General features: G+C 68.9%; 52 protein-coding genes and 5 pseudogenes (2 of these 57 only partly in view). 33 read left to right on the forward strand and 24 right to left on the reverse strand.

Annotation, left to right across the window (positions count from 1 at the left end):
• Positions 1-324 carry the 5' end (the start) of a type VII secretion protein EccB gene (eccB, locus tag ACFLIM_RS09555; protein WP_393164097.1) on the reverse strand. 1086 nt of this gene lie to the left of the window's left edge, so only the first 324 of its 1410 coding nucleotides appear in the window; the start codon lies at positions 322-324; its stop codon lies off the left edge, out of view.
• Positions 325-379: 55 nt separating this feature from the next.
• Positions 380-1969, reverse strand: coding sequence for an alpha/beta hydrolase family protein (locus ACFLIM_RS09560; protein WP_393164098.1), 1590 nt, complete (start codon positions 1967-1969; stop codon positions 380-382).
• A 79-nt stretch (positions 1970-2048) separates the two neighbouring features.
• On the opposite strand from ACFLIM_RS09560, the gene ACFLIM_RS09565 reads away from it, so the two are divergent.
• On the forward strand, positions 2049-2615 hold the full coding sequence (locus ACFLIM_RS09565; protein ID WP_393164099.1) for an ArsR/SmtB family transcription factor: 567 nt from the start codon (positions 2049-2051) through the stop codon (positions 2613-2615).
• A 27-nt stretch (positions 2616-2642) separates the two neighbouring features.
• Here the strand turns inward: ACFLIM_RS09565 and ACFLIM_RS09570 are convergent, their stop codons facing one another.
• Complete coding sequence (locus ACFLIM_RS09570; protein WP_393164100.1) at positions 2643-7361, reverse strand: FtsK/SpoIIIE domain-containing protein; 4719 nt, start codon at positions 7359-7361, stop codon at positions 2643-2645.
• Positions 7362-7765: 404 nt separating this feature from the next.
• Between ACFLIM_RS09570 and ACFLIM_RS09575 the strand changes: the two genes are divergently transcribed.
• From ACFLIM_RS09575 to ACFLIM_RS09645, 15 genes are all read left to right on the forward strand, one after another.
• Positions 7766-8431: a hypothetical protein gene (locus tag ACFLIM_RS09575; protein ID WP_393164101.1), complete on the forward strand. Its 666-nt coding sequence runs from the start codon at positions 7766-7768 to the stop codon at positions 8429-8431.
• Between the two features lies 1 nt (position 8432).
• Positions 8433-9149: a hypothetical protein gene (locus ACFLIM_RS09580; protein ID WP_393164102.1), complete on the forward strand. Its 717-nt coding sequence runs from the start codon at positions 8433-8435 to the stop codon at positions 9147-9149.
• The gene (locus ACFLIM_RS09585; RefSeq protein ID WP_393164103.1) at positions 9146-10441 is read left to right on the forward strand and encodes a CpaF family protein; all 1296 of its coding nucleotides are present in this window, start codon (positions 9146-9148) and stop codon (positions 10439-10441) included. Before ACFLIM_RS09580 ends, ACFLIM_RS09585 begins: the two co-directional genes overlap by 4 nt.
• Positions 10442-10444: 3 nt before the next feature.
• Positions 10445-11287 (forward strand): type II secretion system F family protein, encoded by an 843-nt coding sequence (locus tag ACFLIM_RS09590; RefSeq protein ID WP_393164104.1) that lies wholly within the window; start codon positions 10445-10447, stop codon positions 11285-11287.
• Complete coding sequence (locus ACFLIM_RS09595; RefSeq protein WP_393164105.1) at positions 11280-12203, forward strand: type II secretion system F family protein; 924 nt, start codon at positions 11280-11282, stop codon at positions 12201-12203. Before ACFLIM_RS09590 ends, ACFLIM_RS09595 begins: the two co-directional genes overlap by 8 nt.
• Positions 12200-12442: a hypothetical protein gene (locus ACFLIM_RS09600; protein WP_393164106.1), complete on the forward strand. Its 243-nt coding sequence runs from the start codon at positions 12200-12202 to the stop codon at positions 12440-12442. The genes ACFLIM_RS09595 and ACFLIM_RS09600 overlap by 4 nt, the downstream gene beginning before the upstream one ends.
• Complete coding sequence (locus ACFLIM_RS09605) at positions 12402-12863, forward strand: TadE/TadG family type IV pilus assembly protein (RefSeq protein WP_393164107.1); 462 nt, start codon at positions 12402-12404, stop codon at positions 12861-12863. The genes ACFLIM_RS09600 and ACFLIM_RS09605 overlap by 41 nt, the downstream gene beginning before the upstream one ends.
• A complete protein-coding gene (locus tag ACFLIM_RS09610; RefSeq protein ID WP_393164108.1) occupies positions 12860-13255 on the forward strand; it encodes a TadE/TadG family type IV pilus assembly protein in 396 nt (131 codons plus the stop codon). Before ACFLIM_RS09605 ends, ACFLIM_RS09610 begins: the two co-directional genes overlap by 4 nt.
• On the forward strand, positions 13252-13656 hold the full coding sequence (locus tag ACFLIM_RS09615; protein ID WP_393164109.1) for a TadE/TadG family type IV pilus assembly protein: 405 nt from the start codon (positions 13252-13254) through the stop codon (positions 13654-13656). Before ACFLIM_RS09610 ends, ACFLIM_RS09615 begins: the two co-directional genes overlap by 4 nt.
• A 159-nt stretch (positions 13657-13815) precedes the next feature.
• Positions 13816-16428 (forward strand): BTAD domain-containing putative transcriptional regulator, encoded by a 2613-nt coding sequence (locus ACFLIM_RS09620; protein ID WP_393164110.1) that lies wholly within the window; start codon positions 13816-13818, stop codon positions 16426-16428.
• Positions 16425-17030, forward strand: coding sequence for a hypothetical protein (locus tag ACFLIM_RS09625; protein WP_393164111.1), 606 nt, complete (start codon positions 16425-16427; stop codon positions 17028-17030). Before ACFLIM_RS09620 ends, ACFLIM_RS09625 begins: the two co-directional genes overlap by 4 nt.
• Positions 17027-17956, forward strand: coding sequence for a hypothetical protein (locus ACFLIM_RS09630; protein WP_393164112.1), 930 nt, complete (start codon positions 17027-17029; stop codon positions 17954-17956). Before ACFLIM_RS09625 ends, ACFLIM_RS09630 begins: the two co-directional genes overlap by 4 nt.
• A gap of 74 nt (positions 17957-18030) precedes the next feature.
• The gene (locus ACFLIM_RS09635; RefSeq protein WP_393164113.1) at positions 18031-18318 is read left to right on the forward strand and encodes a hypothetical protein; all 288 of its coding nucleotides are present in this window, start codon (positions 18031-18033) and stop codon (positions 18316-18318) included.
• A gap of 126 nt (positions 18319-18444) precedes the next feature.
• On the forward strand, positions 18445-18897 hold the full coding sequence (locus ACFLIM_RS09640) for a hypothetical protein (protein ID WP_393164114.1): 453 nt from the start codon (positions 18445-18447) through the stop codon (positions 18895-18897).
• Positions 18898-19341: 444 nt separating this feature from the next.
• Positions 19342-19635 (forward strand): DUF1330 domain-containing protein, encoded by a 294-nt coding sequence (locus ACFLIM_RS09645; RefSeq protein WP_393164115.1) that lies wholly within the window; start codon positions 19342-19344, stop codon positions 19633-19635.
• Between the two features lie 471 nt (positions 19636-20106).
• On the opposite strand, the gene ACFLIM_RS09650 is transcribed toward ACFLIM_RS09645, so the two are convergent.
• Entirely contained in the window at positions 20107-20355 is a 249-nt protein-coding gene (locus ACFLIM_RS09650; protein ID WP_393164116.1) for a hypothetical protein, read from the reverse strand.
• Positions 20356-20475: 120 nt separating this feature from the next.
• On the opposite strand from ACFLIM_RS09650, the gene ACFLIM_RS09655 reads away from it, so the two are divergent.
• From ACFLIM_RS09655 to ACFLIM_RS09665, 3 genes and pseudogenes are all read left to right on the forward strand, one after another.
• A complete protein-coding gene (locus ACFLIM_RS09655; protein ID WP_393164118.1) occupies positions 20476-20946 on the forward strand; it encodes a recombinase family protein in 471 nt (156 codons plus the stop codon).
• A gap of 88 nt (positions 20947-21034) precedes the next feature.
• Positions 21035-21523: pseudogene (locus ACFLIM_RS09660) on the forward strand (transposase); the annotation flags it as partial.
• Positions 21524-21655: 132 nt separating this feature from the next.
• The gene (locus ACFLIM_RS09665) at positions 21656-22120 is read left to right on the forward strand and encodes a hypothetical protein (RefSeq protein ID WP_393164119.1); all 465 of its coding nucleotides are present in this window, start codon (positions 21656-21658) and stop codon (positions 22118-22120) included.
• 659 nt (positions 22121-22779) lie between these two features.
• Here ACFLIM_RS09665 and ACFLIM_RS09670 read toward each other — a convergent pair.
• Positions 22780-23217, reverse strand: coding sequence for a PPOX class F420-dependent oxidoreductase (locus ACFLIM_RS09670; protein WP_393164120.1), 438 nt, complete (start codon positions 23215-23217; stop codon positions 22780-22782).
• 100 nt (positions 23218-23317) lie between these two features.
• On the opposite strand from ACFLIM_RS09670, the gene ACFLIM_RS09675 reads away from it, so the two are divergent.
• Positions 23318-23866, forward strand: coding sequence for a hypothetical protein (locus ACFLIM_RS09675; RefSeq protein ID WP_393164121.1), 549 nt, complete (start codon positions 23318-23320; stop codon positions 23864-23866).
• A gap of 459 nt (positions 23867-24325) precedes the next feature.
• Positions 24326-24670, forward strand: a complete 345-nt coding sequence (locus ACFLIM_RS09680) for a hypothetical protein (protein ID WP_393164122.1) — start codon at positions 24326-24328, stop codon at positions 24668-24670.
• Between the two features lie 7 nt (positions 24671-24677).
• Here the strand turns inward: ACFLIM_RS09680 and ACFLIM_RS09685 are convergent, their stop codons facing one another.
• Positions 24678-25976 carry an alpha/beta hydrolase domain-containing protein gene (locus ACFLIM_RS09685; protein WP_393164123.1) on the reverse strand — a complete coding sequence of 433 codons (1299 nt, stop codon included), beginning with the start codon at positions 25974-25976 and terminating at the stop codon, positions 24678-24680.
• Positions 25977-26082: 106 nt separating this feature from the next.
• Here ACFLIM_RS09685 and ACFLIM_RS09690 point away from each other — a divergent pair, with 106 nt between their 5' ends.
• Positions 26083-26508 (forward strand): ClpX C4-type zinc finger protein, encoded by a 426-nt coding sequence (locus tag ACFLIM_RS09690; protein WP_393164422.1) that lies wholly within the window; start codon positions 26083-26085, stop codon positions 26506-26508.
• A 478-nt stretch (positions 26509-26986) separates the two neighbouring features.
• Here the strand turns inward: ACFLIM_RS09690 and ACFLIM_RS09695 are convergent, their stop codons facing one another.
• Together ACFLIM_RS09695 and ACFLIM_RS09700 are read right to left on the reverse strand one after the other, a co-directional pair.
• Positions 26987-27310 (reverse strand): helix-turn-helix domain-containing protein, encoded by a 324-nt coding sequence (locus tag ACFLIM_RS09695; protein ID WP_393164124.1) that lies wholly within the window; start codon positions 27308-27310, stop codon positions 26987-26989.
• The gene (locus ACFLIM_RS09700; protein WP_393164125.1) at positions 27307-28368 is read right to left on the reverse strand and encodes a tyrosine-type recombinase/integrase; all 1062 of its coding nucleotides are present in this window, start codon (positions 28366-28368) and stop codon (positions 27307-27309) included. The genes ACFLIM_RS09695 and ACFLIM_RS09700 overlap by 4 nt, the downstream gene beginning before the upstream one ends.
• A 332-nt stretch (positions 28369-28700) precedes the next feature.
• Here ACFLIM_RS09700 and ACFLIM_RS09705 point away from each other — a divergent pair, with 332 nt between their 5' ends.
• Complete coding sequence (locus ACFLIM_RS09705) at positions 28701-29531, forward strand: trypsin-like serine protease (RefSeq protein WP_393164126.1); 831 nt, start codon at positions 28701-28703, stop codon at positions 29529-29531.
• Here ACFLIM_RS09705 and ACFLIM_RS09710 read toward each other — a convergent pair.
• From ACFLIM_RS09710 to ACFLIM_RS09720, 3 genes and pseudogenes are all read right to left on the reverse strand, one after another.
• Positions 29453-30187, reverse strand: coding sequence for a tyrosine-type recombinase/integrase (locus ACFLIM_RS09710; protein ID WP_393164127.1), 735 nt, complete (start codon positions 30185-30187; stop codon positions 29453-29455). The two genes, ACFLIM_RS09705 and ACFLIM_RS09710, sit on opposite strands and share 79 nt — an antisense overlap.
• 109 nt (positions 30188-30296) lie before the next feature.
• A pseudogene (locus ACFLIM_RS09715) lies at positions 30297-30704 on the reverse strand (site-specific integrase); the annotation flags it as partial.
• Between the two features lie 870 nt (positions 30705-31574).
• Positions 31575-32339 carry a hypothetical protein gene (locus ACFLIM_RS09720; protein WP_393164128.1) on the reverse strand — a complete coding sequence of 255 codons (765 nt, stop codon included), beginning with the start codon at positions 32337-32339 and terminating at the stop codon, positions 31575-31577.
• Positions 32340-32701: 362 nt separating this feature from the next.
• Between ACFLIM_RS09720 and ACFLIM_RS09725 the strand changes: the two genes are divergently transcribed.
• Entirely contained in the window at positions 32702-32884 is a 183-nt protein-coding gene (locus ACFLIM_RS09725) for a hypothetical protein (RefSeq protein WP_393164129.1), read from the forward strand.
• 695 nt (positions 32885-33579) lie between these two features.
• On the opposite strand, the gene ACFLIM_RS09730 is transcribed toward ACFLIM_RS09725, so the two are convergent.
• Positions 33580-34701, reverse strand: a complete 1122-nt coding sequence (locus tag ACFLIM_RS09730) for an FAD-dependent oxidoreductase (RefSeq protein WP_393164130.1) — start codon at positions 34699-34701, stop codon at positions 33580-33582.
• Between the two features lie 479 nt (positions 34702-35180).
• On the opposite strand from ACFLIM_RS09730, the pseudogene ACFLIM_RS09735 reads away from it, so the two are divergent.
• Positions 35181-35489: pseudogene (locus tag ACFLIM_RS09735) on the forward strand (DUF4158 domain-containing protein); the annotation flags it as partial.
• A gap of 423 nt (positions 35490-35912) precedes the next feature.
• Here ACFLIM_RS09735 and ACFLIM_RS09740 read toward each other — a convergent pair.
• From ACFLIM_RS09740 to ACFLIM_RS09760, 5 genes are all read right to left on the reverse strand, one after another.
• Complete coding sequence (locus ACFLIM_RS09740; RefSeq protein WP_393164131.1) at positions 35913-36581, reverse strand: NADPH-dependent F420 reductase; 669 nt, start codon at positions 36579-36581, stop codon at positions 35913-35915.
• Positions 36582-36653: 72 nt separating this feature from the next.
• The gene (locus ACFLIM_RS09745; protein WP_393164132.1) at positions 36654-37598 is read right to left on the reverse strand and encodes an SDR family oxidoreductase; all 945 of its coding nucleotides are present in this window, start codon (positions 37596-37598) and stop codon (positions 36654-36656) included.
• A gap of 52 nt (positions 37599-37650) precedes the next feature.
• Positions 37651-37905, reverse strand: a complete 255-nt coding sequence (locus ACFLIM_RS09750) for a hypothetical protein (RefSeq protein ID WP_364235843.1) — start codon at positions 37903-37905, stop codon at positions 37651-37653.
• A gap of 25 nt (positions 37906-37930) precedes the next feature.
• Complete coding sequence (locus ACFLIM_RS09755) at positions 37931-38764, reverse strand: CPBP family intramembrane glutamic endopeptidase (protein WP_393164133.1); 834 nt, start codon at positions 38762-38764, stop codon at positions 37931-37933.
• A 59-nt stretch (positions 38765-38823) separates the two neighbouring features.
• On the reverse strand, positions 38824-39447 hold the full coding sequence (locus ACFLIM_RS09760; protein WP_393164134.1) for an NADPH-dependent F420 reductase: 624 nt from the start codon (positions 39445-39447) through the stop codon (positions 38824-38826).
• Between the two features lie 152 nt (positions 39448-39599).
• Between ACFLIM_RS09760 and ACFLIM_RS09765 the strand changes: the two genes are divergently transcribed.
• From ACFLIM_RS09765 to ACFLIM_RS09780, 4 genes and pseudogenes are all read left to right on the forward strand, one after another.
• The gene (locus tag ACFLIM_RS09765) at positions 39600-40070 is read left to right on the forward strand and encodes a MarR family winged helix-turn-helix transcriptional regulator (RefSeq protein WP_393164135.1); all 471 of its coding nucleotides are present in this window, start codon (positions 39600-39602) and stop codon (positions 40068-40070) included.
• A 165-nt stretch (positions 40071-40235) separates the two neighbouring features.
• Positions 40236-40364, forward strand: a pseudogene (locus ACFLIM_RS09770) (pentapeptide repeat-containing protein); the annotation flags it as partial.
• Entirely contained in the window at positions 40346-40645 is a 300-nt protein-coding gene (locus tag ACFLIM_RS09775) for a pentapeptide repeat-containing protein (RefSeq protein ID WP_393164423.1), read from the forward strand. The pseudogene ACFLIM_RS09770 and the gene ACFLIM_RS09775, both read left to right, overlap by 19 nt.
• The gene (locus ACFLIM_RS09780; RefSeq protein WP_393164136.1) at positions 40597-41082 is read left to right on the forward strand and encodes a recombinase family protein; all 486 of its coding nucleotides are present in this window, start codon (positions 40597-40599) and stop codon (positions 41080-41082) included. The genes ACFLIM_RS09775 and ACFLIM_RS09780 overlap by 49 nt, the downstream gene beginning before the upstream one ends.
• A gap of 215 nt (positions 41083-41297) precedes the next feature.
• Here the strand turns inward: ACFLIM_RS09780 and ACFLIM_RS50345 are convergent.
• Positions 41298-44355 (reverse strand): annotated as a pseudogene (locus tag ACFLIM_RS50345) (Tn3 family transposase).
• 202 nt (positions 44356-44557) lie between these two features.
• Here ACFLIM_RS50345 and ACFLIM_RS09800 point away from each other — a divergent pair.
• Positions 44558-45472, forward strand: a complete 915-nt coding sequence (locus ACFLIM_RS09800; protein WP_393164140.1) for an MFS transporter — start codon at positions 44558-44560, stop codon at positions 45470-45472.
• On the opposite strand, the gene ACFLIM_RS09805 is transcribed toward ACFLIM_RS09800, so the two are convergent.
• From ACFLIM_RS09805 to ACFLIM_RS09825, 5 genes are all read right to left on the reverse strand, one after another.
• A complete protein-coding gene (locus ACFLIM_RS09805; RefSeq protein ID WP_393164141.1) occupies positions 45462-45971 on the reverse strand; it encodes a methylated-DNA--[protein]-cysteine S-methyltransferase in 510 nt (169 codons plus the stop codon). The genes ACFLIM_RS09800 and ACFLIM_RS09805 overlap by 11 nt on opposite strands.
• Positions 45968-47398 (reverse strand): AlkA N-terminal domain-containing protein, encoded by a 1431-nt coding sequence (locus tag ACFLIM_RS09810; protein WP_393164142.1) that lies wholly within the window; start codon positions 47396-47398, stop codon positions 45968-45970. Before ACFLIM_RS09810 ends, ACFLIM_RS09805 begins: the two co-directional genes overlap by 4 nt.
• Before the next feature lie 202 nt (positions 47399-47600).
• Entirely contained in the window at positions 47601-48542 is a 942-nt protein-coding gene (locus ACFLIM_RS09815; RefSeq protein ID WP_125632505.1) for an NYN domain-containing protein, read from the reverse strand.
• A 107-nt stretch (positions 48543-48649) separates the two neighbouring features.
• Positions 48650-48859, reverse strand: coding sequence for an acyl-CoA carboxylase subunit epsilon (locus ACFLIM_RS09820; protein WP_393164143.1), 210 nt, complete (start codon positions 48857-48859; stop codon positions 48650-48652).
• Positions 48856-50445, reverse strand: coding sequence for an acyl-CoA carboxylase subunit beta (locus ACFLIM_RS09825; RefSeq protein ID WP_393164144.1), 1590 nt, complete (start codon positions 50443-50445; stop codon positions 48856-48858). The genes ACFLIM_RS09820 and ACFLIM_RS09825 overlap by 4 nt, the downstream gene beginning before the upstream one ends.
• Positions 50446-50480: 35 nt before the next feature.
• Between ACFLIM_RS09825 and ACFLIM_RS09830 the strand changes: the two genes are divergently transcribed.
• The 3 genes from ACFLIM_RS09830 (at position 50481) to ACFLIM_RS09840 (ending at position 55502) form a co-directional block, all read left to right on the forward strand.
• A complete protein-coding gene (locus ACFLIM_RS09830) occupies positions 50481-51257 on the forward strand; it encodes an ABC transporter ATP-binding protein (RefSeq protein WP_393164145.1) in 777 nt (258 codons plus the stop codon).
• On the forward strand, positions 51254-52813 hold the full coding sequence (locus ACFLIM_RS09835; protein WP_393164146.1) for a hypothetical protein: 1560 nt from the start codon (positions 51254-51256) through the stop codon (positions 52811-52813). The genes ACFLIM_RS09830 and ACFLIM_RS09835 overlap by 4 nt, the downstream gene beginning before the upstream one ends.
• A gap of 67 nt (positions 52814-52880) precedes the next feature.
• Positions 52881-55502, forward strand: a complete 2622-nt coding sequence (locus ACFLIM_RS09840; protein ID WP_393164147.1) for a phosphoenolpyruvate carboxylase — start codon at positions 52881-52883, stop codon at positions 55500-55502.
• A gap of 13 nt (positions 55503-55515) precedes the next feature.
• Here the strand turns inward: ACFLIM_RS09840 and fdhD are convergent, their stop codons facing one another.
• Positions 55516-55768, reverse strand: the end of a protein-coding gene (gene fdhD / locus ACFLIM_RS09845; RefSeq protein ID WP_393164148.1) for a formate dehydrogenase accessory sulfurtransferase FdhD. It continues 587 nt past the right edge of the window; the window shows 253 of its 840 coding nt (coding positions 588-840); the start codon falls outside the window, past its right edge; it ends in the stop codon at positions 55516-55518.

Below are 55768 nucleotides of genomic sequence, written 5' to 3' on the forward strand. Positions count from 1 at the left end.
GTCGAGCAGCAGCAGGGCGGAGACGTAGTTGGCGACGGGCAGGAGCCGCCGCTGCTCCTGGCTGTAGACGTATTTGGCGCCGGTCTCCTCCTCGACGAGGAGCTGGCCGGGCTCGTCCAGCTTCGTCGCCCCGCCGGGCCGCAGCAGCCCCCAGATCCCGAACGCGGCCACGATCAGCACCGCGACCAGGACCCCGCAGAACATCGCCACGTTGTGCCGCCGCATCGGAGACTCGGGCACATCGGGCTCCGCCTGCAGCAGCGCCATTCCCAGACGCTGCTGCATGAGCCGATGCGCCTGGTAGAGGTCCTTCCGGGTCTGCATGTCACCTCTCCCGTATCGCAGGGATCAGCATAGAACGCCCACATGTCAGAAACCTCTACGGAAGCAGCAACCCCCAGTACAACGCCCATGGCAGGAACACCACGCCACCCACGACGAGCAGCCCGAGCCGTACCTGCTCGCCCTTGGCAGCGGTACGCCGCCACCGCACCCCGACCATGACGGTCGCCACGACGGTCACGAGCGCGAGCGCCTGCAGCGCGAGCCACAACACGGGCCTCCCCGCCACCACGGGCCCGGGCACGGCCAGCTTTCCTCCGGTCCTGATCAGATAGAACAGGTACGCGAACCCGCCGAGCACCGCCACGAGCCCACCGGCACTCACGATCCGAGCAGCCCGGACACCCTTCACCCGACCCTCGGCCTCACCGCGTCGCCGAACCCACCGGATCAGGGCGACCACCGGATACCCGCAGAACGCGACCAGGAACACCACCAGCGCCACCAGCTGAGCACCCGCCGACTCCCACCATTCGGTTGGCGGCACCGCCACGGAGTCGTCTGCCTGCACCGGCGCGGGGCCGGCGACCTCGGCCACGGGAGCCCGCCCCGACGTCACGTCATCCACCCACGTCCCGACCAGCTCCGCATAACCAGGAGCCAGCTCGGGCAACCGCGTGACCCCACCGTCGGGCGTCCGATGCGCCGCATGATCGGCATCGGCGAAGAACCGGAACGTGTAAGCCCTGTTTCCCCCTCTCTTCAGAGCCGCGGCGAAGATCGGCGGAGTCTCCCGAGGCGGAGTCAGCAGGTCATGAACCCCCCAAATCCCCAGTACGGGCTGCCGTACCCGCCCGAGGACCGGCTCCGGATCGAAGTACGGCTCGGGAAACAGCCCGCCATCCGCGATCACCCGATACATCTTGGGCTCGGCGTGGTCCACGATCGACCCGCCCACTCCCGCCTTCCGCAACCCGGCGGCCACCGCCCAGGCCTGCTGCCGCAACGGCTGCAACGCGTTGGCCCCGACCACCACCACAAAGGCGATGTCCGTGGACCGCGAGGCCGCGAGGGGCGCCACCCACCCGCCTTCGCTGAGCCCCCAGATCCCGACCTTCCCCGGATCAACCCCCGGCTCCTTCCGAAGCGTCCCCACGGCCCCCAGCGCATCGTCGGCCAGCGTCGAGTAGGACCTCTCGAACAGCGAATACCCTTCGGCTCGCTTGTCGTAGACCAACACCGACAACCCCTGCCGGGCAAAGGCCACAGCCTCGCCCAGCAACTGTGCCCGCGGCGTCCCGCTATCGGCCCCATGCACCAGCACGACCCCGGGCCGCCCGGGCTGAGCGCGTACCGGACTGATCACGCTGCCCGCCAACTTCAGCCCGCCACCACCCCGAAAGGCGACATCCTTCGCCACGAGGTCGCCAGGAACGACAAGCCCGCCAGGGCCATCGGCCGCGGCACCCACCGCATCTCCGGCCGCGGCACCCACCGGGTCATCCGACGCGGCACCCACGCCGCCGCCCTCGCTCGAAACGCCGCTGGGCTCATTCGAGACGCTGGCGACCTTGTACGAGACGTTGTGCGCCGCCGTGCTGCCCACCGACGCGAGGGCCACTCCCGCCGGTGTGGCGGCGAGCGCTAAGAGGGCGGCGGAAGAAACCACCGCAAGAATCATTCGCATACCGCCGAACATAGTCTGCAGAGAACTCTCGGCAAAGACTTGTCTGCAGATATCGTTCTGTAGGACTAGCCTGCTCCTCATGAAGGATGACGAGCCGTTCGTGCTCCACGACCCAGACAGGCTCAAGGCCCTGGCCCATCCCATGCGCCGCCGCATGCTGACCCACCTGAACATCCACGGCCCCGCCACCTCGACCACCCTTGGCGAACTGCTGGGCGCCAAAACCGGCACCACCAGCTACCACCTGCGCCAACTGGAGAAATACGGCTTCATTGAAGAAATCCCCGAACGCTCGGCAGGCCGGGAACGCTGGTGGCGCCGCGCCGCCCAACTCCCTCGCGACATGCGCGCCCCCACCCCCGACCAACTCGCCCCGGAGGACCGGGCGGTCCTGGAGGAGTTCCACCGGATCGGCTTCGAGGAGGACCGCGCCCTGCTGGAGCGCTTCCCGGCCGCCTACCGCGCCGACCCCGACTGGACGAAAGGCTCAAGAGGCCTGGCCCGCATGACCAAGCAAGAGCTGAACGACTTCCACGAGGAGTACATCGCCCTGCTCCTCAAGTACAGCCACCCCGCCGACGACGCCCCACCGGACGTCCGCCCGCTGTACGTCCGCCTCTTCACTCTCCCCGCCGACGAGACCTGACCAAACGCGCCCTCACACGACAGGACATCAGCCGTTGTCCGGGAACGCCGCCTGGACGGGTGTGATGTTGCCGGTCGTCACCAGGAAGCCCCGGCCTGGCGGGCCTCCTACCGTCCCGCGCGGCAGACGGATCGTGAAGATGTCGCCGTCCGCCTGACTCTGAACCGCCAGCAGCAGCCCCGTACGAGACTTGCGCGTCTCGGCCACGAACCCGCGATAGGCAACGGCCAGATCCCCTGTCGCACCGGCGATCAACAGCCCGTGATCGCCGTCCCGGCCCGAACGGAGCACCTCCTCCAAGGCCGTTCCCAGCGGGGCATCCGGATTGATCAATTCGGCGTCGTCCACCAGCACGACGTAGTGATGCAGGTCCGCGACTAATTCCGGCAGGTTCACAGCGTTGCCATCCAGTACGGCCACCGCACCGGCCAACTCCCTCAACGGGCTGCGCCTGGGCGCGATGGCGATGACCGGCGTGCCGTACTCGATCAGCGAACGGGCGGCCGTCAACAGGACCGACGAACGCCCAGACCGGGACGGACCCGCGATCACGGCCCCGGGCCCGTGTGCCAGCAGATCGAGCCCGAGCGGCGCAAGCGCATCACCCCCCGCTCCGACCAGCGCCCACAAGGGCGACGGAGGACTGAACGCCGGATCCAGCGCCACTGCCTGGGACGCGGTGATGCGCATCGGAAGCGCGTCCACGCGTAGCGGCGGCTCCCCGCCCCAACGCCAACCACCCTTCCCAGCGGCCAGGGAACGCTCATGAGTCGGACTCGCCCCCCAGCGACCAACGGACGGCGCGTCAGCGTCTGGCGGAGTATCGGGATCGGGGGGCAGTGGAGTGCCGGTGTGAGGTGCGTCCGCGGTGCGGGCCAGGGCTTGGAGAGCAGCCACCTGCGCCGGCCCCGCTGGATTGGCGGAGAGGAGCGCGATGTGGTGCTCCACGATGCCGTGTTCGCCCATGGAGAGCGCGCGGCCCGGGGGCATCGACGAGGGCAGGCCCTTGAGCGGGAAACCGGCCAGGCCATAGTCGGAGGGGTCGGAAAGACGGAGGAGCAGGCGGTCGTCGAAGACCGTCGAGACCTGGCCGAGCAGGCCCGACCGGTCACTGGTGACCACCGCTCTTAACCCCACCGCCGGGCCCTCGCGCAGCAGTTGCATCAGCGCCTCGATCAGGCGGCCGTAGTCGTAGCTTTCGAAGGCGGCGACGAAGCCCTCCCAGCGATCGAGCATGAACACCAGCCAGGGCAGGCGATGGCCTGCCTGGCGGTATTCGGCCAGCGAGGCGTGCCCGGCCTCGGCCAGCAGCTGCTGGCGGCGGCCCACCTCGGCCCGGAGCCGGGTGAGCAGGCGTTCGACCCGGTCGAGCTGGTCGCGGGTCACCACGGCGCCGCAGTGCGGCATCGCCACCAGCGGCAACAGCGCGCCCGAGCCGCAGTCGACCGCATGTACGTGGACGTCTCCCGGAGAGGCCTGGGCCGCGATGGAGCCCGCGATCGTGCGGAGTGCCGTCGATCTGCCGCTGCGCGCGGCGCCGGCGATGAGCAGGTGCCCTCCGCGGACCAGATCGACCGCCAGGGGGTGCCGATCCTGTGCCCAAGGCCGGTCCGTTACGCCGAAGGGCAGCGGCGCCACCTCAACGAACGCCCCAGGGGGCCCCTGGCCAGCGGAGAGGTCGAGGACGAATTGGGTGGGGAGCGGGTCCAGCCAGGGACTGAGTTGGGCGGGGACCCCGGCCAGGTGGGCGGCTTCGATGAGGGCGTCGGCGACGAGGGTGAGGTCTGTGGCCGTCGAGTCCTCCTCCGGTTCGGGAGGGGGCGGGAGGGGTTTGCCCAGGGAGCGCCAGTTCACGTCCAGCACCCGGACGTCGCCATCCGACCCGCCGAACGGATCCTTCGAGCCGGGCGACGTCGCCGGACTGCGGCCCCCGACCCTGGCCGTCTGTACGGCGGTCGCCGCCCCCACCCCTGACCGGACGTAACAACGCCCTGGCGTCGACTTGGAGATGTGGGCGGCATCCGGCAGGTCGATGACGTCGGCCGACTCGGCGGGCTCCGTCATCCGCAGGGCGATCCGCAGCGAGGTGTTGGCCTGGATGTCGGCCGTGACCACGCCCGCGGGCCGCTGGGTGGCCAGGATCAGGTGGATGCCCAGCGAGCGGCCTCTGCGGGCGATGTCGACCAGGCCCGTGACGAAGTCGGGCAGCTCGGCCACCAGAGCGGCGAACTCGTCGATGATCAACACCAGCCGCGGCAAACCGGGGCCCGCGTAGTCGTCGATGTCCTTGGCCCCGGCCGCCAGGAGCAGGCGCTCCCTGCGGCGGATCTCGGCCGCCAGCGAGTCGAGCGCACGTTGTGTCAGGTGGCCGTCGAGGTCGCTGACCATGCCGACCGTGTGCGGCAGGCGTACGCACTCCTTGAAGGCGGCCCCGCCCTTGTAGTCGATGAGCACGAACGTCAGCTGGTCCGGCCGGTTGGCCACCGCCAGCGAGCAGATCAGCGTCTGCAGCAGCTCCGACTTGCCCGCGCCCGTCGTGCCGGCGATCAGGCCGTGCGGGCCGTCGAGCTTGAGGTCCACCGAGAACGGGCCGTCCGGGCCGATGCCGATCAACGCGCGAGTGGAGCCCCGGTCCCGCCACTGGGCGGCCAACTCCTGGCCAGCAGGGTTGGGCATCCCCATCAGATCCAGCAGGCGGATCGCGTCGGGGAGGTTGCCGGCCGGATCGTCCCTGCTCACGTCGCGGATCGGTGACAGGGCTCTGGCCAGGCGGTCGCACCAGGTGGCGGAGACCAGATCGCCCAGGACCGGGCCGATGACGTCGAGGCCGCCGCCGAGCAGGCGGATGAGACCGTCGGTGCCGCACGCGGCCACGGTCTGGCACTCCTCGGGCAGCAGGCGCTGGTCGTCGTCGATCGCCAGGGTGAACACGCCGGAGCGCGGCCCCTGGCGCAGCACCTGCGGCATGTTGGGCAGGCCGCGCAGCACCTGGGCGCCGTCGAGGATCACGAGCACGTCGTAAGGGCGTACGTCATAGGAGGAGAACGTCGGCTTCTCCGGCCCGCCGAGGTCGTCCCACCCGGTGGGGATCTTGCCGAGCTCGGGGATCGAGGTGTTCTGGCGCTGGTCGATGAGGGTGGCGAGCTCCGAGACGCGGCGGGCGGCCGACTCGGGGTCGGTGCCGATCAGCGCCACGCAGTCCTCGCCCGCACGCGGCGCGCAGTGCGGCAACCAGCGCATCCAGCCCCAGCGCTGCTCGCCGTCGGCGTGCGCGGACACGACCACGATGGCCAGGTCACGAGGGCTGTGCAGGGTCGCGGCCTGGGCGATCAGCCAGCTCGCCAGGCTCGTCGCGGCCGTACGCGGGCCCGTGACGCCCGCCACCCCCAGCCTGCGCATGGGCAGCGCCACGGGCACGGAACGGCAGATCGGCGGCTCGATGGGCCCGCCCTGCTCCTCCGACAACTCCAGGTTGGCGGGCAGGTCGGCGAGCCCGACCCGGAGTCTGAGCGAGTCGGAGTCGTGGATCCTGCGCTCCCACAGCCGCCTGCGCGGACCCGTGGCCGTGAGCAGGACCTGGGCCGGATCGGGCGCGTCGGACCTGCGCGCCGCCTCGTCCGCCACCCTCGCCCGCTCGACCGCCTCGTCGTAGGCCTGGAGCTGCTCCTTGTATTCCTTGATCGCCTTCTTGTGCTGCTTCTTGCCGTGGCGGCGGTCGCTCCACCACTGGCCGATCATGATGACCGGGGTCATGAGGGCGACGAGCAGGTAGTACGGCTGCTTGAGGGCGAACGCCAGCGTCACGCCGAGCACGGCGGGCAGGAGGGCGGCCAGGAGTTGCAGGCGCAGGCCCTCGTTTCTGCTCGGCTCCTTCGGCTTGACGAGCTTGCGCTCGGGCTCGGGGCGCCGGAGCCTGGGCGGGCGGTTGTAGGACACGCCGCCCTCGGCCCTGGGCGCCAGGTGCGCGTCCCTGGGCTCGATCGACGTCAGCACGAACACCGAGGAACCGCAGGTCAGCACCGCCTGATCGGGCCATTCGACGGGCTCGTTGAGCGGCCGCCCGTCGAGCTCGGGGATCTCGCCGTAGTCGGCGGCGAACTCCGCCGCCGCCCGCTCCGCGACCCTCGCCGAGAGCTCGGCGACCTCGTCGGCCCATCGCCCCTTGAGCTTGAGCTTGGGCGCCGCACCCGGCTCCCGCCAGGCCCGCTCCACGGTGATCGCGTCCGGCGTCACGCGTACGGCCACCGCCTCCGGAGCGAGCGCCGGATCGGCGACGGCCATCGCGCACGTCGGATCGGAGCCGATGACGTGCACGCCCAGCCCCAGCCGGTGCACCGCCCCGGCCGCGGGACCGCCCACCACCCGCACCTCCGCCACCCCGCCCGGCTCCTCGATGATGGTGGCACGGGCGAGGTGGGCGTCGAGCGTGACCTTGTCGCCGTCGCGCAACACCGCGGCGGCCCTGGCTCGCGGGTCCAGCGGGCGGCCGTTGCGCCACAGGGCCGGAACTTGGCCGCCCGGCCCGCCGGCCCGCTCCGGCCTGCGGGGATGGGGCACATGAGCGCCGGTGTGGGCGGTCGCCGACAGCCCGTAGGGTGCTCGCGCTCTGGGCAGCCGGACCACCGTCGCCAGCGGCCCGTGATCGCTGAGCGCCTCGCTCACCCTTGCCACTGTGACGCTGTCGTCGCCGTCGATCACGACGTCACGGTCGCCCTGCCCGCCGAGCACGGTGAGCATGATCCGCATGGTCCCGTCTCCTCGCTCGACCTCGGGCGCCAAAGGTAGCGCCCGAAGCGAGGCTAGGCCCGCGGGTTGACGGCAATGGCATGGCAAGCCGGTCCTGTGGATGAGGAGAGGTTGGTGCTCCGGCTGCCTGTGGACAACGCGCTCCAGCAGGCCGACGGGAATGGCTGGTTTTATTGGGATAAAAGCACCAAAAAGCAGTCAATGTGACAGATGTTATTCATGTGGCGACTAGCCGGAAAAATCACCATCCGTCAACTCGGTAGAAACAATAAGCATCGATTATTTCCGGTTGACATCCCGCCACCTGCGAAACGAGCATGGGTCCTCGCATTCCACCTCCACCGCTCAACAGCGCCCCACATAATGGCGTGAATTCCACAATTAACAATGGGAGCCCCCCACCCATGAGGACCAGTGAAAAGCCTGCCGCCAACGCGGCGGGGTTGTCCGGCCCGGCCTCGCGCAAGCTCCCCGTGCCACCCCGGGAACGCAAGCCGGCCCTGGCCGCTCTGGCGGTCCTGCTCATACTCGGTGGCGCGCTGGCCACGACCCTGCTCGTGCTGCGCAGCGGCGACCGCGTCTCCGCCATCCGCGTCACCCAGCAGATCGGCGCAGGTCAGAAGTTCACCGAGCGGGCGCTCGAAGAGGTGAAGATCGCCGGCGACGGCGTCAATTACGTCAGCTGGTCACAGCGCGCGAACGTGCTCAACAGCTTCGCGGCGGTCACGATCCTCCCCGGCACCCTGCTGACGAACGAGATGGGTGTCAGCGCCAGCACCGAGCTCGGCGAGGGAAAGGCCACCGTCGGACTCGCCCTCAAACCCGGACAAATACCTGCGGGCCTGGAACCGGGCGACCGTGTCCAGGTGATATACGTGCCGAGCCGGACAGGCCAGGGAGAAACCCGCGTACTCGCCTCCAGCGCGCTCGTCTTCACCGTAGGCGATAGGTCCAGAACGGGAAATTCCGGTCAAATCACGGTGGTGGTGGATTCGTCGGCAGCGCCGGAAATAGTGGCTTTCGCCTCCAGCGGAGAGATCGCTGTGGCCGAGCTCCCGGGGGCACGCTGACGTGGCACTGATCGTACTGGCCGCCGACAAGGGCGCGCCGGGAGTGACGACCGCCGCGACGGCCCTGGCGGCGGTCTGGCCGAGGCCCGTGTTGCTGGCCGAATGCGACCCGGCGGGCGGCGATCTCGCCTACCGGCTGCCCGCCGCCGACGGTGGTGTGCTCAACCCCGGTAAGGGCCTGCTCAGCCTGGGCGCGACGGCTCGGCGCGGCCTGGAGCCCGCGCAGATACACCAGCACACGCAGAAGATCATCGGCGGGCTCGACGTGCTGGCCGGGCTCACGCACGGCGAGCAGGCCGCCGGGCTCACCTGGTTGTGGGGCCCGCTGGGCAGGTCGCTCGCCGCCGTCCCCAACGCCGACGTGATCGCCGACTGCGGCCGCCTCGGCGCGCACCCGCAGCTCGCCGACCTGATCGCCGAGGCCGAACAGGTCGTGCTGCTCACCAGGGCCACCCTCGACCACGTCGCCCACCTGCGCGAACGCCTCCAGATCACCAAGGCCCACGGCGTCGCCGTGATCGCCGACCCGCGCAACTACCGCGCCTCGATCGACGACGTACGCAGGATCGTCGGCCCGACCGTCCAGTTCGTGTACGGCCTCGCGTACGACCCCAAAGGCGCCGAGCTCCTCCGCGGCCAGTGGGGCGGCCGGCTGGACCGATCACTCCTCATCCGCACGGCACGAGACCTGGCGGCAAGGCTGGTGAGCCATCGATGATCGATCATTCGCTGGTCAAGCGCTTCCGCCAGGAGGTCGGCGACCGCCTGGCCCATCAGCGCCGGCTCGACCAGGCCAACGGCCTGCCCGCGATGACCGGGGAGGACGAGCGCCAGTTCGCCAGGGCGCTGATCTCCCAGGTGCTGGAGGAGCACGCCCGCAGCGAGATCGGCCTCGGCCGTACCCCGCCGACGGTGGAAGAGGAAGAGGCGCTCGCGGCCGGCATCCACGCGGCGCTGTTCGGCGTGGGCCGCCTCCAGCCGCTGCTCGACGACGGCGAGGTGGAGAACATCGACATCAACGGCTGCGACCGGGTGTTCGTGAGCTACGCCGACGGCCAGGAGTCCATGCACGACCCGGTCGCCGAGTCCGACGACGAGCTGATCGAGCTGATCCAGATCCTGGCCGCGTACTCAGGCCTGTCGAGCAGGCCGTTCGACACCGCCAACCCGCAGCTCGACCTGCGCCTCCCCGACGGCTCCAGGCTGAGCGCCGTCATGGACGTCACGGTACGGCCGTCCGTCTCGATCCGCCGCGCCCGCCTCGGCAAGGTCTTCATGTCCGACCTCGTCGGCAACGGCACGATAAGTCCGGACATCGGGCGGTTCCTGAGCGCGGTCGTCACCGCCCGCAAAAACGTCATGATCGCCGGATCCACCAACGCCGGCAAGACCACCCTGCTCAGAGCCCTGGCCAACGAGATCCCGCCCAGCGAACGCCTCATCACCGTCGAACGCGCCCTGGAGCTCGGCCTCGACCAGTTCCCCGAGCTCCACCCCAACGTGGTCGCCTTCGAACAGCGCCTGCCCAACTCCGAGGGCCAAGGCGAGATCTCCATGGCCGAGCTGGTCAGACGCTCACTCCGGATGAACCCCAGCCGCGTCATCGTCGGCGAGGTCCTCGGCGACGAGATCGTCACCATGCTCAACGCGATGACCCAGGGCAACGACGGCTCCCTGTCGACCATCCACGCCAACTCCAGCATGGAGGTCTTCAACCGCATCTCGACCTACGCCCTGCAGGCCAGCGAACGCCTCCCCATCGACGCCACCCACATGCTCATCGCCGGAGCCATCGACTTCGTCGTCTTCATCGAGAAGCGCAACGACTACCACATCGGCGGCACCCTGCGCCGCTACGTCTCCAGCATCCGCGAGGTCAACGGCTGCGACGGCCGCGTACTGTCCAGCGAGGTCTTCATCCCCGGCCCCGACGGCGCGGCCGTCCCGCACGCGCCGGTCTCCTGCCTCGAAGAGCTCACCGCCCACGGCTACACCCCGGGGGGCTGGTGACCGATGCCTTTCGACCCCTTCGCGCTGCTGGCAGGCGCCTTGGCAGGCGGCGGCCTGTTCCTGTTCTTCATCTCCCTGTACGGCCTGCGCCCGCGCCCGCCCCAGCCCAAGCGCCACCTGATCAAGATGCTGACCACCCGCACCGCGATAGCCGCGGTGGCCGCCACCATGGTCCTGCTGGTCACCGGCTGGCCGGTCGTGGCGGTGGGCACGGTGCTGCTCGTGTTCGCCTGGCGCGGGCTGTCGGGCGGCGCCGCCGAGGAGCGCGCCGCCATGTACCGCCTCGAAGGGCTGGCCGCCTGGACGGAGTCGCTGCGTGACACGATCGCCGGCGCGGCGGGCCTGGAGCAGGCCATCCCGTCGTCCATCAGAGCCGCCGCCCCCACGCTCAGACCGCATCTCCGAGCCATGATCGACCGGCTGCACACCAGGATGGCGCTGCCGGAGGCGCTGGCGCTCTTCGCCGACGAGCTCGACGACCCCTCGGCCGACCTGGTGGTGGCGGCGCTCATACTCAACTCCAAGCTGCGCGGCCCCGGCCTGCGCGACGTCCTGGGCGCGCTGGCGGTGTCGGCCCGCGAGGAGCTCGACATGCGCCGCCGCGTCGAGGCCGAACGCCGCTCCACCAGGCGGAGCGTGCAGATCGTGGTGATCACCGCGCTGGTCTTCGCCGGGATCCTCGTCGTGTTCAACCCCTCCTACGTCAGCGAGTACACCTCCTTCCTCGGCCAGGCGGTCCTGGTGGTCGTGGCGGGGCTGTTCGGTGCGGGGTTCGCCTGGATGAGGCGGCTGGCCAGGTTCGACAAGCCGACCCGATTGCTGGTGGGAGGTGGCGGCAATGGTTGAGGCCGCACTGGCCGGAGCCGTGCTCGGGCTCGGCCTGCTCGCACTGCTGAGAGCCCTCTTCCCGGCCCGCCCGGGACTCGTCGCGCGACTGCTCGCGCTCGACGCCGTGCGCGAGGACGCGGGCGCGCCCCGCATCCAGCTCCTGCTGCCCGACGAGGAGGTCAGCGCGTTCCGCCGCGGGCTGGGCGCACGCCTGGCCCGCGTGTACGGCGCCCGCGGCTGGGAGGCCAGGTCGGTCAAGGCGGACCTGGCGCTGATCGGCCGCTCGTTCGAGGCGTTCCTGGCCACCAAGGTGCTGCTGGCGGCCAGCGGCCTGCTGGCGTTCCCGCTGCTGCTCGGCTGGCTGGTGCTGATGGAATGGGGCACCTCGCTCGCCATCCCGTTCTGGGCCGCCGTGCTCGTGGCGCTGCTGTTCTTCTTCCTGCCCGATCTCCAGGTGAAGAAGGAGGCCGCGGCCAGGCGGCGCGACTTCAGACACGTCGTGGGCGCGTTCCTCGACCTCGTCTCCATGAACCTGGCCGGCGGCCGCGGCGTGCCCGAAGCCCTGATGATGGCCGTCTCGGTCAGCGGCGAGCAGCCGAACTGGGCGATGGGCCGCATCCGCGACGCACTGCGCGGCGCCAGGATCGTCGGCATCACCCCGTGGCAGGCGCTCGGCCAGCTCGGCGAGGAGATCAACGTCGACGAGCTGCGCGACCTGTCCGCCGCGCTCGGCCTGGTGGCCGACGACGGCGCCAAAATACGCGCGTCGCTTACGGCCAGAGCCGCCACGTTGCGCCGCCGCGAGCTGGCGGAGATCGAGGGGCGGGCGGGCGAACGTTCGCAGTCGATGCTCGTGGCCCAGCTCCTGTTGTGCGCCGGTTTCGTGATTTTTCTCAGTTTTCCCGCCGCTATGAAGATGTTGGGGGTCTCATGAACCATCCCTGGATCGTTTACCTCACCGCGTACCTGAGCTCGCGCATCGAGCGGGCCCGCTCGGCGCCCAGCCGCGGCGCCTCCGCCGTCGAGTGGGTGATCATCACCGCGATCATCGCCGGGGTCGCGCTCGGGCTGGCCACCCTGATCAGGACGTTGGTCGAGCAGCAGCAAGGTCAGATCGAGCAGAACTTCGGCGGTGGTGGCGGCGGTGGCGGCGGTGGCGGCGGTGGCGGCTAGGCCACGCCACGGCGAGCGCGGCGCGACGGTGATCGAGCTGGCCCTGCTCATGCCGGTCATCCTCGCGGTCGTGCTGCTCATCGTGCAGGTGGCGCTCTGGTTCCACGGCCGCCAGGTCGCGGAGGCGGCCGCCCAGGAGGGTGCGCGGGTGGCCAGGGCGGCCCCGTTCGACTCGGGCGACTGGGAGGGCGCGGCCACCACGAAGGCCACCGGCATCGTCAAGGCCATCGGCCCGCGACTGCTCAGCGACGCCACGGCCACGACGTCCGAGAAGGACCCAGACGAGCGCTTCGTCACGGTGACCGGCAGCGCGGTCCAGGTGATCCCGCTGCTGCCGCCGCTCGCGTTCACGATCACCGCGACCGCGGGCGGGCCCGTCGAGTGCTTCCGACCCGACAACGGCGGCGAGGACTGCGAATGACCAGGGATCCCGAGCGCGGGTCCATGGCCGTGGAGACGGTCATGCTGGCCCCTGTCTTCCTGCTGTTCCTGATGTTCCTCGCCGGGGCGGGGGTGCTGGTGGAGTCGCAGGGGCGGGTCAACGGGGCGGCCAGGGACGCCGCCAGGGCCGCGTCGGTGCAGCGTACGTTCGACGACGCCGAGGCGGCCGCCGAGACGATCGCCGAGAGCGCGTTCACCGGCCCCTGCGGGTCACCGTCGGTCTCCCTGGACGGCTCCGAGTGGGAGCAGGGCGGGCAGGTCCAGGCCGAGGTGACCTGCGAAGTGGACCTCGCCTTCCTGGGGTTCGGCGGCACCAAGCAGCTGACCGGTACGGCGGTGGTGCCGATCGAGCAGTTCAGGAGGGTCGAATGAGCGAGCGGGGGTCGATGTCGGTGTTCACCGTGCTGTTCTCCGTGGTCGTGTTCCTGCTGGCCGGGCTGCTGGTGGACGGCGGGTCGGCGATCAACGCCAGGCTGCGCGCCGCGGACGTGGCCGAGCAGGCCGCGCGGGCCGGCGCCGACCAGATCGACGTCGACCACCTGCGCGCCACCGGGGAGACGCGGCTGCTCGGGGAGGAGCAGGTGTGCGCCAGGGCCGACGAGATCGTCGCGGCCCAGGGCGGCGACGACGTGAACAGCGGCGCCTGCGCAGTCGGGCAGGGGCAGGTGACGGTCACCGTGTCGGTGCGGTGGGAGGCGTTCTTCCTGAGCGCGATCGGGTTCCCCGGCTCCGAGATGAGCGGCGAGGCCAGCGCCGCGCCCGAAGCGAGATAGACCGATTCCAGCCACTCGATGGATGCGGAACGCATGAGGCACGACGCTGGACGCGAGAAGGGAGAGGCGATGCCGACGCGAGAGCCAGCGCGTCCACATGGACGTCACAAGCCCGTGCGGCTCCGGGCTGTGCAACGTCCTGGGCGCACTATTGGCGACGTGCTCGCCGGGCTCGCGGCGCTGGTCGTGCTGGTGGCGCTCGTGGGCGGCGTGCCGTACGCGCTGCTCGTGTTCGTCGGGCCGCCGCTCGATCCCGAGCTGCTCAAGCTCGACCTGCTCAGCCAGGTCGGGCCGAGCACGATCATGGCCGTGCTGGTGCTGCTGGTGTGGCTGGCCTGGTTCCAGCTCTTCGCGTGCGTGCTCGTCGAGGTGTACGCCGGGGTCCGCCGGGTCGGCATGCCCGCCCGGGTGCCGCTCTCGGGAGGCACCCAGGCCCTCGCCAACAAGCTGGTCTCGGCCGTGTTGCTGCTGTTCACGGCAGGGGCCATGGTCGTGCCGCTGGTCAAGCTGGCGCCCACGCCCGCCGCGCCGCCCGTGACGGCGGTCGCGTACTCGGCGCCGATCGTCGAGCAGACCCTCGACACACACAAGACCAAGAAGGTGTACGTGGTGCAGCCCCCGCACGGCCGGCACCACGAGAGCCTGTGGGAGATCGCCGAGAAGTGCCTGGGAGACGGCCGTCGATATCACGAAATTTACCGGCTTAATCAGGCGATGGAGCAGCCGGACGGCACCCGCCTGAGGATGGCCGACCTGATCAGACCCGGCTGGGTGCTCAACATGCCGGACGACGCCAGGAATGTCCACGTCGTCCCCGCCGAACAGCCCCGCACGCAGACACTGCGCGAACATCCGGGCCGGGCGCACGTGGACCAGGACGCGAAGTCCGACCACGCCGAGCGGAAGACCCCCAAGAAGGCGGAGGCGAAGCACCGCCAGCCCGAGCAGCAGGACAGCGTGAAAACGGATCAGCAACCCGCCATCCAGGAGAGCCAGGGGGACCTGCTCGACTACCTCACCCCGGCCTCGCTGGCCGCCGCCGGGCTGCTGCTCGTGCTGGCCAGGCGGCGCCGCGAGCAGCTCTGGCGCCGGGTGTTCGGCCGCAGGATCGTCCGCCCGCGCGACGACGCCGCCCGGGCCGAGGTCGCGCTCAGGCTGGGCGGCGACGCTCCGGGCGCCCGCATCCTGGACATCGGTCTCAGGCTGCTCGGCGCGCAACTGGCCGCCCAGAACCGCACGCCGCCCACCGTGTACGGGGCACATCTGTCGGCACGCACGCTCGACCTGTGGATCCACCCGTCGGACGACGATCCGCCCGAGCCGTGGATGACCCAGGACGGCGGCCAGGTGTGGCGGTTGCCCGCCCACGAGGGCCGGCTTTTGGAGGAACAGCCGGGCGGGGCGCCGTACCCGGGGCTGGTGTCCATCGGCACGGACGCGAGCGGGCGGGTGCTGATCGACCTGGAGGCCGCACAGGGCCTGATCAACGTACGCGGCCCGCAGACCACCGCCGCCCTGGCCGCCATCTCCGTCGAGCTGGCCACGAACCGCTGGTCCGACCGCATGCGCATCACCCTCGTCGGCTTCGGCGAGGAGCTGACCGCGATCGCGCCGGATCGGATCAGGGCGGTCGGCGGCCTGGCCGAGGTGCTGCCCGAGCTGGAGGCCACCGCCGCCCCGCGCAGGGAGGTGCTGACCGGGCGCATCACCGGCAGCCCGCGCGACGCCCACTACCTGCTGTCCTCGGTGGCGCCCACACAGGAGGAGGCGCGCCGCCTGGCGCTGCTGGCCCGCAAGGACACCGCCGGGTACGTCGTGGCGGGCGACATTCCGCACGCCACCTGGACCCTGGAGATCGGCGACGACGGCCGGGCCAGGATCGCCGAGCTGGGTTTCGACGTGGACGCCCAGCTCCTGCCCAGACGCCACTACAAGGCCCTGATCGACCTGTTCCGCACGGCCGGGCGGCTCGACGGGGAGACGATCCCCGAGCCCGAGCCGCTGGAGGGGCTGCACCCGCCGGCCGTCGAGATCAGAATCCTGGGCCCCATCGAGGTCGCAGGCCTCGGCCCCCTGGAGGAAGGGCGGCTGGCGCTGGCCACCGAGCTGCTGGTGTACCTGGCCACGCATCCGGGCGGCGTACATCCCGCCGTGCTCGGCGGGGTGTTGTGGCCGCGCGGCGTGCAGGCCATGGTCAGGGACGCCACGATCGCCAGGGTCGCCGAATGGCTGGGACCGGACCACCTGCTCACCGACGAGGCGGGCCGGTTGCGGCTGGGGCCCGAGGTGCGTACGGACTGGGCCCTGTTCCGCGAGCTCGTACGCCGCTCGCACGGCGACCCGACGGCCAGAGCCGTCCTGCTGGAAAAGGCGCTCGGCCTGGTCAGAGGCCCGTTGCTGACCGGCAGGCAACCCGGGCGCTATGCCTGGCTGGCGGCCGACGACCTGGAATATGACGTGGCCGCCGGAGTGGCCGACGCGGCACACCAGCTCTGCGAGATCAGGCTCACGCACGGCCAGCCGGACGCCGCGGTGGCCGCCATACGCGCCGCGCTGCTGCTGGCGACCGACGACGAGGGCCTGTGGCGCGACCTGCTACGAGCCACACACGCCACCGAGGACACCGTACGCCTGCGCGCCGTCGTCGAGGGCCTGACCCGCAGGGCGGCCTCCCATCCGTACGGCGGCGGGATGGCACCGGAAACCGAGGCCTTGATCGAGGAACTGCTGCCCACGTGGCGCATCCATGTGGTGAGGGAGTCATCGGCATGAGACGAATGGCGATAGCACTGGCCCTGCTCGCCCTGGCGGGCTGCGGCCAGGCCGAACGTCCGTACGCGCCGCGGGAGGCGGCCACGCCCGGACAGAGCAGCCCGGCACAGGCCGAGCGGCCCGCGGACCAGAAGCTGCCGACCGGCACCCAGACCATCGACGTCGCCGAGGGCCTACGCCTGCGGGTGGAGTGGCCGGCCGACCCCGACCCGGCGCTGAAGCCCATGGTCGATCAGTACGTCGGCACCCGCGAGGCCGTGGCCGAGGGGCAGCGCATCTACAAGCGCGATCTCGAGATCGACGCGGCCGTTCAGGCGAGCGAATGGGTGGAGTCGTTCGCCGACGAAGGGTGGACGATGCACGGGGTCGGGCGGCTCTACAACCTGCGGGTCGTCGCGCGGATGGGCAGGGGCGCCCAGGTCAACGCGTGCGTCGACGAGTCAGGGATCCGGATGGTCTCCTCCCGTACCGGGAAGGCCGTCAGCCCCCAACCCGACTGGCTGCGCACCCCCTACCCCCAGAGCGTGGGCGTCCGCCGCGGCGACGACGGGGTGTGGCGCATCAGGTCTTACGTCACCGCCAGAGAGAGGTGCACCCGATGAAAGTCTTGATCGCGGCGTTGCTCATGGCACCGCTGCTCCTCAAGCCGCCCACTGGAGGAGCCGGCAAGGTCGACGCCAACGCCGGGCAGCAGGGCAACATCGCGTATGTGGCCCTGAAAGGCAGCAGCGTCAGGGTCCGCGGCGACGTCAAGGGTGGGACGGGCGACGGCTTCCGCATCCCGCGCCCGTGCTGGTACGAGCCGGGTCCGTTGCCCCAGGAGATGCTCGACCGGTTCAGCAAGGGCAAGGACGCGGCCAACCGAGCGCGGATCGACGAGGATCACAACGAGGAATTCCTCGAGCAGTTCAGGGACAAGCTGAAGAAGCCGGGGCGGTGGTGGACACCCGCGTACAACGAGGCCGATCCGAACCATGTGGCCTGCATGACAGACCTCGAACCGTTCGGCGTGTTCGTGCCGCCCGGCCAGACGCCGCAGTCCGGCATCACGATCGAGCAGCTGGCGCAGATCGCCAGGGCCGCGCTGACCGTGCCCGAGCACACCGTCAAGCTCAGTCCCGACGCCAAGAGCTATGTCAACCTGCCCACCTGGGTCTGGCTGGAGGGCGTCGGCCAGCCGCGCCGCACTGTCACGGCGGAGCTTCCCGGCGTCATGAGCGTGACCCTGGTCGCCAACCTCCAGGACATCAAGATCGACCCCGGTACGACGCAGGACCGGGCCGAGGTCAACGAGAGCGGCTGCGGCACCGTCGGCAAGCCGTATACCAAGGGCGGCACGTTCTCCTGCGGCGTGCGTTACCTGCGCTCGTCGATCGACCAGCCGCGCGAGAAGTACACGCTCACGGTGTCCACGGTGTGGCCGATCGAGGTGCAGGACAACGTGGTGCCGTTCCAGTTCGCGCCCGTGGAGCTCGACGTCACGCGTGACGTGCCGGTCGGTGAGGTCCAGAGCAACGTCAAGCCCTAGGCGATCATCGCGGCGAGCGGGGCCAGCTCCGGCTGCTCCGCCGCCTCGGCCAGCACTTCCTTCAGTACCGCGTCATGCGTCGGGCTCGCCTCGCCGAGCAGCGCGCGCCCGGCTGGCGTGACCTCGGAGTAGATGCCCCGCCGGTCGTCCTCGCCCTGTTCGCCCTCGCGATCAGCGCCTTCGGCATCGGGACCACGGAGCTCATCATCAACGGGCTGCTGCCCGAGCTGGCCGCGGACTTCAGCGTGACGATCCCGGCCGCCGGGCTGCTGGTCTCCGGCTACGCCCTGGGCGTGGCCGTCGGCGGGCCGCCGCTGACCATGCTCGGCGGGCGGTTGTCGCGCAAGACGGGGTGTCGGTAAGACTCGTGCAGCCAGGTACAGGGGATCAAGTTCGCCCAGGTCAGCGATGCCACTGACGGACCGTTACGGGATCTTTCTGGGGGTGCCACCGGAATACGGCAGAAACGGGCCGCTGCGCTGCTCCTGGTGCTGTTCCTCGCCGGCGAACGGAATCTATGGAGCCGGCACCTCGCCGTGGCGGCGGGCCTCGCCGTCGTCGCGGTGGTGCTGCTCTGCGTCTGGGCCGTCATCGAGCTGCGCAGCACGACGCCCCTGGTCGATGTGCGGGCGGTGCGGCACCCGGCGGTCGCCGGGGCGAACCTCGCCATGTTCGTCGGCGGGATCGGCATGTACCTCCTGCTCACGCTCATCACCCGGTACGCGCAGACGCCGCACGGCGCCGGCTACGGCTTCGGGCTGACGACCTTCGTCGCCGGGCTGGTCCTCATCCCGTTCTCGGTGCTGGGGTTCGTCGCCGGCAAGCTCACGCCGCGGGTCCGGACGCGGATCGCCGACCCCCTGCTCCTGGCCGGCAGCGCCGTCGTGGTCGGCGGCGGGTGCCCCGGAATAAAACTGCGCTGGGAAGTGTGCCATCATTAATCGTCACTTCGACGTTAAGGGGTACGCCATGCTGTTCGTCCTCGGCCAGAGTGTTCACCCTGTTCGCGGCGGCCCGGTCGGACCTGGCCGAACTGTTCACGGCGATGGGCGTGCTCGGCTTCGGTGTCGGCGGCTTCTCGGCCGCGATGCCCGGCGTCATCCTGGCCGTCACCCCCAAGAGCGAGACGTCGAGCGCCATGAGCTTCAACTACGTCGTCCGCAGCGTCGGGTACTCCCCTGGGCAGCGCCATCGGCGGCCTGATCCTCGCCGCGGGCACCGGCCCCGGCCACCTCTTCCCCGACGACAGCGCCTACACCACCGCGGCGCTGGTCGGCATCGGCGCCATGGCGATCACGACGCTGACAAGCCTCGCTCTCGCCCGCCGACGCTCGTCCGAGACCAACCCGTAAGTCAGATGCACTCATCCCAACACTGGAGGTTCCATGTCCAAGGGCTACTGGGTCAGCGCCTACCGCACCATTTCAGACCCTGAGAAGCTGGCTGCCTACAACAAGCTGGCCCGTCCGGCCGTCGCGGCCGGGGGCGGTCGGGTCCTCGTCCGTGGCGGTCGGGTCGTGGCGCATGACGCCGGAATCGCCGAGCGCACCGTCCTGATCGAGTTCGACAGCTTCGAGCAGGCCGTCGCGGCGCACGAGAGTGCGGCCTACCAGGAGGCGCTGGTCGCCCTCTCCGACGGCGTCGAGCGCGACTTCCGCATCGTCGAAGGCATCGACTGACCGAGGTCCAGTCGGATCTTCACTGAAGATCCACCATCTTGGTTTTCGCTGGTGCGGCTGCTGGTGTGGCGGGGTTCGTGGGTGCTCGTGCTGGTCGTGGGCGGCTGTCTTCGGTCTTGATCGTCTGTCAGCGGTCGAGTTCGAGGTTCGTCAGGACGAGCAGGGCGCGGAGCAGGACGATCCGGCCCGCCGGCAGGGACCGCCACCGCGATCTGATCGCCTTCAGGTGCTTGCGCAGCAGGTCGGTGACGTATTGCCGACGCCATGGACCAGCGCCGTAGCCAGATCACCCTCTGAAATCTCATGCAAACGTTGGAAAGGATTCCCATGTCGGAGATCAAGCCTTACACGATCGACATCCGACAACGCCAAGGCGCTCGGCCTGGGCTGGGAGCCCGTCTATTCGTCCTGGCGAACCGGCTTCCACCAGCAGGCCTGAACTGTTGCGCACTCCCGGTCTAGGAAGTTCTGTTACTGCCTCCATTGCTCGGCCAGCGATACCCCGGGCAGAGGCTTGCCGATGAGGGCCAGCGGGAGGAAGAAGCAGACCTGGCCGATGGCCATGATGAGCGTGGCGAGCGCCCTGTCGTCGTACTGCTCGGACGCCCTGGCGTACAGCTCGTCGGAGACTCGCTCGCCGCTGCGGGTGGGCTTCACCGATGTGGTACGCCAGGCGTTGGAGCTCACCCTCTCCGGCCGGCTCGCCCGCGAAGAGGACATCTCGCTGGGCCTAGGTTCCCTCGGCACGGTCCGACCATGCCTCGATCAGAAGTGAACTGGGGCCCGTCATAAACCATCGGCGAGGGAGTGCGCAGATGTGCGGCGGCTCCCATGCGTCCGATGGATGGCCTCACCGGCACCAACCGCGCCCGGCCCGGCCTCGACCAGGCCCTGGCCGCCGTCCGCTCCGGTGACACCCTGGTCGTCCCCAAGCTCGACCGGCTCGCTCGCTCCGTCCCCGACGCCCGCGACATCGGCGACTCTCTGGCCGCCCGCGGCGTCAGGCTCTCTCTCGGTGGCAGCGTCTACGACCCCACCGATCCCATGGGCAAGATGTTCTTCAACATCCTGGCCACCTTCGCCGAATTCGAAGTCGACCTGCTCCGCATGCGCACCCGCGAAGGCATGGCCATCGCCCGGGCCAAAGGCAAGCTCAAAGGCAAGAAGCCGAAGCTGACCCCACGCCAGCAGGCCGAACTGCGCCGCATGCACGCCAGCGGCGACTACACCATCTCCGATCTGGCCGAGGTGTTCTCCGTCTCTCGCCCCACCGTCTATCGCGTCCTTGGCAAGGCCGGCTCCGACGCGTAAAGCCCAGCCGGATTCGCCCAGGTCAGCCCCAAAGATTTCAAGATCATTCTCAGCGATAACGGCTGTACCGCTGTTCCTCAACCCCGTGGTCACCCTCATCGTCGATTCGCAGTCGGTGAAGGGATCGGAAACGGTCAGCAAGGCTACTCGTGGCTTTGACCCGGCGAAGCGAATAAATGGGAGGAAGCGACATCTTGTGGTGGATCAGGACGGGCTTCAGGTGATGGTCATGGTCACCCCGGCCGACACCCCCGACCGGGACGGCGCCCGCGAGCTGCTATTCCGGCTGCGCCTGACCCACCCCGAGATCACCCTGGTCTGGGCCGACTCCGCCTACGCGGGATCGCTGATCGAGTGGGCCCGCACCTTCCTGGACCTCACCGTCAAGGTGGTCTCCCGGCCGCGCGGCTCCCAGGGCTTCGTCGTGCTGGCCAAGCGCTGGGTGGTCGAACGAAGCCTGTCGTGGGTGCTACGCGCCCGACGCAACATCCGCGACCATGAGCGGCTGCCGCAGCACAGCGAAATCATGATCACCTGGTCGGCGATCATCCAGATGACACGCCGCCTCACCCGCAGTGCCCGCGCCAGGAGGTCCTGGCGCAAGGTTTCGTGACCGCGCGATTGCGGGCTAGCCTGCCCCGGAACCCATTAAACGAGACAGGCCGATCCGCGGCCTTACGGCCACGAAACCCCTTAGTGAGCGCCCCTCATGGGATCTCGAACCGAGCAATGCCTGAACTGCGAGGCACCGCTGCCTCCGCCCACTGGCCGCGGCGGGCGGCCCCGCAAGTACTGCTCCCACGCCTGCCGGTGGACCTTCGGACGCACGCGCTCCAGGCGCTGGCGACCGCTCACCCAGCGCCACCAACGCCAGGACAACACCCGCAAGCAGCGCCGTCATCTCCGCGACCAGGCCGAACACCTCGCCCAGGCAGCCGGGAAGCTGGCCCTCGACATGCACGCGGAAGACCTCGCTCTGCCCACCCAGCAGACTGGCTGGAAATCCGGGCCGATCGCCGGCTACGCCGCGGCCGCGCTGCCCCTGCTCGCTCATGCCCGCGCTGTCTTGGCCGCGGCCGTCGCCGCCGATCGCGCGGCCGGGGCTACCTGGGACGAGATCGGCGCAGTTCTGGATGTCAGCCCGGACACCGCCGCCCGCCGCTACCGCAGCTGACTGCTGGGACGACGGCACGGGGGACGATCAGGCAGGGAGAGCCCTGTGAGGCGATCTTGAATCATCTGCCGGCGTTCCGCTGGAAGGCGGCGAGCATTCATCGCCGTTTGCAGGAGATCAGGATCGAACCCGTGGATGCCCATGTGATCGAGAAGAGGTTCATAGCGATCAGGTCGATCTCGTAGGATCTCCGTGGCCAACCGGAGTTCCAGGCGAATCACCGGGACGCGATGAGAGCCGCACGTGACCACGACGTAGTGCTGCCATGGGCCAGGGCCAAAGCATTCCATCCCGTCCGAGTCGGCCGGCCACTCGACAGTGCTGATCTCTAGCTTGACTCCGTTGATCTCGTACCTGGCGAAGTACTGCATAGCGTCCGGGATCCAGGCGGCCGGGTAGAGGCAGCGTTGGGGCTCGAGGATCGCGGCAAACGTGTCCACGTCCTCTCGTCGGGCCACTAAGAGGTCGATGTCCCCGGCCGGGAGATGGACACCCTGCAGGAGAGCAGCGCTGGTGCCACCTATCCGGTAATCGAAGTCGGCCTCTGCGGCTCTCAGAGCCTGTCCGTCGTAAGGGACCTCCGTGAGGTGCGTGTCCCGCTCGGCCCAGAGGAACTGATCGAGTTCGAAACCGTGGAAACTACTCGATCGAGTACGCGGTCAGACGTCGCGGGAGTTGTAGCCCTGGAGGTGGGAGCCGCTTCCGAAGGAAGGATTGATGATTGGCTCGAGGTTCCAGGCGACGACGCGGTGCGGCCGGATACGCAGGGTCTCGTGGTCGAAGGCCGGGTGGAGCAGCGGGTCCAGGAAGGCGATCTCGGCGTGACCACGCAGTTCGATGCCACGGCCGGTCTGGCCGAGGGCGTTGGGCGTCGGCGACTGGTCGTCGATGACGAGGGAGACCCGGGAGTCGGCCAGGGCGTTCTTGTACTTGCGGCTCTTGGTCAGCTCCGGGCCGCCGATCCGGACGGCCTCGGTCTCGGGGTCGAACCAGATCGCGACCGGCTGAATGTAAGGAGACCCGTCGGGGCCGAGGGTCGCCAGGCGTCCGAGTCCCTGGCCCGACAGGTACGCGCGCTCTCCGTCAGTGAAGATCATGGCATCAGTCTGCAACTTCAACCGCGCTTGAGGTCAAGCGATCCGGCCAAGCACGGGCCGCCTGCGCGAGCGCCATGTTCTCACCCAGCTCCTGGCCGCCATGCGCGCCACCCCAGGCCGGGCGCTGCAGGGCCTTGGCGTACCCGCCCAGCTCTCCGGGCCCGGTGCCGATCACCCTCTCGCCCCGCCCGCCGAGGACGGCCCCATGAGCACCTCGCCTTCCGCCGGCAGGCTTCAGGTGCGTGAGTTCCTGGAGCGCCTGGCCGAGCGAGAAGCCGCCGCCCAGGCCGAAGCCGTCCGGCTGCGCGAGCAGATCACCGAGCTGTCGCAACAGCTGAGCGCGGCTGAGGACGTGCTGTCCCGGTTGCACATCACCCGCGAGACGATCCTGGAGATGACCGGCGAGTCGTCCGAGACCGCCTCTGGCATTCTGGCGCTCTCGCCTGTCTACCGGCAGATCCTGGCGATCGTGGAGCAAGCGCCGGGCGGGCTGCGGGTCAAGGACATCTGCCGGATGCTGAACCCCGACGTGGATCACAAGCACACCGAGAGCCTGCCCGCCAAGCTCAAACGCATGGCCGCCCGAGGCATCCTCACCGAACCTGAACCCGGCCTGTTCACGCTGCCCCAACCCGGTCACGACGCATAGAAGCCGCTGCCCAAAGCCAGACCGGGCGGAAGCTCACAGAACACCCTCTCAGGGCCGTAAGCGCCGTGTCCAACGTGGTCGTGACGTCTGTCAGCCGCAGAGATGATTCACCGTCGCCCATGGGGGCCAAAGCATCGATTGGCTACGACAGTTTCGGCTGGCTCCCACCTGACGGTCTGAGTTGGACCCGCCGCGTAGATCAAGTGATGGTCTGAGTTGCTCCGCCTCAAGGGCCCGGTGCTCGGGTCGGTGCCATGAAGTGCAAAGTAGCTCTCTGTAACCGCTCGTCCGTGTCGACAGACCCTCGTCTGTCGACACTCGCGCCGAAACCGCAAGGTCGCAGGTGGTGAACGTCGAAACCCGTGTCGAGGATCAATGTCGGTGAACGGTTCGGTGTGTGGATTCCGACAGGCACGGCACGACGCCCTGACCTCGGGATACGCCCCTACTTTGCGGCCTATGACACCGACCCGAGCGGAGGGCCAAGAAGCCACGTGGACCGATATTGGCCGCCGTTTGGACCGGATCGTCGCCGCGGTGCTCAGACCAGGAGACCCAGGGTTTCGGGCGTTCCCAGGCCGTCAGCTGCCGGTCAGAGTCGGTTTCCTCCTGCGCGCCCTGGTTGATCAGGTCGGCGAGGGCTCGCCGGTCCTGCGCGGGGAGGTCCTGCAGGAGGACGATCTCACCGCCCTGGTGATCGACGACGTCGAGGCGCCCGCCCTGCTCGCACTGGTCTGGAAGGGCCCGCCCAGCCAGGCCATACGGGAGGCGCTGTGCTGCTGCCGCCGCGCGTTCTTCGGCTGAGCCGGACTCAGGGCACCGTGGCCTCCATGGACGCGGCGGCCAGGGCCTTGATCTCGGGCGCGTCGTCCGCGAGGAGGAACCCCTTGGCGACGGCGTCGTCGGTGGCGGCCTCGAAGGCGGGCAGGTAACTGTCGCCGTACAGGCTGTCCAGGATGGCGGGGGAGAACGGGACGGTCAGGCCGAAGAGCCTGCCCAAGACGCCGTCGTCCGGGCTGACCCCGGTCAGTACGGCGGCGGGCACCTCCATCCAGGGCGTGCGGACCCCGCCGAGCGCGTTGCCGTGGTCGTCCCGCTCCAGCGCGGGGCCGGGCACGGTGGCCAGCGGGGGAGCCTGCGGCGGCGGAACGTCCTCGCGCACCCACTGGTCGAGCCGTCGGATTGCGGCCTTGGCGACGTAGTGGTGCTGGGGGCCGGAGTTGGCCAGGTGCTGCAGGTCCATGCCGATCACGCGGGTGGTCGGGGCCAGCGCGGCGGCCAGCTCCGTGGGGGTGGCGTGGGTGAGGTCGAGGCGGCCGGTGGTGTTGAGGTAGGTGTCGGCGTGTGAGGCCCCGGCGAGCTCCCACACGCGCAGGTTCGGCCCGTCGGGCCGCCTGGCCCCCGCGTACCCGGCCGTGATCACATCGGTCTCCGTCACCAGGGCGAGCACCGGCACCCGCGGGTCGGCGCGGAAGGGCACCGGCGTCCCATCGAGACCTGACGTCGCCGGCCGCCGCGACGGCATGAGGGCCGGGGCGATGCCGATGCGGCAGTGCGGCAGGAACCCGTCATACACCTGGGCGATCGGGTCGACCTCGTTGATGTAGGTGGTCAGCATGTAGGCACCCAGCGACATCCCGGCCGCGATGAGCCGCGCGCCGGGGAACAGCTCGCGGATAGCCATCCCGGCCTGGGAGAAGATGTCGTACGAGAAGTCGTCGCCGGGGTGGTCGAGCATCCCGTACCGTTCGGGGTTCGACGCCTTGAGCCCGCCCGGGGCCGGCCCGTCCACGGGATGCACGCTGCCGGTGACCCCTAGGCACTGGGCCGACACCCCGACCCAGACCGTGCCACTCCGTAACAGCTCGCCGTGGATGTACTGCCATTCCACGCCAGCGTCCATGAACGACGAGACGTTGAACCACTCCACCACCACGGTGCCGCTGATGTGTTCGGGCCTGCGTACCAGGATCCGGGTCACGTACGGGGCCAATTCGTCGGCGTACGAGGCGGCCGTGCCGCGCAGCAGGTACTCCTCCTCGGTGTAGCCCGTGGCCAGGCCGCGGGCGACCTCGATGGCCTGTCCGTCCGGGCATCGTTCGAGATTCATGGGTGCGTCTCCTCTCGTCTCGGGCTTGTCAGCCCGTCCTTGACGTCTCCAGGTCCGTCAGCCTGCCCTTGACGCGGCGCGGTGTCAAGGGCAGGCTGACGCGGTGATGACGCGAAGCAAGGGCCGCCGCCGGATGACGCCGGTGGAGGAGGTCGCCACCAGATGTTCGTTCTGCGGCACGTCCCACGCGGAGGCCAAGAGGGTCGTGGCGGGACCGGGTGTCTACATCTGCGACGCCTGCATCGAGCTGGCCCACCGGCTGCTCTCCGACCCGCCGCAGGGTAGCGAGCCCCAGCGGGCGCACCGCGGGCCCGATCCGGAGGCCGAGTGGCTTCCGGGCATGTCGGACGATGACCTGCTGGCCTCACTGCCGCGTCACGCTCTCACCATCGAGCAGGCCGAGCGCGACCTGCGGGCCTGGGTCCGCATCCTGCGCGACCGCGGGGTGACCTGGGCCAGGATCGGCCAGGCCCTGGGCATCTCCCGCCAAGCCGCCTGGGACCGCTTCGCCGCCGACGTCGAGGACCGCTGACCACCGCTCAGCTCGCCTCGTCGGCGATTTCGATCATCGTGGCTACGGGCAGGGCCGGGTTGGCCGCCGCGTCACCGGCCGTGCCCGGCTCCTGAGAAAGTCGTCGGCGGTCAGGCGCGCGGTCAGGCCGGGAGGCAGGTGCAGGCTCTGGCCGAAGACGACCTCGTCATGTCCGTCTGCTCCTGCTGCGCGGTGCATTACCCCGGGCAGACGCTCGCCATCCATCATCACGCGCAAAGAGGACGGTCAGCCCATCCACCTGATCAACCACTTTTGGTCCTGGCAGGGCCAGTCGGCCGCACTGGCTATCGAGCGCTCCGACGCTCACGACTCAGGCACCTTCTACCTGGCCTAACACCGCTCGCGTGTACTTGGTAGCAGCTTCCTTAACGGCACGTCCAATACCGGCCCGGGAGCACGCCCCAGGCGAAGCAGCTCACGCAGGTGAGCGCAGGCTTGGTCGCGGAGATGCGGCCCATCACAGCGGCGGCAAGGACCGACCGTCTCGGCGCTTGGGTGTCACCGCGGGTCCATCACCGGTGGCCGCCACTCGCGGTTGACCTGCCTCGGCAGGGCCTGGGACCTTCTCCGGTTCGGGGATGAGGAGGTCGGCAATGCCGCAGCCGAGCACGGCGCAGATGACGTCCAGGTCCTGCAGCTTGATGCTGGCCGGATGGCCCGACCACAGGCCGGACATCTTCCCGGCGCTGATCACCATGCCGCGTTCGGTGAGCAGCCGGTGCAGCTCGCTGGCCTTCCAGATGCCGCGGTTGGCGGCGGCCAGGCGCAGGTTCCACTTCATGGGATCAGCCCCTTCAGCCGGTCGGCGGCTCGCTGTTGTCCGGCGAGCCAGGCCTCTTCGACGTGCGTGCGGTGGACGTGGATGTACTTCATTGTGGTGGCCACCCAGGCATGTCCGAGGGTCTCCTGGATCGCGATCAGGTCCATCCCGGCGAAGTAGAGCTGGCTGGCGCAAAAGTGTCGCAACACGTGCGGTGTCAGCTTCTCGCTCCAGTCCGGCAGGTGCCTGGTGGTGGCCTCGGCCAGCGCGGTGCGCAACGCTTCGGTGCCGACCCGGGCGGCGGTGCCGTCAGCGTTCTTGCGCTCCGAGGGCAGCAACGGAGCCGCGTGACGGGTGTGGTCGTCGCCGAACTGGCCCCAGACGTCCTCGACGAACCAGCGCAGCGTTCTCCCAGCATCATTGATCAGCGGCACCATCCGCTCACGTGGACCAGAGCCGCGGGCGCCCTTGCCGACGCGGACGTGCAGCTTACCGAACCTGCCCAGCTCCCATTTGACGTCGGTCAGGTCCAGGCTGCGCGCCTCGTTCACCCGCAGGCCGACCTCGGCCATCAGCCGGGCCGCAGTGTAGTTGCGGGCGGTGGGGGCGAACTTGCGGCAGCTGGCAAGGTCTTCGCGCCAGCCGGCGAACAGGCGGGTGACCTGCTCGGCGCTGGGCGGGATCCGCAGCGCCGCGTCCTTTTGCCCGCGCGGCCGGTTCATGTCATCGATCGGGCACTCCACCACGTGCCCGGTCAGCTGGTGGATCTCGATCTTGTGTCGTAGCTCCAGGAACAGGAAGTAGGTCTTGATCGCCTGGGCCCGCGACAACCGGGTGCCCTTGGCCGCACCGCGTAGTACCTGGCCGAAGTAGGCATCGGCATCGGCCGGTTCCATCGCCCACAACGGTCGGCCGAGCCAGGCCCGGACCTGCTCGATATGGATCACGTCGGAGCTGATCGTGGCGTCCGATAGGCCGGCAGCCGCGCGGGCGAGCACGAACCCGGCCAGCACATCGGTCTCGAACTCGACCAGTTCCTCTGGGCCGAGCGGGGCACGCGCCTCACGGAGGTCCCTCACGACGGACAGGCTCAACCCACGCCTCCTCGTCTTCACCGGTGATGTCAGACGATCGAGGAGGACGATAGACCTTCAGAATCTCTGAAGTCTCATCAACTTCGAAAACTCCCGGAGTCCCAGGCAGAAGCCCCAGGTCCAGGGGCAAGCCAGGCCACAGAGACCTCAGCGAACCCAAGGCTTATCTCTTATACGCCAGGCGACCGGCCGCTCGAGGATCTTCCAATTTTCTCACCCATGTGGTCAGCTACTGGCACGAATACCCCCAGACAGTGGAGAAAGTAGTGAGCCGTCCAGCTCTATTTGCGTCACTTGCCGCCGTCACCGCAGCGGTCATGCTTGGCACCGCCACACCCGCTTCGGCGATCAATTCGTACAACGCGGAGCCGGCGCCCGAGCGTACCGAGGTCGGAGCGCTCGTCGTGCAGTCTGACCGCGACAACGACCCCGCCACGCCGGACGCCGTCCGGTGGAGCTGCACGGGCACGATGATCTCCCCGGGCGTCTTCCTCACCGCCGCCCACTGCACCGTCGGCCGACCGGCCGGCACCAAGTTCTACGTCTCCCTCGCCCAGGATGTGCAGGGCGCGATCGACGCCTCGAACGCCCTCGGCGGGACGCCGGAGCAGATCGCCGGACGCGTCGGTCTCCAGGGTGTCGCGTACTCCGATCCGGGCTACCCCGGCAACCAAGCAGACAGCCACGACATCGCTGTCATCAAGTTCAATGCGGGCCAGGCCGCCGAACTCGCGCAGCGGTGGCCCTTCGTGCCCGCCACCCTGCCACGCCACAACCAGCTGTCCGAACTCGGCTCGCGCGCGCTCGACGCCAAGGACTGGCAGGTCATGGGGTACGGCACCCAGGAGGCGGTGAACGGACCCGGCGGCCAGACCCATCCGGGTGGCGGCGGGAGGATGAAGGCGCCGGTCGACTTCAACGCCCTCAACAAGACCTGGGTTCGCCTCGCGATGAACGAGAGCCGCGACCTCGGCGGCGCCTGCTACGGCGACTCCGGCGGCCCGAACTTCATCAACCTCGACGGCAAGCTCGTACTCGCCGCAACGACGATCACCGGTGACATTCCCTGCTATGCCACCAACGTGACGTACCGCACCGACAGCGACAGCGCCCGGAACTTCCTCCAGCAGTTCGTCACCCTGCCATAACAACGATGAGGACGGCCGGATCGGAACTCCCCGATCCGGCCGTCGACGTGGCATGGCGTTTCCACCTCTGTGCTGCTGCACACTCCAAGGGGTCCTCGTAGCAATCGCGGACAATCCAACGAACCCATCTCTGACGTGCGCTGATGGCAAGAGGGTGCGATGGCCCTGAGCGGTTTGTCGTCAGTGGCAGCTGGGTGGTCTCGGTGGAGGCGTGGCCGAGGCGGCGGCGGACGGCCTCGATGGACACCCCGGCGTAACTGGTAGCCCTGCCAGCGGTGGTGGGCGGCGTCGTACGACAGCGGCCCGCCCCGGCCGTTGATGCTGGCCCGGAACAACGGGCCCGCGGTGTAGCCGGCGCGGGCCAGATAGAGCTTGAGCAGCGCGACGTAACCGCGGTCGTCCAGCAGCACGGTGCGCACGCTGCCGCCCTTGCCGCAGATGCGCACGTGCTCGTCGTCCAGCCGCAGGTCCAGGTCTTCGACATACAGACCGCACACCTCCGAGGCGCGGGCACCGCAGACATAGGCGGTCTCGAACAGCACCCGATCCCGCAGCCGGTCTAGCGGCAGGTCCTTGCGCGGCCGCCGCGAGCAGATCACCGTTAGCACCTGGGCGACGTCGGCGGCCGCGGCCGGGCGGGGCAGCGTCTTGGGCACCTTGACGGGTGTCGATGCGGTCCATCGGGTTGGCGGCCAGGAGGTCGTGGCGGACCGCCCACTTGGCGAAGGAGGCGACGGCGGCGCGCTTGCGCTTGCGGCTGGCCGGCGACAGGTCGGCGATCTCGGTCAGGTAGGCCCGGACTGGCGCGGCGGTCAGCGCGCCGATCTCCTCGCCGTGGTGAGCGGCGAAGGCGATCAGGTCGCCGCGGTAGGCGCGCCGGGTGTGGACCGAGGCGCCGGCGTTAGCCAGGTCTGTGAGGAAGTCGTCCAGGTGCGTCGCGAGCGGGTGGGCGCAGCCGAACTGCTCGACGATGACCGAATCCATCCTGCCGCCCTTCCGTGATCTCGCAAGTTGCCAGATAACCGGGAAACGAAGCTCCCATGCCGGACGACAGCCGCCCAGCTCGCGCCTGGACTGCGACCGCCATCTTGCCAGATAACGCCGATTATCTAATAACCCGTCCGGGCCTGCCCCGCCGCGATCACAACCCCAGGCGTCGTTGCCGGTTCCCATGGCCCCGTCAGGAGTCTGAGCGGGGTGGGCGCCGAGAAGGTTCCCCCGGCCGCACCGCGCACAGACGGAGTAGAGCCGACGGGTACCTGCGGCCCGCACGCCGGCCAGCCCGTGCGCCTGACCCTGAAGATCGTCAACCGCCGCCGCCGCACCGTGGACCCGGCTGGCAACGGTCGCCCACACACCGCTCACCTTCGGACCTTGCCCACCACACCGGCCATCCTCCGCCCACACCCACGGCGACGGCCAGCGGGCTCGACCGCTTCATTTCTCAAGGGCGACGCCGCAGCCGCCGGATATGGGGTGTCGGTAATACTCGTGCCATCAGGTACCCGCAATCACGTTGCCCCTGGTCAGCTGACCGCAGTCGAACGGGTACGTCCGGCATAGCGATTGCGCTGCCGGGCTGAGCACAAGCCGCTGACCTGGCCGGACGCCATCGCGTGTACCTCATGACAGCTTCGTTACCGACACCCCGAGAACGAACCCGAGCGGTTCCCATGTTCACTGCTGTCCGATCAACGGGTTAGGCACCCGGCTCTACCCCTGCGGCCTCGCCACGGCTACGCCGTAGTCCTTCACCGTGGCCTCCCAGCCCAGACTGCCAATACCCGACCAGGAGTTCCCGCCCGCGATGAGGGGCAGGTGCGCACCGCTGACCAGCCCACATCCACCGGGTTGGAGCTGGCAAGAATTCGGACACCGGTTCCTCGCGTATACCTTCCCGTCTCGCTCACCGGGCCCGGCCCATCCGGTAGTGCTGAACCGACCCGACTTTGTCGAGGCTGCTCCCACCCTCCCCGGTGATCCCCGGATCAGGCTGCCTCCAGCTTCACCCCACCGCTACGACGGCCGGGCGACGGTGGCCTTTCACCTCCATTCGGACAAACAGCGCTTTCCATGGCGCACTGGCAGCAGTCTTACCGACACCCCGAACCAGCGCAGCGCCGCCGCGGCGTTGTTGATCAGCGGGACCATCCGCTCCCGAGGACCGGAGCCCCGGGCGCCCTCGCCGTGCCGGACGTGCAGCTTGCCGAAGCGGCCCAGCTCCCACTTGATGTCGGCCAGGTCGAGCTTGCATGCCTCGTTCACCCGCAACCCGACCTCCGACATGAGCCGGCAGGCGGTGTAGTTGCGGGCGGCCGGGGCGAACTTGCGGCAAGTCGAGAGCTCTTCTCGCCAGCCGGCGAACAACCGGCTGACCTGGTCGGCGGTGGGCGGGATCCGCAGCCTGGGCTGCTGGCCGCCACGAGGGCGGTTCATCTCGTCGATCGGGCACTCGACGACCCGCCCGGTGGCCTGGTGGATCTCCACCTTGTGCCGCAGTTCGAGGAACAAGAAGTAAGTCTTGATCGCCTGCGCCCAGGCCAGGCGAGTGCCCTTCGCCGTGGTCCGCAACACCTTGCCGAAGTACGCATCGGCATCGGCCGGGTCCATGTCCCATAGCGGCCGTCCGAACCAGGCCCGCACCTGCTCCAGATGCATCACATCCGAGCTGATCGTCCCGTCCGATAGCCCCGCCGCGGCGCGGGCGAGTACGAACCCGGCCAGTACGTCGGTCTCCAACGCGTCCAGATCGTCCGGAGTCGCGGGGGCTCGCGCCACGCGTAGATCCCGCACTACCGCCAGCGCCAACTCTGGCCTCCTCGTCTTCGCCATCTGTGCAAGACGAACGACGAGGACGATAGACCTTCAGAATCCCTGAAGTCTCATCAATCTCGAAAGAACCAGGGATCCCAGGAAGTAAGCCCAGGTCCTGCGGCTATGGCCACGCTCAACCGGTCGACGAACTCATGGGTTATTTCTCAAACGGGCCGTCACCGAGGTGACAGCCGTGCTCACCGAAGTCAACGCCTCCGACGCAGAGGCGGACGCGACGTGGGTCGAATTCATCGCCTGCGTCTGGCCGTGGCGAGTACGGGGAGGCGATCCACGGCCTGCTCGGGCCAGTCGATGAGCTCCTCGCCGACCTCGTGAAACGGGGCCAGGACAGCGACGTGTTCGCACAGCACCTACCGGCAGGCATTCTGAGCCAGGTTGCCTACGGCGTCGTGTTCGCCATCGCGGACAGCGACCTGTCGAACGGGACCCTCGGCGCCCGAGCAGCGACGATCACGAGCCTGCTGATGCTGGGAGTTCCCGAGACGCGCGCAATCGCTCTCGTGGGCGACCAGGCCTGACCCGCAGCACTCGAGCGGAGCCGCGGATCGTCCTGCTCCGGACACGACATCGACAATGCACCCGCCAAGAATCCGGTGAGAACAGTGTGATCGCGACGATGTGCTGTTTATCTAGGGTTGTAGGAGCCTTCCAGCAGGTCAGAGGATGCTGATCTCTTCTTTCACGTAGGCCAAGTTGACCGAGCTCAGCCCGGACCCAAAGAAGAACAGGCATGCGGCGAGCGCCTCGGGGTCGTGAAGAGCACGTCACTGCACTCCGACGTGTCGTCGCTGAGGTCGAGGTGGCCGGCGATCTCCTGCACGACCCGGCGATCCACCCAAGCTCGCCGGAGCCTGGTGATCGACGTGTGCGGAGCATGTGCGGCCGGGCCCGGAATCCGGCCTGCTTGGCCAGACGGCAGAACAGCTCATAGGCGGTGCCGCACGACATCGCCTTGCCCAGCGACGCGTGGAACAGGTTCACGAACGCCCGAGCAGGTAGGAGCGGGCCGACGCGCGAGGCTCAACCCGCCGGAACCTGCCCGCGATCCGGGCCATGACCTGGTCGAACATCGCCCACCAACGGGCAGGGTCTGGGCTATGCCGTGCGGCCACCGCACGATCTTCAGGAGTCCACACAACTCCCGATGATCACGCGATGGCCGTACCCGTTCCCCGCCAGGTCCGCGACAAGATCGCGAAACCGGACTGAGGTATCAGGAGTGATCGAACAGAGTGACTACGCTCTGCGGTGCTTCCCGGCCGAAGAAGATCTCCAGGTTCTTCGCCGAGCGGCCGGCGACGTCGCTACTACGTAGAAACAGCCGCTCTTCGTAGCCGGTGAGCGCGACCTCGATGTCGGGTTGCTCAACCAGCTTGCTCGCCAGGTCAGCGCCGTCGTACATGGCGAGGTTCGCACCCTCGCCGGCGAAGGGCGACATCAGATGCGCGGCGTCGCCGACGAGCGTCACGCCGGGCACCCTGTCCCATTTGAGCCCGACGGGCAGGGCATAGATGGGTCGCAGCCACGGTTCCGCGTCGCTCTGTGTCACAAAGGCGGTAAGCAGCGGCGACCAGCCATCGAACTCGTCGGCAAGTTGACGCAGGCCCGCGGACGGGTCGCCGAAGTCGATCGACCTTATCCACCCCTCGGGCTTGTTCAGCGCCACGTATCCGTGCACGTGCCCGTCGGCGTAGCGATGGGCGATGATGCCTTTGCCCGGCGCGACCGCCATCAGCGTGCCGCTGCCGATCGCGGCCACGCTCGCCCGACAGTCCTGGCCGCCCGAAGCGAGGGCGATCTCGATGAAGCAGGTTCCGCTGTAGAGAGGCTTGGTGGGGGTCAGCAGCGGACGCACCTTCGACCAGGAACCGTCCGCGCCGATGACGATGTCGGCGCGCGTGGCGGAACCGTCCGCGAAGGTGAGCTCGTAGCCGCCCTCCACACGGTGCCGGATCGAGGCGAGCTTGTGGCCCCACCTGATCGTCTCGGGCGCCAGCGAGTCGATAAGCAGGCGCCTGAGTTCGCCACGATCCACCTCTGGACGGGCCGAACCGGGGTCCGCAGGCATGTCGAACAGGATCGTGCCGTGGCGGTCGACCACGCGCTTGGCGTCCTCGCCCGGGCGGACCAGAGTGAGGAACTCGTCGTAGAGACCGGCTGCGCGAAGCGCGACCTGTCCGGTCTCTACGTGAATGTCGAGCAGGCCGCCCTGCGCACGGGTCGTGGCCGAAGCCTCACCCTCGTAGATTGTCGCGGCGACACCGTGAGCCTGAAGCACCAGGGCGAGCGTCAGCCCGCCCAGTCCCGCTCCGACAATGGCGATGGTCTTCTGCATGCTGCGCTCCTCTGTCGCGCCGACACGCGTCGGCGATGGTCAGCGCCAAAAGCGGACGGGATGCCCGATCTCGGCAAGGAGACGCTCACCGATCAGAACCATCTGCATCGATGTACGAGCGATGTCAGGCGGGTGGACCCGCGGAACATCGTTTTTCGCGACTTTGTAACTATAACTCGGCATCCGCCTCGCGATGACCGGGGCCGCTCACGCTGCGACGCACCGCGCCCGCCACGTTCATCCTGGCCAACCGCCTGACCGGCTCGGCGGTGCTCGGTGGTGCCGTTGGAGGTGATTGTCGGAGTGCTACCGCAAAAAGATGACACTCGCTCGCCAGCCCGGACCCGTTTCCCGCCGGGTAGTGCCTCTCGGCGCACCTGACTTGCCCAACATGCCGTACGGACCCCGGAGCGGTCGATATTGTAACGGTTTGATGACTCTGGGTTAGCTATCGGTGAGTCAGTCCTACTTTGCGGCGTATGCCGGTGGAGTTTCTGACTGACGATGAGGCGGTGGCCTTTGGCCGGTACGCCGGGGTGCCGGCGCGGGTGGATCTGGAGCGGGTGTTCTTCCTAGATGACGAGGACCGGGCGCTGATCGAACTCCGTCGTGGCGAGCATATGAAACTCGGGTTCGCCCTCTAGCTCGTGACCGTCCGATGGATCGGCACCTTCCTGGAGGACCCCCTCGAGGTGCCGGTGGTGGTGTTGGACTTCGTGGCTGAGCAGCTGGGGATCGCTGATCCGTCGTCGGTGAAGAAGTACACCGAGCGGGCCAAGACGAAGTTGGATCACCAGTGGGAGATCCGGCGGGTGTACGGGTTCAAGGACTTCACGCCGGTGGAGGCGGAGCTGCAGGCCAGGCAGAGCCAACATGGCGAACACGTTGGCGGCCAGGTTTCCGGCGGCCTGGCGGGTATGGGCGGTGCTGCGCCAAAGCTGTCGCTGCGAGAGGGGTACGGGCTGGTAGATCACCAGGTGATCACCTCGATCCACCGCGATCGGCTCATCGCCCAGCCCTTGTGGCACGGGCAGGCGGCTCAGCAGCGGCAGCATCGCCCGCTGGGTGTCGGGTACCTCGGCGTACTGCTGGACATGGCACATCCTGACGGATCCGGACGGCAACGAGTTCTGCGTCATGGCCCCGCCCGACGCCTACCGGACGGGGCCACAACACGACCGGACCATACCGCGGCCCGCGCCAACTTGCGGTTACCGCGTTGCGGTGGCCAGTGCCGCGCGGATGGCGTCCTCGTCGACCGACTGGCCCTTCTCGTTCGTGGACGGCCCGTATGGGGTCCCCCACACCGGCGTGTCCGTCGCCTGCCGCCAGCTATCGGCCAGCGGTCCCGCGTCCACGACGCTGTACCCGATGGATTCGATGAATTCGGTCACCGCCGCCTTCGCCGGCGCGGAGTCCCCGGCGATCGGCAGGTACGAGCGGTCGGCCGCCCCCGCCGGGCGGGCGAGTGACAGCAGGTGCTTGAAGAAGATGTTGTTGAACGCTTTCACGAGCATGGCGTCCGGGATGTACCGCAGCAGCAGTTCGCTCGAAGTGAGCGACTTGTTGTCGAGCCCGGGAATGTGCCCGTCACGCTCGGGGCCGTAGTTGCACGTGTCGATGACCGTCTTCCCGGCCAGTGGCGCGGCGGGCACGTTGGGGAACGCCTTGACGGGCACCGTGACCACGACGATGTCACCGGCCGCCGCGGCCTCCCCGCTCGTCGCCGCGGACGCCCGCGGCCCCAGTTCCGCGGCCGTATCCGCGAGCGTTTCGGGACCGCGCGAGTTGCTGAGCACGACCTGGTGCCCGGCCTCGATGGCGAGCCGCGCGATGGTACTTCCGATGTATCCGCTTCCGATGAATCCCACCGTCGTCATATTCTCAGCGTCCCTCCAGAAGAGCCGAACCCTTGTCATTTGCCGGGCTCGTTGCGATTCAGGTCCCTGCCGTCAGCTGGCGGAGAAGTAATGGCCGTTGTCCAAATCGGCGAGCAGGCCGGGCTGAGCGGGTTCCCAGCCGAGGGTCCGGCGGGTGATGAGGTTGGACGCCGGGTAGTTCTGCGTGACTATGTTCGCGAGGAACCCGAAGTATCCCGGCACCATCAGTTCGTCCACGGGAATGCTCACGGCGGGCAGGCCCAGACGGCTGCCGATGGCCTCGGCGATCTCGCGGAACGGGATGCCCCCGTCCTCAACGGCGTGCCAGTATTCGCCGGCCGGCCCCTTCTCCAGCGCCAGGCGGAACAAGGAGGCGGCATCGCGGACGTGCACGGCGTTCCACAGGTTCGCGCCGTCTCCGGGGTAGCCGGCGAAGCCCTTCTCCTTCGCGAGCGCGATCAGCGTGGGGAAGAAGCCGGCACGATCGGTCGTGCTGTGCATGATGTTGGCGAGCCGCACGACCGAAGACCGCACTCCCCGCTCGGCGAGGCCGATTACGGCGGTTTCCACGACGTTACGAGCCCGCAGGGTGCCCTTGTGCTCATCGCCGACGGGAAGGGCCGGGTCCTCCTCGGTGGCCGGTCGGCCCAGGATCCCCCCGTTCCCGGGCGAGCCTATGCTCCCCGCCGCGACCAGCGGCTTTCTGGTTCCCGCCAGTGCCTCGCCGTACGCGAGCATGATCGGGAGCTCCGCGGCGGCCACGGCGTCGATCCCGCCGGACGGAAGCAGGTCTTGCCTGTGCGCGACGTGGATGACGCCGTCGGAGTCCGCGGCCGCCTCCTTGAGCCCGTCGAGATCCTGGAGGTCGCCGCGGCGCACCTTCGCGCCGAGCGCGGACAGCACCGCCGCGGCCGTGTCCGATCGGGCCAGGCCGGTGACCTCGTGCCCGGCGGCGATGAGCTCGGGGACGATGTACGAACCGGAATGGCCGGTCCCGCCAGTGACGAAAACGCGCATGCTACTGGTCCTTGTGATTGATGTGGCGCGAGAAGTGGTGGTGCGGGCGCGCTCAGGCAGAAGTGCTGACGCCGAGGGTGAAGTTGAAGCTTCCCGCGCCATAGCGGCCCAGGCCAATCATCACCAGGCCCGTTCCCTCCAGCCAGCGCGCCATTCCCAGGGGGCCGGTGTCCATCGGCCGCAGCCCGAGGCTCTTGATGAATGCCGACACAGTCGCCTTGGCCTCAGCGTCGTCGCCAGCGATGAGCACGTCCAGCGGGTTGCCCTGCGCCAGCATGTGACCGAAGACGGTGTTGAACGCCTTCACGACGTGCGCGCCGGCGGGGGTTCGATCACCTGGCGAGCCTAGCGGCCACGTCCGCCCGGGCCGAGCGACGGACGGGGACCACGTGACCACGCCGGTGTGCCAGCCACATGAGCACGACGGTGGCCACCACACCGAACACCACGGCGTACACACTGCCCTCCGGTCCGAAGTCGCCGCCCGTGACCAGCGCGGGACCCGACATCGTCGCGTCCAGCAGGCCCTGCGGGGTGTTGCTGCCGGACACCTCGGTGCTGAAGATGGCGCTCGCGGCAATGTTCCAGCCGAAGTGCAGACCGATCGGCACCCACAGCTTGCGGGTGGCGATGTACGCGGCGGTCAGCATACCGCCTGCCTCGATGGCGATAGCGATGGCGCCCCACAGGGTGGCGTTCGCGTTGAGCAGGTGGATCAGGCCGAACAGCGAGCCGGTCAGCACGAGCGCGATCCAGGTTCCGGTCCAGCGCTCGACGTTCCGGAACAGGACACCGCGGAAGACCAGCTCCTCGGTCACGGCGGCACCCGCCATGATGCCGAGCAGGCCGACGGCGCTCGCTGGCGTGCCCAGGCCGTTGATCGTGTAGTCGCCTAAGAAGGCGATGTTCGCGATGACTGCCCCGAACAGCGCGATGCCGAGCAGCGTGCCCCAGCTGATCCCCGCGCCTGCTCCCTTCAGCGACACCTCGACGGGGGCCCGGTGCTCGGTGCGCCGCACCACCCAGCCGTAGACCAGGACCGCGACGACGGCCGTCAGCAGGCCGGCGACGAGCGCCAGCCAGGGGTTGTCCTTCACCGCCGCGGTGCCCAGACTGCCGAGGATCCAGACCGCCACAACCGCCAAGAGCTGCCATATCAGACGCACGATGACTCCTTCGTGAGAATCCGCGGCGGGAGCGCCGCGGGCTACTAGCAGGGGTGCGCTCAGCCGGGGAGGTCGACGCCGAGGGCGACGTCGAAGGTCCCCGCGCCGTTGCGGGCCAGGCCCATCAGCAGCGGCCCGACCCCTTCCAGCCAGCGGGCCATCTCCAGGCCGCCGATATCGAGCGGGCGCAGTCCGAGGCTCTCGATGAACGCCGACACGTCGGCCTTGGCCCGCGCGTCATCTCCGGCGAAGAACACGTCCAACGGACGCCCCTGGGCCAGCACGTGGCCGAAGACCGTGTTGAACGCCTTCACGACGTGCGCGCTCGCCGGGACTGCCTTGGCGATCTCCTGCGCACCGGACGTGCCTTCAGGGATGACGAGCCCGGTGGCGTCGGCGTTGAACGTGTTGGAGATGTCGATGATGAACTTTCCGGCCAGTGCGTCCCCGTACTGGGCGACGACCGGCACGGCGCTGGCGTATGGCACGGCCAGGACGACGATGTCGCCAACCGGGACGGCGCCGAATGTCCCGGCCGTGGCGCCGCCGCCGAGCGCGGCGGCCAGGTCCTTGGCCTTGGCCGCGTCGCGACCGACGACCTCGACGGCGTGGCCGCCCTCGACCGCGCGGACGCCAATGGCGCGGCCCATACCCCCCAGGCCGATAATGCTGATGCTGCTCATGGAGTGCCTGCTTTCTGGAGCTGGATAGGACGCCATGCCCCACCCGTCGTTGTCAACGGCTGTGTCATCGACGCCCCCCATTTGGTTAACGTGTGAACCAGAAGGTACGCCGCACTTGGTTACCATGTCAACCAGACGGTAAAGTGACGTGCGTGACCGAGCCGCGGTGGTTGGACGAGCGAGAACAGCAGGCCTGGCGCAGCCTGATAAAGATGCAGGACGGGCTGTCGGAGTTCATCGAGCGGCAGCTGCGCAACCGGTGCGGGCTGTCCGGCGCTGACTACCAGGTCCTGGCCCATCTCTCTGAGGCGCCCGAAGGGCGGCTGAGGTCGTTCGAACTCGGCCAGCTGTTGCGCTGGGAGAAGAGCCGCCTGTCGCAGCACCTGGGCCGGATGCAAAATCGCGGCCTGGTGTCCCGCGAGCGGTGCCTCGCCGACCAACGGGGGGCGGTAGTCGCCATCACTCCCCGGGGCAGCGACCTGATCAAGGTCGCGGCTCCGCAGCACGTGGCCGACGTCCGCGACGTGCTCATTGATCATCTCACTGCGACAGAGATGGCGATGCTCGTCACCATCGGCGACAAAGTAGCCGAACGGCTGGCGGCGCTGGAACACAAGCACTGATACCCGATCCCGGACCTCATCGCTCACGAACTGCGTGCGTGTCAGACCGCCGCCTACAGAATCCCGCGGGCGCCGGCACAGCTGTTCGCGATGCACGACCCACAGCTACGACCCGCTCAACGCCAGACTTGATCAGCGACATGCCCTTGGAAGGCGCGGCTCACGGGTGCGGGGCTGAGCTGGACGACGCTCACCCGCGCGGATCTCACCAACGCGACGCTGACACACGCGAACATGAGATTCGCACGACTGCGCTCAGCATCACTGGTGCGGATCTGTGCGGGGCGGCGCTGAAGGATGCTGACTTGCGGGGTGCGAACCTGAGCGGGGCGAACATGCGGAACATCACCGGCCCCGTCAAGGCGGCCATCCAGGCGCGGTGGCTACCACCGATGGCACCACTCTTTTCGGGTTCTTCGGTTCTGACCGAACCCAGACGGGGCTCGGAACTACTGCTACGGCGACCATTACTGATGATCAGGGGCGCCAAGGCAGCCCCGTCAGCCGCTCGCTGTCCCAGCATGCGATGGAGTACGCCCGCACCATCAAGCGGGCTGTCCCGCACCAGCGGGTGATCTTGACCGTGCACGAGATGAAGCGCCTGGGGCGCGGCGCCGCCGAGCTGCTGACCATCGTCGAGGACCTTCGTCATCACGACATCGAGCTCGAACTGCTGACTGGTCCGCTGCAGGGCATCTACAACCCGTCTGGGCATGGGGCGGCGTTGTTCGCCTTCTTCGCCGGGATGGCCGAGTCCGAACGCGAGTACATCCGGGAGAAGTCGCTGGAAGGTCAGGCGTCGGCGCGCGAGCGCGGCCGCCACGGCGGGCGGCCGAAGGTGTTCGACGCCGACATGATCGCCTACGCCCGGTCGCTGCGCAAACGCGGCGTGGCCGTGCCCGATATCGCTGGCAAGCTTGTCATTGCCACGGGCAAGAACAAGGGCCGGCACCCGTCTGTGGCCAGCGTTTACCGCGCGCTGGCCGACGGCGACGCCGCCGGGAGAGGGTGAGCTGATCGGCGCTCCGCGCGTGTGGCCTTAAGCGGGAATCCCTCGCGTCACCGCAGCTTGGAGCTATATCTGTTGGATTCTTCGTCAGGACTACTGGGACCCCAAGCCGTCGCCGAAGGGCAGCTCTCGTGGAACGAGCAGCTGGCCATCCGCATCCCAAGACCGCCTACCTGCACCGGAACGGCCAGTGGCGAGGACCCGAGCCCCACGGCTCGCTAAGGTCGCTGGCCGTTCGGTTGCTGATCAAGCCTCGCTTCGCCCGGCAGACTGGTCAGCTCCAGGCGGCGATCGGTTCGCAGCTGGATCTCGCCGTACGGGGTCATGTTCGAGTGGAAGATCGGGGTCAGGCCCCGCCGGTCGGCGTCGGTCAGCACGCCCTGCCACTCCGGGAGGGTGAGCGTGTCTTGAATCATCAACGTGTTGATCAGGCCGAGGCAGCTTTGGAGCACATGAAGACACAGCATGCCCAGTTCCTGCTCTTCACGCCGGTTGGAAGCGAGCTCGCCCCGCTTGCCGAACCGGATGTAGTCATTGACCCCGTTGTAGTTCTCCACCACGTTCAGCCCGGACTCGGTCTCCCGCTGCAGATCCCGGTCCCGTAGCCAGCGCGCCAGGAAAATCGACCGTTGGGCGCGGCCGACCTCCAGCATCGCGGCGTAGGCGGGGTGGGTGGTCTCGCTGGTGAACCGGCGCAGCAGGGCTTCGGTGGAGGCGGTGCGCAGCCGGATCGCGGTGGCGTACTTCATCATCAGGTCGTAGTTGTGCTCAATGATCTCCCACCGGATCGGCCGGGTCAGCGCTGGCGCCAGCAGCGGGTAGGACGACTGATCGCCTCGGCCGGGCACGTACAGCTTCATCTTGTTGATCTGCTTGAAACGGGCGATCAGATCGAAATCCAGGAGCCTGGTGATGCCGAAGCCGACGAAGGTGGCTCCGTGGGAGTTGACGAAGTTCTGCTCGATCTCCATGTCCGTGCCGTGCCGCATCGCTCCCTCGACCATCGCGTGCACCTCCGAGGCCGAACAGCTGATCAGCTGGCTGTGCACGGCCATCGACCCGGCGACGTCGACCGTCCAGTAGATCAGCACGCCGCGTTTGGCCCGCCGATACCTCGAATGCCATTCGGTGAAGATGTTCTGGTCGAACGCGGAGAAGTGGGTGGAGTCGGAGGCCACCGCTGTGGTGCCTTCGCCCCACAGCGCACTGTGCCTGGCGGCGAAGGTGGCGTTGGCGATGATCCGGGCCACCTCGCGGCAGGACTCCACGGTCAGGTAGCGGCGCCGGACGTAGCGCAGGTCGTCCTCGGTGTGCGGGTGGTCGCCGGCAGCCACAGCGCGCACGCCCGCTCCGATCCCTTAGGCGTAGATCAATAGCAGGAGCCGTTCGAACAGCACCTGCGCATCCAGGTGGTTCTGCGTACCCGCAGGGGTGAAGACGTTCAGGCAGCCGGTGCGCAGCGCGGTCTCCGTCAGCATGTCCATCAGCGGGACCACGCCCCACCGGGAGCGGATCGCCGTCTTGAGCCGGCGCAGGTTCCGCGGTTCGGGCGCCGGGTCCAGGGGTGTCAGGTGGATCGCCCCAGCGTTGCGCCGTTCTTCGATCTTCAGCCAGGGCAGGCCCTTACCGCCGAGCGCGTCGTTCAGCGCCGACAACTCCGCGTCCAGTTCCTCCATCAGCTCCGCGGTGAAGCGCTTGGGGTCCAGCGGTTTGCGGAGCTTGGCGTAGTTCTCCGCGCGGTTGGCCTCGAAGTCCTTGGGCAGGTCGTCGTCGGGGTTGCGCCACTTGTCGGCGCCGACCACCCAGATCTCCTTGCAGCGCAGCTTCTCCCGCAGGCTCTGAAACACCCCGCACTCGTAGACGGTGCGCAAGATCCGCTGGCGGCGTGTGCTGTCGGCCCGGTACATCAGCTCCACCAGCTCGGCCGGGATGATCCCTTCCACGGGGACGTGCTCGCCGAGCGCGTAGCACTTCATCCGGTTGTTGGCCTCTGCCTTATACCGCTTGATCAGCGCCAGCGCCTCCATCATCGGCGCGTGCACGGTGTTGGTCGAACCGAACTCCAGCGCCTCCAGGATCTGGATCAACCCGGTCCGGTAGTGGTTGGTGTAGGAGGCCTTGAACACCCGCTGCCGATACGACGGTGCCCTTGGCCCGGTACTCATGCAGCAGCGACACCAGCGTGTGGTGGCCGCCGGGCACCGCCGGGTAGATGACGTCCTCGACGCGCTCCTCCGGGGCCTCCAGCGCCGCCTCGGTCATCTTGAACAGGATGTTCTCCTTGCCCGACACGCGCTTCAACTCGGCCACGAAGTCGCCGATGACCTTCGTCTCCGCACGGGCGTTGATCCGGTGCACCGTGGCGATGAGCAGGTCGACCAGCGCGTCGGTGATCTCCCGGCCCCGGCAGAACAGGTAGGCGGCCAGCAGCGTCATCTTGATCTCGTGCGGGTGGCTGCGCAGATGCGACGGCGCCTCCGCGGCGACCCGGGCCCGCCAGCTGGCCAGCACCTTCGGCGCGACGTCGGCGAACAGATTGTCGGGGAGGCCGACCTTGCGGATCGCGTTCAGCTTGAACACCTCCCGCTCGATAGTCTTCACGCTGACGTTGCCCGGCTCCTCCCGGATCGCCGCGAACACGTCCACCCCGGCCACCTCGGCGGCGTCGAACAACGCGCCGTCGTCCTGCCGGGCCGGCTCCTGCTCATCTCCCGGGTCGGCCGTTTTCGCGATCATGGCGAGCATCCGCGCGACCGCTTCTGGGGGAATCCGGCTGCAGATCCGCGCGGTCAGCGCCTGCTCGGCCTGCCGCAGCCCCGATCCGATGATCCGCCGTAGCCGGTCCCGGGTGGGCGGCTCGATTTGCTCGTCCTTCAAATGCGCCAGCAGCTGCTCGCGCACGCGGTCGACCTGCCGCTCTTTCTCGCAAACGTTGACGGCCAGCCACTGTGCGGCCTTCTCGGCGTCGGCGACAGAGCAATCGCGGAAGCCGAAGTACTTGCGGATGTCGGCCCGGTGCGCCTTGATCGTGCGGCCGTCCCATTCATACAGCCCCAGCTCGGATGCGGGTACGTCCACCAGGCGTGCGACGTAGGCGACCGCCTGGTCGGGGATTTCACTGGGGCCGGTCGGGAACCGGCCGTGCACGGCATAGAACCGAAGCAGCAGCGCGAACCCGAGCTTGGTCGCGCCCCGGCGCCCGGATAACTGGTCCAGCTCGTCACCGACCAGCGTCCAGTTCCCGATCAGATCGTCCTCGTCCAGCACACGCGCCACGAGACATCCGGCTCTCTCGCCAGCGGGCAGCCCCAAGCCGCCCGCAGATCCCACGATTCCGGTGTCCATACTGACCGTGCTTGATCGTACGCGTCGAGGATCGGCGAAAGATTCGCTATCGCCCAAGAAAAGACCCTCGTTGACCTGCACTAACGCAATCCCGTGTACCGGGTGACAGCAGTCTTACAGACACCCCAAGACCATGTTGTTGTCGCTGATGGTGCTGTTCATCGCCGGGAACCTGCTCTCGGCGCTGGCGCCCTCGTACGGCGTGCTGATGGTGGGCCGCTTCCTGGCGGCCTTCGCGCACGGCGCGTATTTCGGCGTCGGCTCGGTGGTCGCCGCCGACCTGGTGGCACCGCAGAAACGAGCCAGCGCCATCGCCCTCATGTTCACCGGCCTGACCCTCGCGAACGTCCTGGGCGTGCCCCTGGGGACCTGGATCGGGCAGGCGTTCGGCTGGCGCGCCACGTTCTGGGTCGTGGTCGCCATCGGCGTGGTCGGCCTGGCGGGCGTGCTCGCCCGCGTCCCCCGTCAGCCGCGCCCCGCTCCCGGTGGCCTGGTGCGGGAGCTTTCGACATTCCGCAAGGGCGGGGTCTGGCTCGGCCAACATCGGCGCCTTCAACCTGGGCAACGCGATCGGCTCCTTCGCGGCCGGGCTCACGATCGACGCCGGTCTCGGGTACACGGCACAACCGGGGTGCCCCATGTCGATGGGTTCCGCGCAGCGGCGGGCGGTATTCGCGTCCTCGCAGAAGACGAGGAGCAGCACCGGGCACTTCAGGCGCGCCCGGAGGGTGGCCAGATAGACGGGCCAGGACCATTGCTTACGTTTGTCGTATTTCCGTTGTACCTCCAGCACCACCGCCGTCGCTGGCGTGTTGCCGTTCGTGAACACCACGACCGAATCGGCCCGATATTCCGTGGGGGTGCAGTCCGTGAAGTCGCCGCTGTCCAGCCGGGCTTCTTGGTAGGGGGATACGGAGACGCCGGTCTCGGCCAGCAATGTAGCCACAAGAGACGGATGCCCCCGGACGAGCTCCAGGAGGAACTCGTGTTTCTGCGTCGGCATGGCGAACGTATTACCGAATGCAGTCGAGTCATTACTATGGGTTAGTGATTCCTCCGGATTCGTGGGCAATGAGCCACTCTTTGACCGGTACGCCGTAGTAATACCCGCCATATCCCCCACCGCTCGGCAGCACCCGATGGCACGGCACGAACGGTGCGATGAGGTTCTGGGCACAGGCCGAGCCCGCCGCCCGGGCAGCTGTCTTCGGCAGGCCGGCCCGTACGGCCAGCTCCGCGTAAGACACGGTCGTCCCCGCCTTGACCTCGCGCAACGCCTCATGGAGCCGCTGGCGCGTGGGCGTGCCGGGCTGGGAGACCGGGATGGCGTCCAGCGCCGCCAGATCCCCGGCCAGGTATGCCCGCACGGCCTCGGAAGCGGGGCCGAGGTTGTCCACCACGTCCAGGCCCTCCGACTGCAGGGCGGGCGTGAGCCGTACGAACATCTCCTTGGGGTCGGCGGTGAAGCCGGCCGCGACGAGCACTTCCGCGCGGGACAGCAGGGCCAGCGGCCCCACAGGGGTCGGAACGAGCTGGGCAGCGATCATGATGAACTCCAGAGGTGCAGGGCGGCGTAGGCCCGCCAGGGCCGCCACCGTTCGATGTGGTCGTCAGGGATGCCCAGGGCGATCATGCGCTTCTTCAGCACGAGGTCGCCCGTGGGCCAGGCGTCGGGGTCGCGGAGCGCGCGCAGCGCGATGTAGCTGGCGGTCCACGGGCCGATGCCGGGTACCTCCAGCAGCCCGGCCACCGCCTCCGCGGGGTCCTGGCCGCCGTCCAGGTCGATGCGGCCCTCGGCCAGGCGGGCGGCCAGGTCCTTGAGCGTGTCGATCCTGCGGTTCGTCAGGCCCAGACCCGTGAGATCGGTCTCCAGGAGGTGAGCCGGGGTCGGGAAGAGGCTCTCGGGCGCGGCGGCCTTCGCGACGATGCGGCCGAGCAGGGTACGGGCGCCCGCCACCGAGATCTGCTGCCCGACGACGGCGCGTACGGCCAGCTCGAAGCCGTCGAACGTGCCCGGCACCCGCAACCCGGGCCGGGCTTCGACGAGGGGCCCGAGTGAGGTCTGGCCGAGGATCTCCGCGATCGCGTCCGGGTCGGCGTCGAGGTCGAGCAGCCGCCGGCAGCGGGACACGACCCGGGCGAGCTGCCGAGTGTCATCAACCGCGACGTCCAGGGCTATGTGGTCTCGTAGCGGTGTGAGCGTGATCGTCCCACCTGGTACGGCTCGCGCGTACGACGTCCGGTCCGCCACCTCCAGCCCAGGAATCGCACGGGAAGCCAGGAACGCGAAAACCCCGTCCACGTCGTACGGCTCCCGCCGGTGCAGCCGCAGCCTGAGCGTGGCCGGCCCCGCCACGTCAGCGTCCCGGAGGCTCGCCAGGTCGGCGGCTCGGGAAGCCGGCCCGCCCGCCGTGGCGCGCAGCTCGCTGGGCGTGAACCCGTACGTCTCCCGCATGGTCGCGTTGAACTGCCTGACACTCCCGAACCCCGCCGCGAACGCCACCTCCGTGACCGGCAGCCCCGTCTCGGTCAGCAGTTGCTTGGCCAGCAGCAGCCGCTTCGTCCGCGCCACCGCCAGCGGCCCGACGCCCAGCTCGGCCACGAACAGCCGGTGCAGGTGGCGCTCGGTGATGTGCAGCCGCCTGGCCAGCCCGGCGACGCCCTGCTCGTCGGCCGCCCCGTCGTCGATCAGCCGCAGCGCCCGGCCGATGAGGTCGCCCCGCAGGTCCCAGCCGGGATCGCCGGGAGAGAGCTCGGGACGGCAGCGCTTGCACGGGCGGAACCCGGCCGCTTCGGCCGACGCGGCGTGCCGGTAGAAGCGCACGTTGCGGGACGAGGGCGTACGGGCTGGGCAGATCGGACGGCAGTAGATGCGCGTCGTCGTCACCGCCGTGTAGAACCGCCCGTCGAACCGGGAGTCTCTGGCGGAGACGGCCCGATAGCAGGAGTCGAAATCGAGCTCTAGTGGCGACATGACTCCGACAGTATGCGCTTCCCAGGGGTGCTGACTGGCGGAAATCGGACACCAACGTCAAATGCCAGGTCAGCAGGTCAGAGGCAACGACTAGCAGGAATCGGACATGGTCGTTCAAGGGACGCAGGGCGGGCTTGTGCTCGGCGCGCCGCACGGGCCGGTACGCCCGTACGGCGGCCGCCGAGGCACTCCTGTCGGGGGGCTACTTCGACGAGACCCCCACTCCCAGGTCGAACTCCCGGTAGACCCGCGCCCAGAACCCGTCACGCAACCACACCCGCGCCTCCGGGTAGGGCCGCAGCGAGTGACCGAGCTCCTTCTCCGCCTCGATGAGCAACTCGGTGTCGATTACGGTCGGCAGTATCGGGCCGGGAAGCAGGTCCCGGATGTTGTCGCGCCCACGGGTGAGTATCCACTTCTGCGCCACGTGCTCGCCCACGTCCTCCACGCGCGGCCGGCTCGGCCCGAGCTTGGCCACCTGGCCCGGCTTGGCGTGCGGTTTGACGGGTGCGCGCCCGGCGAACACCTGGGCGGGCGAGGGAGCGGCGGCGGGTGGAGTGACCGGAACGGGCTGGGGAGCACGGCTGAAAAAGGGCCTCAGGAAATCAGCGGAGATCACTTCTACGGTGTCCGACTCCCAAACCAGGCGTTCCGCCTGGTTGGTGCCGTAAGGCGGTTCGACGCCCCACAAGTGGATGCGCACGCCGTACGCCTGCGCCGCCTCGACCGCCGGAACCATGTCCTCATCGCCCGCCAGCAGGATCGTGTCGGTGACCGCATGATGCCTGGCCAGTGCCTCCAGATCGCTCCGGATCTGCGCGTCCACGCCCTTCTGCTGGCCGCGGGCGTTCAGGTTGCCGAGTCGCACCTTGACCCACGGAAGCTGGGCGATGACCCGCTGGTCGACGGTGGGCACGCGGTCACGGGCTGCGTCATACCAATAGATCCGCAGAAGTTCGCCGGAAATACGTTCCTCTGCATGTTTCTGTAGACTCTGGATCAGTTCATCGGCGGCCACCCGATATTCCTTGCGCTCCTTCGCACCGAGCAGCACTTCACCTGCCGCCGCGTACAGATAACCGACATCCACTAGGACGGCGTACTTGGCTGCCACAGGATGCGGCATGAGGTCTGGGATGGCCATGTCGTCCTCCAGGCCGCGGTGTTAGTTGATCGGCTGACTATATACGCCTACTTTCTCTAGATAGTCCCAACTCCCGGGGAACTTGACACCCGATTCGCAGGATCTATCTAGGGTAGTGCGCTCATCTGCCATGCCGACTTCCCTGGGACGACAGGCTTACGCATACCTCTAGCCGGGTTTCGCCACGTTTGGCGTCGTGGAACTGGAGGAGTCTCCGGTTCGGCGTGCGAGCTCCGTCGCGCGGCCAGGACGGCTACCAAAGCGGCGAGCTCCTCGGGCGTGGCGTCGCCCCGGACAATGCGCAGATTGGCCGTCATAGCGGGATGTTCCCATGCTTCTTGGGCGGCAGCGTGGCTCGCTTGTTCCGCAGGGCCCGGAGCGCCTTGACGACTTGAGCCCGGGTTTCGGCCGGCCGAATCACGGCGTCGACATACCCGCGCTCGGCCGCGATATACGGGTTGGCCAGCGTGTCCTCGTACTCGGTGACGAGCCTGGCGCGCTCGGCCTCGGGGTCGTCGGAGGCGGCCAGCTCGCGCCGGTAGAGGATGTTGACCGCGCCTTGGGCGCCCATGACCGCGATCTGCGCCGTGGGCCAGGCCAGGTTCACGTCCGCCCCGAGGTGCTTGGAGCCCATGACGTCGTACGCGCCCCCGTACGCCTTGCGCGTGATGACCGTGATCAGCGGCACGGTGGCCTCGGCGTAGGCGTAGAGGAGCTTGGCGCCGCGGCGGATGATTCCGTTCCATTCCTGATCGGTCCCGGGAAGGAATCCCGGTACATCAACAAAAGTCAGGATCGGAATATTGAAAGCATCACATGTTCGAATAAATCTGGCGGCCTTCTCGGATGCGTTGATATCCAGACATCCGGCGAAATGCATGGGCTGGTTGGCCACGACCCCGACCGGCTGGCCGTCGACGCGGCCGTACCCGACCACGATGTTCGGCGCGAACAGCGCGTGGACCTCCAGGAACTCCCCGTCGTCCAGCACGTGCTCGATCACCCGGTGCATCTCGTACGGCTGGTTCGCCGAGTCGGGGATCAGCTCGTCGAGCTCGGGATCCGGCTCCAGGTCGGCGGCGGCCTCGAAGAGCGGCGCCTCGTCCAGGTTGTTGGACGGCAGGTACGACAGCAGCGCCTTGACGTATTCCAGCGCGTCGTCCTCGTCGGCGGCCTGGTAGTGGGCCACGCCCGACTTGGTGTTGTGTGTGTGCGCCCCGCCGAGCTCCTCGAAGGTGACCTCCTCGCCCGTCACCGTCTTGATCACGTCGGGACCCGTGATGAACATCTGCGACGTCTGGTCCACCATCACCACGAAGTCGGTCACGGCGGGGGAGTAGACGTGCCCGCCGGCCGCGGCGCCCATGATGAGCGAGATCTGCGGGATCACGCCGGACGCGTGCACGTTGCGCTTGAAGATCTCGGCGTAGAGGCCGAGCGCGACCACGCCCTCCTGAATGCGTGCGCCGCCGCCCTCGTTGATGCCGATGATCGGGCAGCCGGTCTTGATCGCCAGGTCGAGCACCTTGACGATCTTCTCGCCGTACACCTCGCCGAGCGAGCCGCCGAACACGGTCACGTCCTGTGAGAACACGCACACCTGCCGGCCGTCGATCGTGCCGTGCCCGGTGATGACGCCGTCGCCGTACGGCCGCCGCTTGTCCAGCCCGAACATCGTGGACCGGTGCCTGGCGAACTCGTCGAACTCCACGAACGAGCCCTCGTCCAGCAGCGCCAGCACCCGCTCGCGGGCGGTCATCTTGCCCTTGGCGTGCTGTTTGTCCACGGCCGCCGCGGACCCGGCGTGCACCGCCTCGTCGAGCCGCCGCTCCAGGTCGGCGATCTTCCCAGCAGTGGTATGGATATCCGGTTTGTCCGGCATCTCGTGTGCCGCTGTGCTCATGCGCGCAAGGCTAGTCCTCCTCCTAGAGTGGTTCCATGACGGATGCCGTTCGCACCCATGGCCTGTTCAAGCGATACGGCCCGCAAATCGCGGTGGCCGGGGTCGACTTAGTGGTCCCGGCCGGGAGTTTCGCCGGGCTGGTCGGTCCAAACGGAGCAGGCAAGACCACCACGTTGAGCATGATCACCGGACTGCTTCGCCCCGACGGCGGCTCGGCCGAGGTGGACGGGTTCCATGTCTGGCGCGATCCCGTCGAGGTCAAGGCGCGCATCGGCGTGCTGCCCGAGGGGCTGCGGCTGTTCGAGCGGCTGTCGGGCCGCGAGCTGCTGCTCTACAACGGCAGGCTGCGCGGCATCCCCAAGGCCGACGTGGAGCAGCGCGCGGGCGAGCTGCTGGCCGTGATGGACCTGGCCGACGCGGCCGACAAGCTGGTCGTCGACTACTCGACCGGCATGCGCAAGAAGATCGGCCTGGCCGCCGCGCTGCTGCACAACCCGTCGGTGCTCTTCCTCGACGAGCCGTTCGAGGGCGTCGACCCGGTCAGCGCCAACACGCTCACCGACGTGCTCCGGCGCTTCACCGCCTCCGGCTCGACCGTCATCTTCTCCAGCCACGTGATGGACCTGGTCGAGCGGCTGTGCGACTGGGTGTCGGTGATGAGCGCGGGCCACATCGTGGCGCAGGGGCCGCTGGCGGACGTACGCGGCGGGCGCAGCCTCAACCAGGCGTTCCTGGACCTGGTCGGCGGCTCGCGCGACAACGCCGAAGCGGGCCTGACCTGGCTCGGCGCCAAGCCCGGGGAACGCCAGTGAGCACCGTCCTGCTCTTCGCGCAGCTCAAGATCCGGCTGCTGGCCGGCAACCTGCGCGGCGACCTCCAGCGCAAGCTGGGCTTCATCTTCACCCTGATCATCGCCACCGGCCTGGCCGCGCTCGGCTTCTTCCTGATGAGCCTGCTCCGCCTGGCCCCCGACGACATCGCGGCCTCGCTGGTGATCGTCCTGTTCACGTTCTTCCTCGTGGCCTGGATGATCGTGCCGCTGATGGCGTTCGGCCTGGACGACACGCTGGATCCGGCACGGTTGTCGTTGTTCCCGCTGCGCACCCGCGAGCTGGCGGTCGGCATGTTCACCGCGTCCGTGACCGGCGTCTGGCCGGCCGCGATGCTGATCGTCACCTTCGGCGCCCTGGTCGGGCTCGCGACCGGCGTCGGCGGCTTCCTGCTCGGGGTGCCGGCCGTGCTGCTGCAGTTCGCGCTCTGCGTGGTGACGTCGAGACTGATCACCACGTCGCTGTCCAGCGCGCTGCGCACCCGGCGCGGCCGCGACGTGCTGGCCGTGGCCGCCCTGTTCGTGGTGGTGCTCGCGCAACTGCCCAACCTGGTGATGAACCGCGGCTTCGGCGACCCGGCGGCCATGTTGCACCAGATGGCGGGCGTGTTCAGGTGGACCCCGCCCGGCATGGCGGCGCACGCGATCGCCGACGGCGGGCTGGTCGGCCTGGCCGAGCTGGTCTTCCTGGCCGTCCTCGTGGTGGCGCTCGGCTGGTTGTGGATCAAGGCGCTCGGCCGGGCCCTGGTCACGCCGGACGTCTCCACCCAGGCGAGCTCCGTGCGCAGGGAGAGCGGCCTGGTCGACAGGTTCGTGCCGGACGGTCCGCTGGCGGCCGTGGTGACGAAGGAGCTGAAGTACATCAGGCGCGAGCCGAGGTTCCGGGTGGGCTGGTTCAGCGCCATCGTGGTCACCATCGTGCTGGCGTTCTCGCTGACCCGTGGCGCGGGAGGCGCGGAGCCGTTGCCGATCGTCCTCACCACCATCGGCGCCTTGATGATCGCGTTGCAGTCGAGCAACACGTTCGGCATCGACGGCCGTTCGTTGTGGATGAACGCCGTGGTGTTCGGCTCCGAGCGCGGCCTCGGCACCGATCTGGCCGGGCGCCACCTCGCCAACGCGCTGATCGCGATGCCGCTGCTGGGAGTGATCGCCGTCGCCATCGGCCTGTTCACCGGACATCCCACGATGATCGTCCCGGCGCTGCTGTCGGGGTGGGGCGCGCTCGGCATCGGGCTCGGCGTCAGCTCGTTGACCAGCGTGGTCGTCCCCTACACCCTGCCCGAGCGGATGAACGCCTTCAGCGGCGCCGCCCCCGGGCAGGGCGGCCAGGCGTTCGCCGCGTCGATCGGGTCGATGCTCGGCATCGCGCTGCTGTCGCTGCCGTTCGTGGTACCGGTCGTGTTCGGGCTGTACTGGGTATGCGTGGCGGCGCCGTTCTACGGGCTGCTCATCGAGGCGCTCGGCCGCCGGCTGGCCGCCAAGATCGGGTTCGCCCGGATGCCAGAGCTGCTAGGAGCCGTATCGAAGGCTACCTGACCAGTGGTCTAGTCCAATGGGCGAGACCGGTCTACGGCTTCTTCTGGCGAGTCGATATCTTCGAAGCATGATTGACCAGGGGCTCCAACGCCGCAGCGCGGCCGTGACCGAGATGCCGGATGAGTTGCGCCACGATGTGCGACTCCTCGGCCGGCTGCTCGGCCAGGTGCTAGCCGAGCAGGGCGGCGAGGATCTGCTGGCCGACGTCGAACGGCTGCGCAAGGCCGTCATCGCGGCGCGCAGGGGCGAGATCTCGGCCGACGAGATCACCGCCATCGTCGCCGGTTGGGACATCGAGCGGGCGGTGCAGGTCGCGCGCGCGTTCACGTGCTACTTCCACCTGGCCAACCTGGCCGAGGAGCACTACCGCATCCGCACGCTGCGCGAACGGGACGCCGAGGGCCGGGTGCAGCGCGAGTCGCTGGCGCAGGCCGTACAAGAGCTGGGGCATGAGCGGGTCACCGAGCTGCTGGCGGGTCTGGAACTGCACCCCGTGCTCACCGCGCACCCCACGGAGGCGCGCAGGCGCGCGGTCGTCACCGCCATCCAGCGGGTCAGCGGCCAGCTGACCGAGTACAACACCCCGGGCCGCGGCGCCTCCGAGCGCGCCGAGAACAAGCGGCGCATGCTGGAGGAGATCGACCTGCTGTGGCGCACGGCCCAGCTGCGCTCGACCAAGCTCGACCCGCTCGACGAGGTGCGCACGGCCATGGCCGCCTTCGACGAGACGTTGTTCCGCATGGTGCCCCAGGTCTACCGCTCGCTGGACGCGGCGCTCGACGAGCGCACCGGCACCCGGCCGCCGCAGGCCAGGCCCTTCATCAGGTACGGGAGCTGGATCGGCGGCGACCGCGACGGCAACCCCAACGTCACCTCCAGGGTCACCCGCGAGACCATCCAGATCCAGTCCGAGCACGTGCTGACCGCCCTGGAGACGGCCTGCACGCGCATCGGCCGCACGCTCACCGCGTCCGCCCAACTCGCCCCCTGCTCGCCCGCGCTGAAGGTGGCGCTGGCCACGGCCGTGGACTCCTATCCCGAGGTGGTCTCCGAGCTGGCCACCCGTTCGCCGCGCGAGCCGCACCGGCAGTGGCTGCTGTTCGTGGCCGCGCGCATCGCCGCCACCCACCGGCGCGACCTCGACCTCGCCTACCGCTCGCCCGTCGAGCTGCTCGCCGACCTCCGCCTGGTCCAGGAGTCGCTGGCCGCCTCCGCGCCGCGGCAGGCGTTCGGGGAGGTGCAGCACCTCATCTGGCAGGTCGAGACGTTCGGCTTCCACCTGGCCGAGCTGGAGGTACGCCAGCACTCCCAGGTCCACGCCGCGGCCCTGGAGGAGCTGCGGGCCGGCGGCGGGTTGTCGGAGCGCACCGAGGAGGTCCTGGCCACGATCCGGGTGATCGGCTGGATCCAGGAGCGGTTCGGCGTCACGGCCTGCTCCCGCTACGTGGTCTCGTTCACCCGCTCGGCCGACGACGTCGCGGCCGTCTATGAGCTGGCCAGGCACGCCCTCGGCGATCGGGCGCCGGCGCTTGACGTGGTGCCGCTGTTCGAGTCGGGCCAGGACCTGGCGAACTCGCCGCGCGTACTGACCGGGATGCTGGACATCCCGCAGGTGCGGCAGCGCCTGGCGGACACCGGCCGGCGCATGGAGATCATGCTCGGCTACTCCGACTCGGCCAAGGAGCTCGGCCCCGCCGCCGCGACCCTGCGGCTCTACGAGGCGCAGGAGGAGCTGACCGCCTGGGCGGCCAAGCACGACGTGAAGCTGCGCATGTTCCACGGCCGCGGCGGCGCGCTGGGCCGCGGCGGCGGCCCGGCCAACCGCGCGGTGCTGGCCCAGGCCCCCGGCTCGGTGGCGGGCCGCTTCAAGGTCACCGAACAGGGCGAGGTCATCTTCGCCCGCTACGGCCACATCGCGATCGCCCGCCGTCACCTGGAGCAGGTGGCCAACGCCGTGCTGCTGGCCTCCTCGCCCGCGGTCGGCGACCGTACGGCGGCCGCGGCCGAGCGGTTCCGCGGCCTGGCAGAGCAGGTGGCCACGGCCTCGGAGCAGGCGTACCGCGCGTTGACCGAGGCGCCGGGCTTCCCGGAGTGGTTCGGGCTGGTCAGCCCGCTGGAGGAGATCGGCACATTGCGCCTGGGCTCCCGCCCGGCCCGCCGCGGCCTGGGCGCGCCCCGCTCCCTCGACGACCTGCGTGCGATCCCGTGGGTGTTCGCCTGGGCCCAGACCCGGGTCAACCTCCCCGGCTGGTACGGCCTCGGCACCGGCCTGGCCGCGGTCGGCTCCCTGGACGAGCTGCGCGCCGCCTACGTGGAGTGGCCGCTGTTCAACGCGATGCTGGACAACGCCGAGATGTCGCTGGCCAAGACCGACCGCTCGATCGCCAAGCGCTACCTGGCCCTGGGCGGCAGGGAGGACTTCGCCCGGCAGGTGCTGGAGGAGTACGACCGGACCCGCGAACTGGTGCTGCAGGTCACGGGCCACACGCGCCTGCTGGAGAACCGCAAGGTGCTCTCGCGAGCCGTCCAGCTCCGCGACCCCTACGTGGACGCCCTGTCACACCTGCAGCTCAGGGCGCTGCGCGCGCTGCGCACGGAGAAGCCGTCGGACCAGGAGCGCGAACGGCTGTCCACGCTCCTGCTGCTGTCGGTCAACGGCGTGGCCGCGGGCCTGCAGAACACCGGCTGAGCTGGCGGCGGCGCTAAGACACGATCCGCTCCGCGCCCGCGTAGACGTTGCAGCGCTCGCCGCGCAGGAACCCCACCAGCGTCAGTCCGAACTCCCTGGCCAGCTCCACCGCCAGCGACGACGGCGCCGACACCGCGCACACCACCGGGATGCCGGCCGCCAGCGCCTTCTGCATGATCTCGTAGCTGGCCCGCCCGCTGACCATGAGCACGTGCTCGGCCAGCGGCAGCCGCTCGGTCAGCGAGGCCCAGCCCACCAGCTTGTCC

The sequence above is a fragment of the Nonomuraea marmarensis genome, assembly GCF_043197025.1.
Taxonomy (GTDB): Bacteria; Actinomycetota; Actinomycetes; order Streptosporangiales; family Streptosporangiaceae; genus Nonomuraea; species Nonomuraea marmarensis.

Excerpts from the sequence above, each read along its gene's own strand:
- ACFLIM_RS09585 (WP_393164103.1), top strand. The coding sequence starts at position 9,146 with ATGATCGATCATTCGCTGGTCAAGCGCTTCCGCCAGGAGGTCGGCGAC.
- ACFLIM_RS09565 (WP_393164099.1), top strand. The coding sequence starts at position 2,049 with ATGAAGGATGACGAGCCGTTCGTGCTCCACGACCCAGACAGGCTCAAG.
- ACFLIM_RS09820 (WP_393164143.1), bottom strand. The coding sequence starts at position 48,859 with ATGACGGCCAATCTGCGCATTGTCCGGGGCGACGCCACGCCCGAGGAG.
- ACFLIM_RS09690 (WP_393164422.1), top strand. The coding sequence starts at position 26,083 with ATGACGCGAAGCAAGGGCCGCCGCCGGATGACGCCGGTGGAGGAGGTC.
- ACFLIM_RS09695 (WP_393164124.1), bottom strand. The coding sequence starts at position 27,310 with ATGAAGTGGAACCTGCGCCTGGCCGCCGCCAACCGCGGCATCTGGAAG.
- ACFLIM_RS09805 (WP_393164141.1), bottom strand. The coding sequence starts at position 45,971 with ATGATCGCTGCCCAGCTCGTTCCGACCCCTGTGGGGCCGCTGGCCCTG.
- ACFLIM_RS09670 (WP_393164120.1), bottom strand. The coding sequence starts at position 23,217 with ATGATCTTCACTGACGGAGAGCGCGCGTACCTGTCGGGCCAGGGACTC.
- ACFLIM_RS09800 (WP_393164140.1), top strand. The coding sequence starts at position 44,558 with ATGTTGTTGTCGCTGATGGTGCTGTTCATCGCCGGGAACCTGCTCTCG.
- ACFLIM_RS09840 (WP_393164147.1), top strand. The coding sequence starts at position 52,881 with ATGATTGACCAGGGGCTCCAACGCCGCAGCGCGGCCGTGACCGAGATG.
- ACFLIM_RS09685 (WP_393164123.1), bottom strand. The coding sequence starts at position 25,976 with ATGAATCTCGAACGATGCCCGGACGGACAGGCCATCGAGGTCGCCCGC.
- ACFLIM_RS09630 (WP_393164112.1), top strand. The coding sequence starts at position 17,027 with ATGAAAGTCTTGATCGCGGCGTTGCTCATGGCACCGCTGCTCCTCAAG.
- ACFLIM_RS09760 (WP_393164134.1), bottom strand. The coding sequence starts at position 39,447 with ATGAGCAGCATCAGCATTATCGGCCTGGGGGGTATGGGCCGCGCCATT.
- ACFLIM_RS09730 (WP_393164130.1), bottom strand. The coding sequence starts at position 34,701 with ATGCAGAAGACCATCGCCATTGTCGGAGCGGGACTGGGCGGGCTGACG.
- ACFLIM_RS09745 (WP_393164132.1), bottom strand. The coding sequence starts at position 37,598 with ATGCGCGTTTTCGTCACTGGCGGGACCGGCCATTCCGGTTCGTACATC.
- ACFLIM_RS09615 (WP_393164109.1), top strand. The coding sequence starts at position 13,252 with ATGAGCGAGCGGGGGTCGATGTCGGTGTTCACCGTGCTGTTCTCCGTG.
- ACFLIM_RS09590 (WP_393164104.1), top strand. The coding sequence starts at position 10,445 with ATGCCTTTCGACCCCTTCGCGCTGCTGGCAGGCGCCTTGGCAGGCGGC.
- ACFLIM_RS09740 (WP_393164131.1), bottom strand. The coding sequence starts at position 36,581 with ATGACGACGGTGGGATTCATCGGAAGCGGATACATCGGAAGTACCATC.
- ACFLIM_RS09625 (WP_393164111.1), top strand. The coding sequence starts at position 16,425 with ATGAGACGAATGGCGATAGCACTGGCCCTGCTCGCCCTGGCGGGCTGC.
- ACFLIM_RS09665 (WP_393164119.1), top strand. The coding sequence starts at position 21,656 with ATGGGATCTCGAACCGAGCAATGCCTGAACTGCGAGGCACCGCTGCCT.
- ACFLIM_RS09560 (WP_393164098.1), bottom strand. The coding sequence starts at position 1,969 with ATGCGAATGATTCTTGCGGTGGTTTCTTCCGCCGCCCTCTTAGCGCTC.
- ACFLIM_RS09705 (WP_393164126.1), top strand. The coding sequence starts at position 28,701 with ATGCTTGGCACCGCCACACCCGCTTCGGCGATCAATTCGTACAACGCG.
- ACFLIM_RS09675 (WP_393164121.1), top strand. The coding sequence starts at position 23,318 with ATGCGCGCCACCCCAGGCCGGGCGCTGCAGGGCCTTGGCGTACCCGCC.
- ACFLIM_RS09610 (WP_393164108.1), top strand. The coding sequence starts at position 12,860 with ATGACCAGGGATCCCGAGCGCGGGTCCATGGCCGTGGAGACGGTCATG.
- ACFLIM_RS09810 (WP_393164142.1), bottom strand. The coding sequence starts at position 47,398 with ATGTCGCCACTAGAGCTCGATTTCGACTCCTGCTATCGGGCCGTCTCC.
- ACFLIM_RS09780 (WP_393164136.1), top strand. The coding sequence starts at position 40,597 with ATGGAGTACGCCCGCACCATCAAGCGGGCTGTCCCGCACCAGCGGGTG.
- ACFLIM_RS09595 (WP_393164105.1), top strand. The coding sequence starts at position 11,280 with ATGGTTGAGGCCGCACTGGCCGGAGCCGTGCTCGGGCTCGGCCTGCTC.
- ACFLIM_RS09655 (WP_393164118.1), top strand. The coding sequence starts at position 20,476 with ATGGATGGCCTCACCGGCACCAACCGCGCCCGGCCCGGCCTCGACCAG.
- ACFLIM_RS09825 (WP_393164144.1), bottom strand. The coding sequence starts at position 50,445 with ATGAGCACAGCGGCACACGAGATGCCGGACAAACCGGATATCCATACC.
- ACFLIM_RS09680 (WP_393164122.1), top strand. The coding sequence starts at position 24,326 with ATGACACCGACCCGAGCGGAGGGCCAAGAAGCCACGTGGACCGATATT.
- ACFLIM_RS09830 (WP_393164145.1), top strand. The coding sequence starts at position 50,481 with ATGACGGATGCCGTTCGCACCCATGGCCTGTTCAAGCGATACGGCCCG.
- ACFLIM_RS09635 (WP_393164113.1), top strand. The coding sequence starts at position 18,031 with ATGCGTCGGGCTCGCCTCGCCGAGCAGCGCGCGCCCGGCTGGCGTGAC.
- ACFLIM_RS09570 (WP_393164100.1), bottom strand. The coding sequence starts at position 7,361 with ATGCGGATCATGCTCACCGTGCTCGGCGGGCAGGGCGACCGTGACGTC.
- ACFLIM_RS09600 (WP_393164106.1), top strand. The coding sequence starts at position 12,200 with ATGAACCATCCCTGGATCGTTTACCTCACCGCGTACCTGAGCTCGCGC.
- ACFLIM_RS09645 (WP_393164115.1), top strand. The coding sequence starts at position 19,342 with ATGTCCAAGGGCTACTGGGTCAGCGCCTACCGCACCATTTCAGACCCT.
- ACFLIM_RS09815 (WP_125632505.1), bottom strand. The coding sequence starts at position 48,542 with ATGGCCATCCCAGACCTCATGCCGCATCCTGTGGCAGCCAAGTACGCC.
- ACFLIM_RS09575 (WP_393164101.1), top strand. The coding sequence starts at position 7,766 with ATGAGGACCAGTGAAAAGCCTGCCGCCAACGCGGCGGGGTTGTCCGGC.
- ACFLIM_RS09650 (WP_393164116.1), bottom strand. The coding sequence starts at position 20,355 with ATGTCCTCTTCGCGGGCGAGCCGGCCGGAGAGGGTGAGCTCCAACGCC.